The organism is Mesorhizobium sp. M0563 (assembly GCF_040321065.1).
Taxonomy (GTDB): Bacteria; Pseudomonadota; Alphaproteobacteria; order Rhizobiales; family Rhizobiaceae; genus Mesorhizobium.
On record NZ_JAMYQV010000003.1, the window covers coordinates 1 to 55,647 of the forward strand.

A 55,647-nucleotide genomic window follows, 5' to 3' on the forward strand; every position below is an offset into this window, starting at 1 on the left:
ACCGTGATCTCCACGCTCGCTTTCGCGATCCTGATTGCGGCGGCCAATCAGCATTGGCCGATATGGACGCTGTTCGTGTCATCGCTGCTGGCTGCTGTCATGCCCAGCATCCCGGCAATGGTGCGCGCGCGCTGGACTGAGATCTTCCGCAACCGTCCCGAGCTGAACACCGCGTTCGCCTTTGAATCGGCGGCGGACGAACTGGTCTACATCGCCGGGGCATCGCTGTCGGTGGGGCTGAGCGTCGCGCTTTTCCCGGAAGCGGGAGTGCTCGCGAGCACATTGTTCCTCGCCCTCGGTTCGACGGCTTTCATCCTGCAGCGTTCGACCGAACCGCGAGCCAGACCGGTGGAACATGGTTCGGGCGGTTCGGCAATCCGCCTGCGGCCGGTCCAGATCCTCACCTTGGCCCTGATCTTCATTGGCGCGACCTTTGCAACCACGGAGGTGAGCACGGTGGCGATCACCAAGGAGCTTGGCCAGCCGGGCGCCGCCAGCTTCGTTATCGGCGTCTACGCGCTCGGATCGTTCGTCGTCGGCATCATTATCGGCGCCCTGAACCTGAAAGTGCCGCTGCAAATTCAACTTGCCATCGCAATCGCCATCATTGCGCTTACCACGCTGCCGCTGCTCGTCGCCGACACCGTGCCGCTGCTGGCACTGGCCGTCTTCGTCAGCGGCGTGGCGATCTCGCCGACCTTCATCACGGCATTCGGTCTGATCGAGCGGCGCGTGCCCGAGGCGGTGCTGACCGAAGGCGTGACCTGGGTGATGACCGGCATTGGCATCGGCATGGCGCTCGGCTCATTCGCCGCCGGCTGGGTGGTGGACGCTTTCGGCGCGCAGAACGGGTTCTGGGTATCGGTGGCGTCGGGCACAATCGCATTGGTCATCGTGCTTGCCGGCCAGCGCAGCCTTGCCGCGCCGGATTGCGACATTGCAGCCTGCGACGCTGCTGCGGTCGCTGCGGAATAGCTTCCGGTGCGTCCGGCCCGAGGCGGGGGCCGGACGCATACCAGCATCGTGAGAACGGTCTAAAGAATCTCGGTCTTGGCGATGTGGATGCCAAAACCTTCGAGGCCGACATAATGGCGCTCGCGCGAGGCGATCAGATTGATCGAGGAAATGCCGAGATCCTTGAGGATTTGCGCGCCGAGGCCGATCTCGCGCCATTCGTTCTCGCGCCGGCGCGCCTCTTCATGGTCCTCGCGGTCGCCGGCAGCCGGCCGCTTGCGCTCCTGATGGGCGACGCCGACCGACCCTTCGCGCAGATAGACGATGACGCCGCGCTTGCGCTCACCCATCGCCTTCATGATGGCGTCCAGCCTGTGGCTGGTGCCGAAGACGTCACTCACCACGTCCTCGGAATGAAGGCGCACCGGCACCTCGACGCCGTCGCGGATATCGCCGAAGACGACCGCCACGTGATGCATGGAATCCCAGGGCAGCGTATAGGTAAAGACCTGCGCCTTGCCGCCGGGCGTCTCGATGTCGGAACAGGCGACGCGTTCGACCAGCGTTTCCTTGCGTTGCCGGTAGGCGATGAGGTCGGCAACCGAGATCTGCTTCAACCCGTGCTTTTCGGCGAAGGCCTGCACCTGCGGGCCGCGCATCACGGTGCCGTCATCGTTGACCAGCTCGGAAATGACGCCGACCGGCGGCAGGCCGGCGAGCTTGCAAAGGTCGACAGCGGCTTCGGTATGGCCCGAACGCATCAGTACGCCGCCCTCGCGCGCGATCAGCGGAAAGATGTGGCCGGGGCGCACGAAATCGGACGCGCCGACATTGCCATTGGCGAGATTGCGCACCGTCAGCGTGCGGTCGTCCGCCGAAATGCCAGTCGTGGTGCCGTGCTTGAAGTCGACGCTGACGGTAAAGGCAGTGGTGTGGGCTGAATCATTGTCGGCCACCATCGGCGACAGGTTGAGCCGCTTGGCTTCCTCGCGCGGCATCGGCGTGCAGACGATGCCTGACGTGTTGCGGACGATGAACGCCATCTTTTCCGGCGTGCAATGGACGGCGGCGACGATCAGGTCGCCCTCGTTCTCGCGCCCGTCATCGTCCATGACGACGACGATCTCGCCGCGCTCGAAGGCGCGCAGGGCTTCAACGATCTTCTTCTGGTCGTAAGGCATAAGCGCTCGTTTCACTCGCAGGGGAGTAGGGGAATAGGGCAGTACGGCAGTAGGGAAAAGGAAAAAATTGGCTGCTTGGCGTGCACCAACATACTCCCCTACTCCCCTACTCCCCTCCCTGTCTGTCCCCGATGCCGCAGATAATGATCGGCAATGGCGCAGGCAACCATCGCCTCGCCGATCGGCACGGCGCGGATGCCGACGCATGGATCGTGCCGGCCCTTGGTCATGATCTCGACGTCGTTGCCGTCCTTGTCGATCGACTTTCGCGGCGTCAGGATCGACGAGGTCGGCTTGACGGCGAAACGCGCGACGATCGCCTGGCCGGTCGAGATGCCACCGAGGATGCCGCCGGCATTGTTGGACAGGAAGACCGGTTTGCCGTCATTGCCCATGCGCATCTCGTCGGCATTCTCCTCGCCGGTGATGCGGGCGGCCTCGAAACCGTTGCCGATCTCGACGCCCTTGACGGCGTTGATAGACATCAGGCCGGAGGCGATGTCCTGGTCGAGCTTGGCATAGATCGGCGCGCCAAGCCCCGCCGGCACGCCGTCGGCGACGATCTCGATGACCGCACCGACCGAGGAGCCCGCCTTGCGGATACCGTCCAGATATTTGGTGAAGACGGCGACCGACGCCGGATCGGGAGTGAAGAACGGGTTTTCGGCGTCACCGACGAAATTCCAGTTCCAGTTGGCGCGATCGATCGATCTTTCGCCCATCGACACCAGCGCGCCGCGCACCACCATGCCTGGCACGATTTTGCGGGCAAGCGCCCCGGCCGCCACTCGCGCCGCAGTCTCACGCGCCGAGGAGCGACCGCCGCCGCGGTAATCGCGCAGGCCGTATTTGACCTCGTAAGTGTAGTCGGCATGGCCCGGCCGGAACTGGCGGGCGATGTCGCCATAGTCCTTGGAGCGCTGGTCGACATTCTCGATCAGCATCGACACCGGCGTGCCGGTGGTGATCATCGTCTCCCCGTCCTCATCGACAATAAAGCCGGACAGGACCTTGACCTCGTCAGGTTCGCGACGCTGGGTCACAAAACGTGACTGGCCGGGGCGACGCTTGTCGAGTTCGGCCTGGATCTCGTCGCGAGTGAAGCGGATGCCGGGCGGACAGCCATCGACGACACAGCCCAGCGCCGGCCCGTGGCTTTCGCCCCAGGTGGTGACGCGGAAGAGATGGCCGAACGTGTTGTGCGACATGGAACCAGCCCTGCCGGCGTCGGAGCCGGCCTAGCGCATGACCTCGAAAATCGGCGCGATTTTCGGAAAGGATCATGCGCAAAAAAAATCAAAAGTGCTACAGCGTTCGTTGCGCGCCCAGGAGGACGCGGCGCTGCAGGCTGCAGCTTGCCTTCTATTGGCGTTTTCCACAGTGGTCAAACTGTGATCCGGCGGATTTAGTTTTGACACATTCGATTGGTTTCTGCTCAGTTCCGTTCCGTTGGACCGAGCCGCTGTACCGGCAATGATTAAAGAGGACGATGATGCGTATCCTGATTGGCGCTGTTGCCGCCACGCTGTTGATTTCCACCGCCGCCTTCGCCGGCCAGACCGAAGGCCTGATCAAGAAGGTCGACAAGGACGCGCTGACGCTGACGCTGGACGACGGCAAGTCCTACAAGCTGAACGCCGAAACCGATCTCGATGCGCTGAAACCGGGCATGGACATCGTCCTCGCCTATGACGTGACGAATGGCGAGAACGTCGTCACCGACATGGAACTGCCGGACACCGGATCGACCGAGTAGGGCGCGTCGGTGCCGGCCCGACCTGGTCTCAACATACGCTACCTCATCGGTCTCAAAGCCACTCCAGGCGCCGGCCGTCCAGCCTGAGCAGGCGGTCCTGCGGCACTTCCATGCTGACCGCCTCTTGTTCAGACATCCCCAGCACCAGGCGGAACAGCGCGCGCATGACGCCACCATGGGTCACGCAGACCGTCTGGCGATCGAGAGCGTCGAACCACGGCTTCACCCGTTCGAGCAGCATCTGATAGCTTTCGGCGCCTTCGCCGGGCGGCTGGAAATTCCATTTATCGAGGCGGCGGTGCCTGGTCGAACCGGGATCGTTCGCCTCGAGTTCGGCAAAGGTGAAACCCTGCCAGTCGCCAAAGCTCAATTCTACGAGTAGCGGCTCGGTACGATAGGCGTGCGGATCGAGCTTCATCGCCGCGCGCAGGCGCTCCATCGTCTCGCGCGTGCGCCGCATCGGGCTGGCGACAAAGTCGAAATCTTCGGGCCTGTCGATGAGGTCGGCCAGCCTACGCCCGTTGCGGCTAGCCTGCTCGCGGCCAAGCTCGTTGAGGTCGGTATCGGCCTGCCCCTGCAGCCGGGCCTCGGCGTTCCACGCCGTCTGGCCGTGGCGCACGATATAGACGAGCGGGTACATCAGGTCTTCCGGAAGAGGTCAGGCGGTGGCGTCAGTCCTTGACCGTCGAAATATCCGGCGCGTCGACCGCCTTCATGCCGACAACATGATAGCCGGAATCGACATGATGGATCTCGCCGGTGACGCCGCGCGAAAGGTCGGACAGGAAATAGACGCCGGAATCGCCAACCTCCTCCTGCGTGACCGTCTGCTTCAACGGCGAATTGTATTCGTTCCACTTCAGGATGTAGCGGAAGTCGCCGATGCCGGATGCGGCAAGCGTCTTGATCGGGCCGGCGGAGATCGCGTTGACGCGGATCTTCTTGGCGCCGAGGTCGACGGCCAGATAGCGCACGCTGGCCTCGAGTGCCGCCTTGGCGACACCCATGACGTTGTAGTGCGGCATCACCTTTTCCGCGCCGTAATAGGTCAGCGTCAGCAGCGAGCCGCCATCGGTCATCAAAGGCTCGGCACGTTTGGCGATGGTGGTGAAGGAATAGACCGAAATATCCATGGTGCGCAGGAAATTGTCGCGCGTCGTCTCGACATAGCGGCCGGTCAGCTCGTCCTTGTCGGAGAAGGCGATGGCGTGGACGAGGAAATCGAGCTTGCCCCAATGACTGGCGATATCGGCGAACACCGCATCGAGGCTGGCCGGGTCGGTCACGTCGCAATGGCCGGCGACATGCGCGCCCAGTTCCGCCGCAAGCGGCTCGACGCGTTTCTTGAACGCCTCGCCCTGATAGGTCAGCGCGATCTCGGCGCCGTGGTCGACACAGGCCTTGGCTATGCCGTAAGCGATCGAGCGATTGTTGGCGATGCCAAGGATAAGGCCGCGCTTGCCGGCCATAAGGCCCCGTCCACCCGCCATGTCAGCGCTCTCCGCAAGGTTCTCTACTTTGTGGAGTGCCTATCGCACAGCCACAGTGCCCCTTCAAGCGTTCAAAGCGGACAGTTCGGGGACAAAGCCGTTGAGTCCCGCCAACCCACAGCGAGAGGTCCTGAGGTTCCGGCGATCGCCGCTCTGTAATTTGTGCTCTGTCATACTTTTGATAGTATGCCCTGTCAGCGAGGGTGACATGTCGCATAAGAGCCGAGTTGATGTTCCGAAGGCGGGGACTGGCTCGCGCCTTCCGATCGGCAGGGAGTTGATGGACGACGGCATCGAGGCCCGTCACGAGCGGCGCGTACTAACCGCGCTTTGCTACGATCTCGTAGGCTCCACCGAGTTGCTCAGCCTGCTCGGCATCGAAGATTTTGAGGAACTTATCTTGGCGTTTCAAATGGCCGCCAGGAAAGCGATCGTGTCGTGCTCCGGAACCGTGAGGGTCGAGGTCGGCGACGGCGGCGTCGCTGTGTTCCCAGTCGATCTGGGTGCGAAGGATGCGGCGTCGCTGACCATCAGCGCCGGACTTGAGATCGTCAGGGCATGCAAGCTCCTTGCCGCGGAGAAAGGGAGGAGCGACCTACATGTGAGGGTCGGTGTGGCGACCTCGATGACGCTAATCCTGAAGGGGGATACCGCTGCAGCGCAGGACACGGTAACCGGCCCTGCATTTGCGCTGGCAACCAGGCTGCAGGCAATCGCCCGGCCAGATACCGTCGTCGTGTGCAACGAGACGCGCAATCTGACACGGCGCTCACACGTATTTAGCTTCTGCGGTTCTCACGTCATCAAAGGGTTCGCGCAACCCGAGCAGGTCTGGCAGGCGCTGAGCCACAAGCGGGGGGTAGACCGTTTCTTCGCGTTCGGACGCCTCACCAGCCCCTTGATCGACCGTGCGGATGAGGCCGAGCTGATACATGAATGTTGGAATGAAGCCGTTTCGGGACGTGGCCAAGTCATCGTGATCGAGGGCGAAGCCGGCATTGGCAAGTCGCGCATCCTACACGAGGTGCGCCGGCGAACGCGCTTCCAACGCAACAGGTTGCTCCTCTTCCAATGTATGCCAGGCGACTCGCGTTCGACGCTGTATCCACTGCGGCAGGCGATGCTGGGCAATTTCGACGACGGCGAGCGTGCACTCACCCCTGCGCTTGTGGCCGAGGTGTTCGCCGCAAATGACGTTCACGACGCCGAAGTCGTCGACATCTTTTCTTTTCTGCTCGGCGTGGAAGGCGCGAGGTCCGGTTTCCATGAGATGGATCCGGAAGTGGTCCGGGAGAAGGCCGATTGGGCTGCGCGCCATGCGTTACAAGCAACGTGCGCCAGTGGCCCAGTGGTCTTGATCGTTGAAGATATTCACTGGATCGACCTTACGTCGAAGCAACTGCTGGGTGAACTTGCAAAGCTGGTTCCTAGTTTCCCCGTGCTCTTGATCGCAACGGCGAGGCCGGGATGTGGCGACTGGCTGGACGATAAAAGCAAGCATGTCTTGCTCGCTCCCCTTGAGCATGCCGACACCTTGCGGGCAATCGCGACCATGTGGCCTCAAGGCAAGCGAGCGCCTGCGCCTGAGCTGATAGAGTTGGTCGAGCGCGTCACCGGCGGTGTACCCCTGTTCATCGAGGAAGTTTGCCAATGGATGGCGGAGAATGCCGCTAGCGGTACGGAGCAGCTGCCACAGGGCGTTTCGCTCGGCCGCGCGGCAGTGTTGGAAACAGTGTTGGATGCCCGGCTTGAGCCTCTCGGCCGCGCCCGCGAGGTGGCGCGTGCGGCCGCCGTCGCTGGCAACAGATTCAGCCTGGACTTGCTATCGGCGCTCTTGCCGGAATTTGACCCGGGCACAATCTCTGCGGCGCTCGATGCCCTGGCCGAGGCAGGCTTCGTACGCGCCAGGCACGCAGCAGCAACAGTGTACGCGTTTCGGCATGTGCTTATCCAAGAGACGATCTATAATGGAACACTGCGGAAACGGCGGCAGATCCTGCATCAGCGTCTTTACGCGGTGGCTAGTGACAACCGCAGCCTCGTTGGCTGGCTAACAACGGCAGCTCTTGCAGATCATGCTGAGCGAGGCGGCCTGCTTGACGAAGCGATCGGCGAGTTCGTCAATGCCGGCATGGAAAGCTCGTCCCGCTCGGCCATGGCTGAGGCAAGGCAGTTGCTCGAGCATGCCATTGCGCTTTGCGAGCAGGTTTCTGATCATGACAAACGGGATGCGCTGCGGCTCTCGGCGATGGTGGCGCTCGGGCCGATACTGACCGCCGTCGAAGGGCCAAATTCCGAGCACGCCCGCAGGCTCTATGACGACGGCGTAAAGATCGCACGGCGTCGGCCGATAGCGGAGCGCGCCAAGTGGTTCCCGATCTATTGGGGTTGGTGGTTCACGGGTTCGGTCGTTGACGGCGAGCGGGCGCAGGCCGTCGTCAGTGATCTACAGGAGGTTAACGACCCCGAGATTCAGCTTCAGGCTAGGCACTGCTTGTGGGCAGTCGATTTCAATCGCGGAGACCATGGTGGATGCATAACCGCGATTGATGCTGGACTGCCGCTCTATGACGTGGGCCAGGGGCACGCGAATGCCACGCGTTTTGGGGGGCACGACGCGCGCGTGTGCGGCTTGGCGCATCGTGCACTGTCGCTGTGGTTCTCGGGACGTGCAACGAGCGCTCTCCACTCCATGTCGGAGGCCCGCCGCTGGGCACAGCAGACTGGCCATGTCAGCAGCATTGCGCATGCCTGTATCAACGACGCGATGCTGAGTTGCTACCGCCGCGACTTCACTTCGTTACGTGACGTGATTGAGGATCTGCGACAGCTGACCGCGCTTCATCACCTGCCTTCGCTAGTCGTCTCGGCACAAATCTTCGAGGGCTGGTGCGATGGCAACGCTGGCCAACTCGAGCGGGGCAAGGACAAGATGCGTGAGGCCCTCGGCCTGCATGGACAAGTGCAGACACCCGAGGACGAGCCCGTCTATTGCGGCATGCTAGCGGAACTTCTCGCGCGCTCGGGTGAGATCAGTCACGCGCTTGCCCTGCTTCATTCGGCGGTGGCGCAGGCCGAGGCGGGTGGCAGCCGATATTGGCTGGCGGAACTACACCGGCGAATTGCACAACTTCTCGTCCTTGACAGGGCGGCAGCTGGCCGGGTGGCAGCTGCCCTTGAGAAGAGCCTCAATACTGCAGCCGAGCAAAATGCCGTGCCCATCCTCATCGCGGCCTACGAGACGCTCAGTGCGTCAAATCTCTCGCCCGAACTGCTTCGGCGCTACAACGACCGTGTCGAAGCGGCAAGGAAGTCGGTTGAGCCCGGCGAACCGCTGATCGTGAACCCTGAGCCGGAACTGCGGGCCAGCCGATAGTGGAACAATATGAGCGCCTTGGTCCTCCGGCAGACGAAGCGCTGACCTATCTGATGTCGATGCGACAAGCGTTGGGCATCACCCGTATTGCGGACATTACCGGCCTGGACCGTGTCGGCATCCCGGTCGTGCAGGCAACGAGGCCGTTCTCGTTTTCAAACGCGGTCGCGCAGGGAAAGGGCGCCAACCTAGCTCGCGCTGCGATATCGGCCATTTTGGAATCCGCTGAAAGCTTTTTCGCCGAGCGCATCGAACATCTTGATGCAGCTTACGCTTCGGCCAAATTACTACAGATACCCTACGGGCGATTTGAGATGTGGCTGCGAGAGCCCGCACGTGCTGATTGGCGCGGCCGAGAAATCGCTTGGGTAGAGGCGGAAAACCTGCTGGGCGGCGGCCGCGACTTCGTTCCGCTGGAATTGGTGCACACGGCCTATCTCGTACCGCCGAGCCCCTGTGACGGAATTTTCACGCCAACGACAACCGGACTGGCGGCCGCACTTGATGAAACAGACGCCATCACACACGGCATATTGGAATGCGTCGAACGCGATGCGATCGCCCGCGCTCTCAAGACGCATGGCTTTCTGCATCACCAGCGAATCGATCCAGCGACCATCGATGACGCAAGGGTCTTGGCCCTATTGGATGAACTTGCACGAAAGGACATGATCGTCGGCCTTTGGCTTGCGCCGTCGCCTGTTGGCCTGCCTGTGATTTGGTGCCATCTGATGGAGAGCAATCCTCGCGAGACGGCATTGCTCCATCTGCCAGCCGATGGCTCGGCCGCTGCATTCGATCCGGCGGCAGCTGCCGTCCAAGCGATCCACGAGGCGGCGCAGGCGCGGCTTGCGGCGATCTCGGGTGCGCGCGATGACATGACCCGGGCGTCTTATCCGAAATATCCCGACTGGCAGCTTATCGAGGCGCACCGCCAGCTGATCACCGACGGCCGAAAAGACGTGAGTTTCGCCCGCCAGCCTGCCCATCGAGCGGCGTACGGGCAGACCTTGCGTGGCAGCCTTCTCGCGAGACTGGAGGAAAGCGGAATCAGCGCCGTTTATCTGGTCCGCCTCAAAACCAGCCCTTGGAACCGGCTGTCGGCCGTCAGGATAGTTATCCCCCAATTGTACCCTTTGGTGGAGTGAGCGGATGCGACCTCGGCTCGTTTTCACCGGCCCCACGCTATCGCATCCAGAGGCACAGCAGGTGGCCGACGTGATCTGCCTGGCGCCGGCGGTGCAAGGCTCAATCATAGCTGCGGTGCAGCGTTATGACCCCGCTGCAATTGTCATCATAGACGGCGCTTTCCAGGCTGAGCCGGCAGTGAGGCACAAGGAGATACTGTGGGCGATCAGCCAGGCCATTCCGGTGATTGGTGCCGGAAGCATGGGAGCCTTGCGAGCCGCCGAGCTTTACCCATACATGCACGGCGTTGGCCTTATCTATCGATGGTACCGCCGCTTTGCTTTGCTGCCTGACGACGCAGTGGCAGTGCTGTACGGTCCGAAGGCGGTGAATTTTTCGCCACTAACGCACGCTTTGGTTGATTTGCGAATGACCATCCGCGCTGCTTGGAGGCGGAACCTGATCTCCACCGATTTGTCAGGAAAGCTTGAGAATGTGGCCCGGAACCTCAATTTTCGGGAACGTACGCTGTCGCGAATGGTCCGCGAGGCATTGCCGGAAGCCAGTGATCATGATTTCGAAGTCTGCCGGCAAATTCTCGCAGGAGCTTTCGTTCAGCAAAAGAAACGCGACGCACTGTCAGCTCTGCAATTTATGCGCGAAAATGCATTGGTGCCGGCGGAATTGAAGAATTTCAGAATGACGGTCGCGTTTGTCCAGGATTTGGAGGACGCCGGCTTAGCAATCTGACGACAGAGTTGCCGGTGATACTTGGTGCAATTTACGAAGTGCAGGCTTCGTGATAGTGTCGCAGACCATGGGAGGGGCCGCGCAGTGGGAGGGGCCGCGAAGTTGAACGCGCTCGATGTCGCCGGTCGGGCGGGGATGTCGGCTGGAACACGCTTCCTGCTATACCCACAAGCGCCTTACGTTTCTGGGTACGAGAAACCCGAGGTAGTCTGGATTTCAACATCGCCTGGTTTGATCCATCCGGGCCCGGAGGATCGTCGCATATACGTGCGTGATCCCGTGCTGGACAAGCAGCCGTACGAGTATCCCTACCTGCCGCCCTTCGTTGGCGCGTATTTCCCACCAGCCGAACCCGGCTTTGATGGTCATTTCGACCACCTCTCTCTTCAGTCGCGCCAGTTCCTGGCAGCGCATGCGTTCGCGGCTGCGAGCCGGGTGCTGGACATCTGGGAAAGCTATCTGGGCAAGCCGATTGTCTGGTACTTCGCCGAAACATACGAGCGGCTTGAGATCATTCCCTGGGTTGACTGGGAGAATGCGCAATCGGGGTATGGCTATCTGGAGCTTGGCCGCGAGCGTGGAGCCGATGGGCACGGCCATCCATATGCCCTAAACTTCGACGTGATCGCGCATGAAATGGGTCACTCCATACTCTTTTCTCTCTTCGGAGTGCCTAAGGAAGGCCTGCAGGACGGCGACTTCGGGCCGTTCCACGAAGCCAACGCCGATCTTATTTCGCTGCTTTCGTTCCTGCATTTCGACAGCGGGATGGATCGTTTGTTACGGCACAGCCAGGCAAACCTGCTTGTCCTCAACGAGCTCAACCGCATCGCCGAACTGACGGGCGACCGCCAGATCCGCCTTGCCAGTAACTCGCGCAAGATGACGGAAGTGACCGAAGAGATTCATGACAGGTCCCGCCCCTTCACGGGAGCGGTGTTCGATACCTTGGTCGATCTCTACCATGCCGGCCTGGTGCGGCAGGGCCTGGCCGACGAGCGCCTGCTTCGCTTCGACATCAGGCAGGTTGGCGAAGCCGACATGCGGCACATCTCCAACTTCACGGGCGATGCATTCCGGGCCAGTCCATTCCTTTTCAAGACCGAGCTAATCAAGGCGCGCGACGATGTCGCGCTTGCGCTAGCGCGCGCGTGGGCGCGGCTCGATGCCGATCATCTCACATTCGCAGTCGCAGCCTCCGCCATCATCGAAGTGTCCGACCACATCCGCCCGGCGATAGCGGCAAGCTTCGAGGAGAACTTCAGGTGGCGGGAAATTTTATGAACTGGTGATTACAACGGAGGAGAAGCAACATGAGCGACGATTTTCACCGACCGACACTGACTTTTCCCGATGGCGCGTATAACGCCAGCCAAGCAAGGCTCTACGGCATCCCCGGGAGTCGTGGTCTCGTGTTCCCGGGGAGTTCAAAGGCCGTCGGTACAAACAACACAAGCATTTCTTCAAATATATCTATGGACGATCCAAAAGATGATGAGAAAACTAATGCAGAGGTTAAGAAAGCAATAGAGGAATTAAGAGGTACAGGGAAAAATATATTATCTGACGAAGAAGTATTCAAAAAACTTATTACCATACCTGACTTTCCGTGGCCCATAGGACTGTCGTACCAAATTGCACTCGACACGAGAAAGTTTGGTAAAATAGCTTTATCAACATTGATAACAATAAAAGAGGCACTAGCGGAAGGACAATTGCTTTCTTGTGGGATTATTGTTGGTTATTCATATGAAGGACATTGCTATGATCTACCGAAACCGAAAATCATGTTAATCCCAGCCTTTCCTGAAAAAATCCCGCCCGACGATTGCGGCTATGACAAGAAAAATAACCAAAATGGGAGTGTGGAGGATAGATACATGCTTTGGATCGTCGACAAGCTTGATGAGTGCATTGAATTCGAAACGAACCAGGGGTTCGTCGAACAGATCGTTCTCGATGCAAATCTGCCCGGCAAGCGCTCGCCCACGATGTATGCTTCCCGGATGATGATGGGGCACCGCGGGGGAAGACTTGGCGACTGATAGGCGCGAGTGCGCGCATGACCGATCGCGAGTTGTGGTCGGCTAGCCCCAGTTCGGCTTCCGTCAGCCCTTTCGCCTGCCCATCAGCGCCTCGAGCTCGGCGTCGCCGCCTTCCGGCAGCATCAGCCGCACATGCGCATAGAGGTCGGCGTGACCGCCGGCCTTTTCCGGCAGGCCCCTGCCCTTCAGCCGCAGAACCTTGTCCGAGCTTGACCAAGGGGGAACATTGACCGCAATCCTGCCGGTCGGAGTTTCGACCGCCACCTTGGCGCCATGCACCGCATCGGCCAGTTCCACCGGCAGGTCGACATGCAGGTCGCGGCCCTCGACGCGGTAGCGCGGGTGCCGGCGAAAGCGGATCTTGACCAGTGCATCGCCCGGCTGCCCCGGCCCTTGCTCACCCTGGCCTTTCAGGCGGATGGTCTGGCCGTCCTCGACATAGGCCGGCAACTTGACCGCCATCTTGCGGCCGTCGGGGAACATCGCCGTCACCTTCTCCGCGGTGGCGGCTTCCTCGATGGTGACGTCCAGCGTCACGTTGAGATCGGCGGCGGTCGGGGCCTGACGGCGGCCGCCCGTGCCGGCGCCGCGCTGCTGGGTGAAAGCATCGCCGAATATCTGGCTGAAGATGTCGCTGTTGCCGTCGAACGGATCACCGCCGGGACGGCCCGTGCGGAATTCGAAATGCGCGCCGCCCGGCCCTTGCTGCCGGCGGAAACCGGCGAAAGGATCGGCACCGCCGGCCGCGCCTTCGAAACCCTGGAAACGCGGTTTGCCGTCGGCATCGATCTCGCCGCGATCGAAAGCCGCCCGGTTCTTCTCGTCGCCGACAATCTCGTACGCCTGGTTGGCGGCGGCAAAACGATCCTTCGCCTTGGGATCATCCGGATTCTGGTCTGGATGATACTTCTTGGCGAGCTTCCGGTACGCCGATTTTATATCCTTGGCTGATGCGTTCTTGGCAACGCCCAGCACCTCATAGGGGTCGCGCATGCTTACTGCCCTGGAGAAGGAGTGAGTCCACGATTTGCTACCCCTATATGCGCTCGCATAGGAAGAAATTCCAGTGGCTTGCCACCATATGGCTGGCGGAAAATCAGAGCGCCTTGAAGTCCTGCATTCGCCAGGCGCTGCCGCCGGCCAGGCATACTTCGCCCTTGAACAGCACGACGCCGTCGAAGCTTTCGCGTGACGCGGTGAAGCGACGGCATGTCTCGCCGTTAGCCCTGAATTCCGCCAGTTCGGTGATGGAGCCGCGCGAGCCGGTGTCGGCATTCGCCCAGGGAACGGCCTGCCCGACCAGTTGCTCGACGTCGGCGGAGGACACGGCGTTGCGGATCGTGGCCTGATCGGAGGCGCGGTCCTGATCGAGCGGCGTGACTGAGGCCGGCGTGCTCGAGGTCAGCACCGAGCGGTCGACCTCCGCCTGCTCCAGGCTGAAGCCGCCGCCGCCACACGCGGCAAGCGGCAGGACGATTATCACGATCATGGCTTTGGCGCTGGCCGAAGCGATAACGTTCCATTGCCCACTGTCAAAAGCTTGCGCGATACGCGACAATCGGCAATCTCCCCAGCCGGCGACAAATTTGGGAAAACTATGAGCGAAACCGGGTTAACAAGCGGTGACTTTACCGAGGCGGCGGAGCCGTTCCGGCTTTTTGCGGCGTGGCTCGACGATGCGACGAAGAGCGAGATCAACGACCCCAACAGCGTGGCTCTGGCGACGGTCGATGCCGAGGGCATGCCGAATGTGCGCATGGTGCTGCTCAAGGGCTTCGATGAGGGCGGCTTCGTCTTCTACACGAACTTCGAGAGCGCCAAGGGCCGTGAGATCCTGGGCAGCATGAAAGCGGCAATGTGCTTCCACTGGAAATCGCTGCGCCGGCAGGTGCGGGCGCGCGGCCCGGTGGAGATCGTCACCGACGCCGAAGCCGATGCCTATTACGCGACCCGCCCGCGCGGCAGCCGCATCGGCGCCTGGGCCTCCAAACAGTCGCGGCCGCTGGAAAGCCGCTTCGCGCTGGAAAAGGCGGTCGCCGAATATACGGCGCGCCACGCTATCGGCGACATCCCGCGGCCAAAACACTGGTCGGGCTTCCGCATCGTGCCCCAGACCATCGAGTTCTGGCACGACCGTCCGTTCCGGCTGCACGACCGTGTCGTCTTTTCGCGCAACGCCGAGGGCGGCTGGGACAAGGTGAGGCTTTATCCGTAGGGGACGATGCCGCGCTGTTTCAATCGCAGGAGTGACTCCTATGTGGCTGCGCAGGCCATCGAGGATTTTGTAGCCCGTGAGGAATGGCAACTCGCCGAAATAGAGGCAGGATTGGCTGAAGCCTCGCGCGGCGATTTTGCCAGTGCCGGCGAGGTAGAGGCTGTTGTCGGGAAATACGTCAAGTCGACCCGCCAGGCATAAGCCACAGTCAATCCGCTAAACCGAGCGGGCGCTGCGGCGGCTTGATGAAATCGGCGCGCATGGCGAGAAAGACAATCCCGAGGCCGCCGCGAGAGTCATTGCGCGCATCGTAACGGCGGCGGGACATCTCGCCGAACAACCGCGATGGGGCGTGTCGGGCGCATCAAGGGGACACGGGAACTCGTCTTGGTCGAAGCCGTATATCATCCCTCATCGCGTCGACGGCGAGACTGTCGAAATCCTCACCGTCATGCACGCCGCCCAGCGGTGGCTTAGGCCTTGTAAGTCGCTCGGCACCCAGGTCAGGCCATACCGCCTGCGCCGAACCACCCGGAACTCCCGGGCTCCAGAGACCTGGCGCTTCCGATCTCACTTCACGATCTCGTGTGCGTGAAACGTTCCAGCTTGCGGGGACGAACCAGGGAAGGGCTCAACGCGCCGCTGGCGCAAATTCAGGAGGACGCAATGCATTCACTCAGGTTGGTCACGATAGCCGGTCTTGCCGGCCTTTTCGCTTCGCAAGCCTTTGCGGAGGACGCGATGGGGACAATGACGGTGATGAAGGGTGGCGAGGTCATGGCGATCATGCCCGATGGGCATATGGGCACCATGATGCCCGACGCGAAGATGAGCGCCGAAATGATGAAAATGGCGAAACCGATCAAGCATTGCATGATGTTGATGACCGACGCCAAAGGCAAGACATTCATGATCGACACGTCTTCGGCAAAGGCCCAGGCCGAATGTAAAAAAATGGCGATGTGACAAAGAGAGCATGGCGAGAAAACCCGCCGGTTGCTGCCGGCGGGTCCACGATGCGAGACAAGGCCAGAAGGTCTAGGCCTTTTTCCTGGTCAAGAAGGCGGTCAAGGCGGCGCGGGCTTCATCGGATTTGAGCCGCTCGCGGAAATGCTGGCTTTCCTGGCCGATGCGCTCGACAAGGTCTTCGCGCGAGCCGCGCATCAGGTCTCGCGCGATCCTCAGCGCTTGCGGCGGCTTGGCCGCGATCTGGCCCGCCGCCGCCAATACCGATGCTTCGAGTGCGTCTTCCTCGACCACCTCGTAGATCAGCCCGGCGGCCTTCGCCCGCTCGGCCGAAAAGCCCTCGCCAAGGCCAAGCAGCGCGAAAGCGCCCTGCCGGCCGAGGATCTGCGGTGCGAGCAGGCTCGAACCGGCCTCCGGCACAAGGCCGAGATCGACGAAGGGCGTCCGGAATATTGTGCGCGGCGTGGCGAACGTCAGGTCGCAATGCAGGTTGAGCGTGGTGCCGATGCCGACCGCAATCCCGTCGACGCCGGAAACCATGGGCTTTTCCACTTTGGCCAACGCCATCAGGAAATCCCAGACTTCGGTACCGCCTTCGCCGCCCGAGGCGATGACCATGAAATCGGCAAGGTCGTTGCCGGACGAGAAGGCACCGGGCACGCCGAGAAAGACATGGACGCGGATCGCCGGATCGGCGTCGCCGCCGGTAAGAGCCGCCGACATTGTCGCATACATGGCGCGGGTCAGGGCGTTCTTCTTGTCCGGACGGTTGATGCGGATGATCTGGATGGCGCCCTGGCGTTCGACGAGGATGTGGTCTGTCACGGATTGTCCTTTGTGAATTTCGGGCGTTTGCGAACGTCAGGCTGAAATCAGCGACTTGCCGGCAACGCCAAGGCTGTCGGCGCCGCCGATGACGCGCTCCTTCAGCGCGCCCACCTCGCCCAGCAGGTTCTCGGCGAAGAACCGGCAAAGCGCGATGCGGTTTTGGTCGGCAAGCGCACCGCGCGCCAGATAGGCGCTGCCAGCGGCAAGCGAGATCAGCCTGAGATAAGGCGTGGCGCCGGCCAGCGCCTCGTCGGAACGGCCTTCGGCCTGCAGGTCTTGCAGGAAACAGGTCACCTGTGTGAGGTCGTCGAGCGCCTGGTCGAGGCAATCGGCGGTGCTGCCGAAGCCTTCAAGGTTCGACGCTCGCACCGCATCGGCGACGGCCTTGAGCTCGGCGATGTAGCCATGCACATGCCGACCGCCGCCGAGCGGCAGTTTGCGCGTCACCAGATCGATTGCCTGGATGCCATTGGTGCCTTCGTAAATGGGCGCAATGCGTGCGTCGCGATAAAGCGCTGCAGCCCCCGTCTCCTCAATGAACCCCATGCCGCCATGCACCTGAAGCCCAAGCGAGGCGACTTCGACGCCGACATCGGTGGAAAACGCCTTGGCCAGCGGCGTCAAAAGATTGGCGCGTTCCTGCCAGTGCTTTGCATCCTCGCTCGCGGACGCGAGATCGATGGCGTAGGCGCAGGAATAGCAGATGGCGCGGGCAATCTGGGTCAGCGCCTTCATGGTCAAAAGACTGCGCTGGATGTCGGGGTGATGCACGATCGGCGCCATGCCGGTACCGCGATAGCTTGCCGCCTTGCCTTGCCGGCGCTCGTTGGCGTAGGCCAGCGCCTTCTGCGTCGCCGCCTCGGCGACCGCGACGCCCTGCATGCCGACGGCAAGGCGCGCATTGTTCATCATGGTGAACATGCAGGCGAGGCCTTTGTTCTCCTCGCCGACCAGCCAGCCAATCGCGCCGGGCGTGCTGCCCTCGAAGCCATCGCCATAGATCATGGTGCAGGTCGGCGAAGCGTGGATGCCCAATTTGTGCTCCAGCGCGGAGCAGAAGACGTCATTGCGCCCGCCCAGCGCGCCATCGTCGCCAACCAGGAATTTCGGCACCAGGAACAGCGAAAGGCCACGCGTGCCGGCCGGCGCGTCCGGCAGCCGCGCCAGCACCAGATGGATGATGTTGTCGGTGAAATCGTGCTCGCCATAGGTAATGAAGATCTTTTGCCCGAAGATGCGGTAGGTGCCGTCGCCGGCCGGCTCGGCACGGGTTCGCAAGGCATTCAGGTCCGAGCCGGCCTGCGGCTCGGTCAGGTTCATAGTGCCCATCCATTCGCCAGAGACCAGCTTTTCCAGATATTTGGCCTTGAGCGCTTGCGAGCCGTGCTTGTCGAGTGCTTCGACCGCACCCATGCTCAGCGTCGGAGCGATGCCGAACGCCATTGAGGCGGAGTTCCACATTTCGAGCGCGGCGGCGCCGAGCATGGCCGGCAGCGCCTGGCCGCCATACGCTTCCGGCGCGGACAGCGCGTTCCAGCCGCCATCTATCCAGCGGCGATAAAGTTCCTTCCAGCCGGTTGGCGTGGTGACGGCAGCGCCGTTGAGCACCGCGCCTTGCCGGTCGCCGATCTCATAGAGCGGCGCCACCTCCTCACTGGCGAAACGGCCGGCCTCGGCCAGAATGGCGTCGACGAGGTCTTCGCCGAGTTCGCCAAAGGTGCCGGCATCGAGCGCCGCCTTCAAGCCGGCGACATGCTTCAGGGTGAAGGCGATTTCCTCGACCGGTGCCCGATACATGGCGCTCGCTTCTCCTCAGCCTGGCTCTCCTCAGTCCGGCAGGCCAAGTTAAGACCCGTGCCGGCGCAAAATCATCTGCTTTCGGAGTTCCCTGTCCATCTTCTTTTTACGTAAACGTCAAACTTTGTCACGTGGATTTTGCAATTGCCACGACGCAGGCTAAATTCGCCAAGATAGAGCAGAATACCGAAATAGGATTGCCTCGTGCTCGCAGACCTGACGCCCATCGCTGCATCGAATGCGCCTGCTTTGGCGGGCGGCCGGTTTTTGCTATCATGAAGGTAAGGTCGAGAACGGCGCAGCCTATTGGTCGGATCGCGGCACATTGTGCTCACCACCATGCTCGCTGACCCCTCATCGCAAACGCGAGGCCGAGGGAACGCTGTCGCAAGTGCCGGCGCTCAATCCGTTTCATATCCCCTCTCGCCAGTGACAACCATCAAGACCATCGACGGAGAAGCTGTCCGAGCCGTGGCATCCGCGGGCCGCGATCGAAAGCATTTCCTTAACCCTGGCGGTTCAGGATCTGGCTTTGGCCAGCAAGGACCTGCTGTTTGAAAACGCCGGCGCACCCCCTTGTCCGCTCAGCGCTTCTCCTTGTCGCGGCCGCGATAACCCTGGCGCTGACGCCGGCAAGGGCCTCGGATTTCTCCGAACCGTGGAAGGATGCGGACCGGGCGCTGGTCGTCGACGCCTACGAATACAATTCCATTGACTGGACCCGGCTAGCTGCCGACAAGCGTCTTGTCGGCTTCATCAACAAGGCATCCGACGGAATGCCGCCACCCTATTTCTGTTTCGGCGACGAGACCGAGATGCGTCTGTGCAAGACGCTTTGGAAGCGCCATGCGATGGCACAGGAACTGTTCCAGACGCGCAAGGTGGTGGCCAAGGCGCTGGGCTTGAAATGGGGTGCCTATCATCTCGCCCGCCCCGGCAACCCCGTGGGACAGGCCAATAATTTCATCAATTTCGTGAAACCCGGGCCGGATGACCTGCTTGCCCTCGACATCGAGGACGATGATCCCACCCAATGGATGTCGCTCGAGGATGCCGAGGAATTCGTGCGCCATGTGCATCGTCGGGTTGGCCGCTTTCCGGTGCTCTACACCAACGGCACGACCGCCAGGCATATCGCCGACAATAAGTATAAATACCCGCTCCTGTCCCGGTTGCCGCTGTGGTACGCGCGTTATAAGCCAGACATCGATGTGCATTTTCCGATGGGCAACTGGCAGGGCTATGCGCTCTGGCAGTTTTCGGCGCGAGCAAATTGCGGCCGGTTCCGCTGTCCCTACAGGGTTGCGGGCACGCCCAACGATATCGATGTCAGCGTCGCGCCGATGAACGCGACGGAATTGCGCGCACAGTGGCCGTTCGGCGGCCTGATCGACGTGCAGCCGGATTATCTCGCCTCGATACCGGTGCCGCTCTCACGCGAGGCGGGGCTCGCCGGCACTGCCATGACCTATGCCACAGTGGTAGCACCCGCGAGCCTCGAGCAACTGGTCGCGGTATTTAGGACGCGCTTGGCCAGGTTCAGCAGCGGCTTTCAAATGCCTGCGGCGAAGGCGGCGCCGAGCCTTCCGCGCGGGATTGCCGAATATGTTGCCTGGACGCGAAACGAAGAGCGCCTGGCATCGGTGTCTGGAATTGCCCCCACCGCCGATGCGGTCAGCAGCGTCTCGACCGTATTCGGCCGCGGCCTGCGCTGAGGCTGAGGGCCGCCTGAAGCGTCAGTTCGCCTGCTCGCGCGCCACCGCCAGCCAGCCAATGTCGCGGCGGCAAAAGCCTTGCGGCCAGTCGATCCGGTCGAGCGCGGCGTAAGCCTTCTTCTGCGCCTCGCCGACGGTGCGGCCGGTCGCCGTGACGTTGAGCACGCGACCGCCATTGGCGACGAGTGCGCCGCCGTTGATTGCGGTGCCGGCGTGAAAAATCTCGACGCCCTCACCTGCCGCCGCCTCGACGCCGCGAATGACCGAGCCCTTTTCCGGCGTGCCGGGATAACCCCTGGCTGCCATCACCACGGTGAGCGCCGCCTCGTCGCGCCAGCGCACCGAGGTGTGCGCCAGCTGGCCGTCGGCGGCGGCGTTGAGCAGGACCAGGAGATCGTCCTTCAGCCGCATCATCAGCACCTGGCATTCCGGGTCGCCGAAACGGGTGTTGTATTCGATCAGCTTCGGCCCGCTGTCTGATATCATCAGCCCGGCGAACAGCACGCCGGAAAACGGCGCGCCTGTTTCAGCCATGCCGCGCATGGTCGGCTCGACGATCTCGCGCATGGTTCGGTCGATCATCTCCGGCGTCATCACCGGCGCCGGCGAATAGGCGCCCATGCCGCCGGTGTTGGGGCCGGTGTCGCCGTCACTGAGGCGCTTATGATCCTGCGCGCTGCCGAAGGGCAGCGCGGTGATGCCGTCGCAAAGGCAGAAGAAGCTTGCCTCTTCGCCGCTGAGAAACTCCTCGACCACCACTTCGGCGCCGGCCTGGCCGAAGGAGCCGTCGAAACAGGCGTCGAGCGCGGCCAGCGCCTCGTCAAGCGTCATGGCGACGGTGACGCCCTTGCCGGCAGCGAGGCCGTCGGCCTTGATGACGATCGGCGCACCCATTCTCTCGACATAGGCCTTGGCCGAAGCCAGATCGCCGAAGCGGCCATAGGCGGCGGTCGGGATGCCGTATTTGGCGCAGAGGTCCTTGGTGAACCCCTTCGAGCCTTCCAGCCGTGCCGCTGCCTTTGACGGGCCGAAGACGCGGATGCCCTCGGCGCGAAGGTCGTCGGCAATGCCGGCGACCAGCGGCCCTTCCGGGCCGACCACGACGAGGTCTATTTCTTTCTCGCGGCAAAACCGGACCACCGCTGCATGATCCGAAACATCGAGCCTCACCAGCTCGGCTTCGCCGCCGATGCCCGGATTGCCGGGCGCCGCGTAGAGTTTGGTCAGCAGCGGCGACGCCGCCATCTTCCAGGCCAACGCATGTTCTCGTCCGCCGGAGCCGATCAGCAAAACACGCATGCCTGGATCCCTTGCCCGTTCCGATCAGGACTGCGCTATTGCGCCCCGGGCGGCGGGTCAAGACATTTGGCTGTCCGCGGCGGCGATTCCGCGCCGCGAGCGGATCCGGCCTGCTTGACGCTTGACGGCATTCGCCTCTGCTGCCACTCCAGCAAAATGGAAACCGTCCAGTCGAAAGCGGCCCAGGGCCGCGTCGCCGATGCGCCGAGCGGCCACTGGGTCTATCGCGCGCTGCCGCGGGGGTTGTGGCCCTATGCGCAGCTTGCCCGATGGGACCGGCCGATCGGCTGGCAATTGCTGCTGTGGCCATGCTGGTGGTCGGCTGCACTTGCCGCGAGTGCTTATCCGCGTCCGACGGACCCGCTGCTCTCGCTGCTGCCGTCGCCGTGGTATCTGCTGCTGTTTTTTCTTGGCGCGTTCGCCATGCGTGGCGCCGGCTGCACCTACAACGACCTAGTCGACGAGGACATCGACAACCAGGTGGAACGCACACGCTCGCGACCGCTGCCGGCCGGCAAGGTTACGCGCCGGCAGGCCTGGATGTTTGTTGTCTTGCAGGCACTGGTCGGCCTCGCCGTGCTTTTGCAGTTCAACAGCTTGGCCATCTTGCTCGGCATCGGCTCGCTGGTCATCGTCGCCATCTACCCGTTCATGAAGCGGTACACCAATTGGCCGCAACTGGTTCTCGGTCTTGCCTTTTCCTGGGGGGCGCTGATGGGATGGGCGGTCGAGTTCGGCGATCTCGATGGGCCGGCAATCATGCTCTATATCGGCTCGATCCTGTGGGTGATCGGCTATGACACGATCTATGCGCATCAGGACAAGGAGGACGACGCCATCGTCGGCGTGCGCTCGACGGCGCGCCTGTTCGGCGACAACACCAAGGGCTGGCTTGCCGGACTTTATGGCGGAGCGCTGGTCTGCTTCGCCATTGCTTTCGCCTCGGCGCAGGCACCGGTGCCGGCGCTCGCCGGGCTGATTGCCGCCGGCGCCCATCTGGCGCGGCAGATCGGCGTGCTCGACATCGACGATCCGGACCAGTGCCTGAGGCTGTTCAGATCGAACAACCAGGTCGGCTGGCTGATCTTCCTCGGCCTGATCGGCGGCGCGGTTTGGGTGGCGCTGAAGCCGCTGGTTTAGGAGCCTTTTCCCTTCTCCCCCTGTGGGAGAAGGTGGATTGGCGCGTAGCGCCAAGACGGTTGAGGGGTGTTGGAAGAAATGAGGCGTTGGCGGTCCCTGGAACACCCCTCATCCGACCGAGCTCCGCTCGGCCACCTTCTCCCACAGGGGGAGAAGGAAGAGGCGCTCAGGCCTATTCCCGCGAAATAAGCTCCTCGCCGCCGATGACCAGCCTGAGGCCGAGGTCGCCGGCGCGGCGGCGGGCGAGGAAGCGCGGGCGGCGCATGGTCGAGACGCGACCTTTGCGACGGTCCTGCGCCGGGAGCGCCTTGATGGCGGCGCCGAGCGATTCTTCCAGCGTGCGGGCAATGCCGTCGGCCTCGATCAGAAGCATCGGCAGGCGGTAGGCGTCGGCCCAGGCGCGCCAGTCGGCGGCGACGTCGTCGAGATCGTCGGCGACCAGCAGCGGCACCGACAGCATCGGGTCGTTGTGCAGAAGCTCAAGCGTCACTGTGACATTGCCATCCGGATCCTCCATGGCGCGGGCGGCGACGCCGCGAAACGCGTTGGCGGGCAGAGCGATGATCGCCGGCACGCCACTCATCTCCAGCGTGCGGCGGATAACCGCGCCGCGCTGATCGATGGTGAAGGTAACGTCGCCATAGTCGTCGCGCGTGGCGTAGCTCACCACCTGCGGCAGGCGGAATGGGTCGAGGCGCATATTGCGCCCGGCCCAGACTGGCTTCAGTCCAGTGTTCATATCGTGCCTTTCCTGTTTCTCCTGAGAGCCGGTGTTTCCGGATCTCCGGGCCGGTTTTCCCAGCCTCGTTGTGGAGAAACATTAGCGCGAGCTTCTTATCCTCGCGCTTAAGAAAGTCGGTTAAATTTTGCTGATCCGAGGCGGATGGTTATCGGAATACGAACCGGCGCGGGCCGGCGAAAGGATCAGATAACCTTACCGGGATTCATGATGCCGGCGGGATCGAAAGCGGCCTTCACCCTGCGCATCAGCTCGATCGCCATCGGCGGCGCCGTCGCGATCAATTCGTCCCGCTTCAACTGGCCGATGCCGTGCTCGGCCGAGATCGAGCCATGAAACGAGCGCACGACGTCGTGCACGGCCTTGTTCATGACGTGGTAAAGGCCGAGAAACGCCTCGTCGTCACCGTCGACCGGCCGGGAAATGTTGTAGTGCAGATTGCCGTCGCCCATGTGGCCGAAGCAGACGACGCGTGCGCCGGGACTGACCGATTGCACGGCGCCGGCGGCCTTTTCGATGAAGGGCGGGATCGACGCCACCGGCACCGAGATGTCGTGCTTGATCGAGGCACCTTCGGGTCTCTGCGCCTCGGGCAGCACTTCGCGGAAATTCCAGAACGCATCGCCCTGGGCGATGCTTGACGCGATCACCGCATCGCCGACGATCCCTTGCTCGAGGCCTGCCTCCAGCACCTCTTCGATCAGCGCCCGTGCATCCTCGGCCGAGCGGCCCGACGAGATCTGCATCAGCACATACCACGGCCAATCGCCGGCCAGCGGCCGCACTACGCCTTGTGCGTGGGCAAGCGTGAAGTCGTAAGGCCTCTGGCCGATCAGCTCGAAGGCGGTGAGCGCTGCCCCTGCACGGTCCATCGCGAGGCTGAACAGCGACAGTGCCGCCTCCGGCGATGACAGGCCGGCAAACGCCACCTCGCGCCCCTTGGGCTTGGGGAAAAGCTTGAGCACGGCGGCGGTGATGATGCCGAGCGTACCCTCGGCGCCGACGAACAGGTCCTTCAGATCATAACCGGTATTGTCCTTCTTCAGCTTGCGCAGATCGTCGAACACTTCGCCGGTCGGCAGCACCACTTCGACGCCGAGGCAGAGTTCGCGCGCATTGCCGTAGGCAAGCACGCCGGTGCCACCGGCGTTGGAAGAGAGATTGCCGCCGATCTGGCAGGAGCCTTGCGCGGCAAGCGACAGCGGAAACAGCCGGTCGGCGGCATCGGCCGCTTCCTGCAGCGTCTGCAGGATGACGCCGGTTTCGACCGTCACCGTGTTGGACAGGGTATCGATCTCACGGATGCGGTTTAGCCGCGACAGCGACAGCACGATCTCGCGGCCGGACGCGTCCGGCACCTGGGCGCCGACCAGCCCGGTGTTGCCGCTTTGCGGTACAATCGGCATGCCCGTTTCGGTCGCCAGCCGCATGATGCGGCTGATCTCCTCGACGCTGCCCGGCCTCAGCACCAGCGCCGTCCTGCCGTGCCAAAGTCCGCGCCGCTCGGTGAGGTAAGGCGCGATGTCCTGCTGGTCGCGCAGCGCATATTTGTCGCCGACGATTGTCACAAAGCGCGCGATGACGGCAGGATCGAGGTCGGGGGAAATGTCGTTCATGGGTGGAAACTATGGTGCTCAATCCATCTTGTCACGAGGGGCGATCTTGTCACGCGGGGCGGCGGCGCGCGAAAGCCTGTCGTTGATCGCCTCGCCCAGCCCTTCGAACGGGATCGGCTCGACGGCGATGGTTTTGGCGCCGCTGCCATCGAGATCCTGCAGATGAGCGAAGAGATTGCTTGCTGCCTCGCGCAGGTCGCCGGTCTCCGACAAATTGCGCAGTGCGGCTGCATCGCGCCAGCCCTCGGCACGGCGGCGGCCGAAGGCCAGCAAGGCTTCGCCTGTGGCGACCTTGCCGGCATTGAGCCGCACCGCCGCACCCGGAGCGTAATGCGAGGCGAGCATGCCGGGCGCCTCGATGCCCGAAGCGCCGCGCAGCAACTTTGTCCCGGCCACTGCTTCGATCTCTTCGGCGGCAATGCCGCCCGGTCGCAGCAGCCGCAGCTTTCCGGCTTCGACCTTGAGGATGGTCGATTCCAGCCCGACCGGCGTCGCGCCGCCATCGACCACAAGCTTGATCCTGGGACCGAGGTCGGCCGCCACTGCTTCCGCCGTCGTGGCGCTGATCCTGCCCGAGGAATTGGCGCTGGGCGCCGCAAGCGCGCGACCGAACCTGGCAATCAGCTCGCCGCCAAAGCCTTTCGGCATGCGCAGCGCGATGGTGTCCAGACCGGCGGTGACCAGCGGATGAATGCCGTTGCTGGGCCGTTGCGGCAGCACCATCGTCAGCGGCCCCGGCCAGAATACCTGCGCCAATCTTTCCGACAGCGGATCGAACAGCGCGATGCGCTCGGCCATCGCCGGATCGGCTATATGGGCGATCAGCGGGTTGAAGCGAGGTCGGCCCTTGGCTTCGAAGATACGAGCCACGGCAACGCCGTTGGTCGCGTCGCCGGCCAGGCCATAGACGGTCTCGGTCGGTATGGCGACGACGTCGCCGCTTTCGAGCAGCGCCAACGCCCTTTCCATCGCCTCGCCGACGGCACGAATTTCAGCCACTGTCGTCACCTCACGGATGCGGGTGCCTAATACGGCGACGCCGGGCGAGCAAGCCCAGGCATTGGCGAATCGCAAATCGCTAAAATGCTATGTTTCCCCGCAAGCCGGCATCAACTGCCCTCGGCTACGGTGCCGTCTTGTTGGGCAAGGGGAATTATCATGCTTTCGATGCGTATCCTTGGAGCGCTTGGTCTGGCGGTTATGGCCAGCACGGCACAGGCCTCATCGCTGGTTTTTCTCGGGCAAACGACGGCGACGCCTTCGGTTGTAAGTGCCAGCGCGCTCGAACGGGCGAAAACACGGTCGATCGTCGCGCTCGGCGAGAAGTTGCCTGACGTCAATGAAAACGTCACCGATGAAAAGGTCGCGGCAATCCCGAGCCAGCCGAGTCGTGGCTTCGACGGAAGTCCGATGATCATTCGCGGCGGTATCGTCGGCGATGCCTTTGCAACGCCTGCGCCCAAAGCCGCGCCGGCCACCGCTGCCGCGCCCGCCGCGAACAGCAAGGCCGATCCAAAGGTCGCCAGCAAAACCCCTGAGCCGGCAGCGCCGCAGCCGGCGCCGCTAGCAGCTCCCGACCAGCCCAAATAGCGCCACAAGCGATGATTTTTTCCCAGACGTCAGCCGGCTATCTTGGAGAAATCCGCGACCCGGTCGGTCGCCGCGCGGATGCGGGCGAGCAATGCCAGGCGATTGGCGCGCACCGCCTGGTCCTCGTCGTTTACCAGGACTTTCTCAAAGAATGAATCAACCGGCTCGCGCAACACGCTAAGCGCCAGCATGGCGGCGGAAAAGTCTTCGTTTTGAATTCCTTCGCCGGCTTGCCTCTCGGCCTGATTCACCGCCGCGAACAGGGTTTTTTCGGCGCCCTCCCGGAACAGAGCCGGCTCAACGCTGCTTGCGATCGCTGTCGCCTTCTTCTCTTCGGCAGCCACGATGTTGGCCGCGCGCTTGGTGCCGGCAAGCAGGTTCTTGCCGTCCTCGGTGTCGAGGAACGAGCCAAGGGCTTCGACCCGGCGGACGATTTGCAGAAGGTCGTCGTTTTGCGAAGCCCCCTCATCCGGCCGCTTCGCGGCCACCTTCTCCCCGAGGGGAGAAGAGGTCGCCAACGCCGGTGCCAGCCTCTTCTCCCCAGCGGGGAGAAGGTGGCCCGAAGGGCCGGATGAGGGGGCAGCGCCACTCGCCAGCACCGCGTCGATCAGGTCGTGCCGCGCACCCTGATCGCGGAGATAGACTTTGAGGCGATCGTGGAAGAAGGAGAGGAGATTGTTGATCTCTTGCTGCTGCCTTTCTCCGGAACGCTCAAAGGTGTTGTTTGAGATTGCGGAATCGCGTTCGATGACGAGATCGGTAAGCGAATCTCCTCCGAGTTGCTGGTCTAGCTCCGCAGCAATTTCGAACTGTCGGTCGAGTTTGGGATCGCGTATGTGACCTGCAATATCTTCGGACGCGATATTGGCCACAGATTTCAGGGACAACCTAATCCCGTTCTCAATCAGTATCCTCGTTACCCCCAGCGCCGCTCTCCGCAGCGCATAGGGGTCCTTCGATCCGGTCGGTTTTTCGTCGATCGCCCAGAACCCGACCAGCGTATCGAGCTTGTCGGCGAGCGCCACGGCGATCGATACCGGATCAGTCGGCACGCGATCTGACGGCCCCTGCGGCTTGTAGTGCTCCTCGATCGCAGCGGCGACCGACGGATGCTCGCGTTGCAGCAGGGCGTATTTGCGACCCATGGCGCCCTGCAGTTCCGGGAATTCGCCAACCACCTCGGTGGTGAGATCGGCCTTGGCGAGGACGGCAGCGCGACGCGCCAGCGCGGTAATCTCCCCCCTTGAGGGGGAGATGTCGCCGAAGGCGACAGAGGGGATCGGTGCGTCCTGACGCGACTCTCTCTTGTGGACCGAGGATGCCGGCGCTTCACGCGAAGCGACCCCCTCTGGCCTGCCGGCCATCTCCCCCTCAAGGGGGGAGATTGCGCGCACCACGATTGGTGCCAGTTCTTCGGCCAAGCGCGCAATCCGCTCCACCCGCTCGCCCTGCGTGCCGAGCTTGGCATGAAACGTCACATTGAGATGGTCGAGGCGGGCCATGCGCTGGTCGAGCGGCTTGTTGAGGTCAAGCCCGAACTTTTCCGCCGATGCCTGCAACTGGTCGAGATCCGGCAGGTCGCCCTGGTCGGTCTTCCAGAAATAGAGCGCGTCGGACAGGCGGGCGCGCACCACCTTGCCGTTGCCATGGGCGATCTCCTTGCCGCCATCCTTGGCCTCGACATTGGCGGTCAGGATGAAGCGGTTGGAGAGCTCTTCGCCCGCGCCATGCGGCCGCGTCACAAAACACTTCTGGTTGGCGCGGATGGTGAGCCGGATCACCTCGGCCGGAATGGCCAGAAAATCCTGCTCGAATTCGCCCATCAGCACGACGGGCCATTCGACCAGGCCCGACACTTCCTCCAGCAGCCCCTCGTCCTCGACGAGGTCGAGCCCGCTGGCGAAGGCGAGGTTCCTGGCATCGGCAAGAATGATCTCCTTGCGTCGGTCGGCATCGAGCACGACCTTGGCCGCTTCAAGCTTGGCGACGTAATCGTCAAAGCGGCGCACCGTGATGGCGCCCGGCGCATGAAAACGGTGGCCGTAGGTGACGTTGCCTGAGCGGATACCGTCGATCTCGAAATCGACCACCACCGGCTCCTCGGTTTCCGGGCCGAAGGTGCACAGGATCGATTGCAGCGGCCGCACCCAGCGCAGCGACCCGGGCTTGGCCGACGCCGGCCCCCAGCGCATCGATTTCGGCCAGGGGAAGTTGCGGATGATGCCCGGCACCAGCTCGGCGATGATCTGCTCCGCCGACCTGCCCGGCCTGGAAATATGGGCGACATAGAAGTCGCCCTTCTTCGGATCGGAATGGACATGCGCCTCGGCAATCGAGGCAAGGCCGGCCTTGCGCAGAAAACCTTGCACCGCCTGCTCGGGCGCCTTGGTCGAGGGGCCCTTGATCTCCTCGCTGATGTCCTTCGAGCGGGCGGTCAGGCCGCGGATGTCGAGCGCCAACCGACGCGGCGTCCAATGTTCGCGCGCCGCCTCATAGGTCAGCCCGGCTTCGACCAGACCGTCGGTCAAAAGCTTCCTGAGATCGCCGGCCGCCTTGCGCTGCATGCGAGCGGGGATTTCTTCGGAACGAAGTTCTAGAAGCAGGTCAGGCATTGAAAGAGCTCACGCGACAAAAAACAGCCGCCGCTTCGCGGCGTCCTCCCCCATCGAGGCGGAGGTAAGCGGGGCATAGCAACTCGGTCGGCTGCTGTCACCCTTCCCAGCAAGATCGGGCCGGCACGATCAAGGCGTCCAGCGGCGATTTCCGAAAAAATTCAGCCTCCTGTCGGACACGCGCCGGTCCGCCCGTCCTTGGATCAAAGATTTCCATGAACCGAACGCAGCGCTGAAGCGACCAACGCTCAGGCAGAGAGCTATTGGCTGAACGACCATGAAAACGGCATCGACATTCCTGCAGATCCTCGCGCTCAGCGCCTGTTTTACAGCGCAGGTGCACGGTGCCTTCTCGATGCCCGGCGTCCGGCAGGCGCTGCGGACAATAGCCGGTGCAAGCGGCCAAGGCACGTTGCCAATCAGCGCCCCTGTCGAAATCGCCTGGAGCTAAGCCGCCATTCCACCCGCCTGCGTCAGCAGAAACGCCTCGCCGCAGGCTTTGGCCAGATTGCGCACCCGCAAGATGTAGCTCTGGCGCTCGGTGACGGAAATGACGCCGCGTGCGTCGAGCAGGTTGAAGACATGGCTGGCCTTGATGCACTGGTCGTAGGCGGGGAATACCATCCTGTGCATCGCCAGATTGTCGTTCGACGCCGGCGCGCCGGCTTGTAGCAGCGCCTTGCACTCGGCCTCGGCGTCTTCGAAATGCCTGAGCAGCATCACCGTGTTGGCGAATTCGAAATTGTGGCGCGAATATTCCTGCTCGGCCTGCAGGAAGACGTCGCCATAGGTCACCTTGTCGGCGCCTTCGCGGCCGTTGAAGTTGAGGTCGTAGACATTGTCGACGCCCTGCACATACATGGCCAGCCGTTCCAGCCCGTAAGTGAGCTCACCCGCCACCGGCGCGCATTCGATGCCGCAGACCTGCTGGAAATAGGTGAACTGCGACACCTCCATGCCGTCGCACCAGCACTCCCAGCCCAGTCCCCAGGCGCCCAGTGTCGGGCTTTCCCAGTCGTCCTCGACGAAGCGGATGTCGTGCAGCAGCGGATCGATGCCGATCGCGGCCAGCGAGCCGAGGTAAAGCTCCTGCAAATTGGGCGGATTGGGCTTCAGGATCACCTGGTATTGGTAATAATGCTGCAGCCGGTTCGGATTTTCGCCATAGCGGCCGTCCTTGGGGCGGCGCGAGGGCTGGACATAGGCCGCGTTCCAGCGTTTTGGGCCGAGCGCGCGCAATGTCGTTGCCGGATGAAAGGTACCGGCGCCGACTTCCATGTCGTAAGGCTGGAGGACGACGCAGCCATAGTCCGCCCAATAATTATGCAAGGTCAGGATCAGCCCCTGGAACGAGCGGCTGGGATGCGTGTGGGCAGGGATGTCAACGGTCACGGCGGCCTCCGGCGGGATGCGGCACCTCGTAGAGTGCCGCTCCGCGACCGTCAAGGCGATGGGGTCACCCCTTCGGGGCGGGCGCCGGCTCGGGCTTTACGTTCGGGGTTTCCTGCGCCGTGTTGGATTCGATCGGCGGCAGGCCCTTCATCAGCTTTTGCTGCAAGGCGGCAAGCACGTCCGGGTCCGGCTTCAGGTCGCGGGCCTGGTTCCACTGGAAGGTGGCTTCCAGCTTGCGGCCAACGCGCCAGTAGGCGTCGCCGAGGTGATCGTTGAGCACCGGATCCTCCGGCTTCAACGAAACGGCGCGTTCCATTTCGCGCACAGCGTCGTCGAACTGGCCAAGGCGATAATAGGCCCAGCCCAGCGAATCGACGATGTAGCCGTCGCTCGGCCTCAGGTCGACGGCCTTCTGGATCATCGCGAGGCCTTCCTTGAGGTTCATGTCCTTGTCGACCCAGGAATAGCCGAGATAGTTCAAAACCTGCGGCTGGTCGGGGTAGAGCTCCAGCGCCTTGCGGAAATTCGGCTCGGCCTTCGGCCATTCCTTCAGCCGCTCATAGGCGATGCCGCGCTGGTAGAAGATGTTCCAGTTGACGGCGGTCGGCGTCTTCAGCACCTCGACCGCCTTGTCATAAAGATTGGCGGCGGAGCGGAAATCCTCCTTCGAGGAATAGACCCCGCCGAGCGCCAGATAGGCGCGCATGTCGTCGGGATGCGCATCGACGATGGCCTTGAGGTGGGTGATCGCCTCGTCGTTGCGGTCGAGATCGGCAAGGTTGAGGCCGAGCTGCAGGTCCGAAAGCTCCTTCAGCGGCGAACCGGCGGGAATGCGGCGATAGAGCGCGATGGCGCCCTCGCCGTCCTTCAACTGCTCGGCAACGGCGGCAAGCTGAACGAGCGCCGCGTCATTGTCGGGCCGCAGCGCCAGCGCATATTGCAGATAAAGCCGCACGAACGGCTCGCCGCCGCCGCGGTTGAGCGCGGTGGCGAGATCGAGCAGGATTTCCGAGGCGCCGTCCGACGGGCCGGCAGCGAAGGGTTGGATCCTTTCGCCCTTGTTGATCTTGTCGCGAAGGGCTGCAATCTCGACCTTGCCGGGCGCAAATGTCTCGGCCTGGTCGAGCACCGACAGCGCCTTGGCCTTGTCGCCCTTACGGGCGAGGAAAGAGGCGTAGGCCTGCGCGTTGCGCATCCATGTTTCGGGGGCGGCACCGCCGGCGGCCGTGTCCTGCAGGGTGGCGGTGTAGAGCGCATCCGCCCTGTCGGGCAGGCCGGAGGCGTCGGCAATCAAGGCACGGTGGAAGGACTTGAACAGGCCGAACCAGTCGGGGCCCTGCAGCTTGTCGATGGAAGCCATGGCCTCGCCGGCGTCACCCGCACCCTGCTTGGCCCAGCCGGTCATGACGCCGGAAATCAGCCGGTCGAGATCGGATTCGAGCGACAGCTTGAGCCAGTATTCGGCCTTGGAGAAATCCTTCTTGTGGAAGGAATCGATGGCCAGCGCCAGGCGCGAGAAGCGCTCGACATCGGGAACCGCCTTGAGCTTGTCGGCGTAGACCAGGGACTCATCGAAGCGCCCCTGTGCGATCAGCGACAGCATCAGGCTCTGCTGCAGTCCCGTATCGTTCGGATCGAAGGCAAGCGCCTGCTTGTAGTAGGAGACGGCGCTGTCGAGGTCGTTGTCGCCTTCGGCAATCCGGGCAGCGAGATAGGCCCCCGAGAAGGATGTGATCCTGACCGGCTCTGCGGTCTGTTTGGCATGGACCGGCAGAGCCGAGATCGCCATGCCCGTCGCGATTGCCAGCCCCGTCAGCCAGCGCGCATATCCTTGCCGCATCATATCCCTTTCAGCCAAACGCCATCTCCGCGTCAGCGGGATCGCCGTAGACTCGATCTTTACAGGTAAAGCATGGCCTTTTTGGGGTCGTGCTTCAACCCGGCCCGAATTCACAATCGGGTCAAGCAATTAATAAACCATGCCGAAAGGGCCTGAACTGCGACCCTTGACCGCGTGGCGTCCGCTTTGGCGCTGCCTGCGCGTCGCTATTTGCCCGATGCCGTAAGCGATCCATAAGCGCCATCGGTTGAAAGCTTCCGCCATGCAACTTTGCGTGGCAGGATGAGATTTCAATTCTTGCTTCGCCAGCCATGGGGGCGCCGATGCTGGAAGTGCCGCGCGACGAAGAAGCCTTCGCCATCGTCGATCGTATCTACGAAGCAGCGTTCGCCGCCGCCGACGCCGGAGGTCAATCCCAGAAGGGCCGCCGAACAAGCCGGTAAGTGAGGCGTCACGGCCCGGAACTCAGGACGTTTGCGAAAGCCTTGCGTCGAGCGCCTGCATGGCGACGGTGACAAGATCGTGCAGCCGTTTTTTCGGAATGCCGTCGCGTGCCTGCACCGAAAGGCCGTGCATCAGCGTGGCATAATAATCGCCCAACGCCGCGGCGTCGGTGGCCGGCTTCAATTCGCCATCGCGCACGGCCTTTTTCAATCGCTCGACGATCGATGCGGTACGTGCCAGCCGGTGCTCCGCCAGCCATTGCAGCACGGCGTCATTTTCGACGGCGCAATTGGTCGCGGCCGTCACCACCATGCAGCCCTGCGGCCGCCCCGGCCGCGTATAGATTTCGACGGCGTCGCGAAGCATGCGCTCGATGACGCGCCGGACGTTTGGTTCTTCCTGCAGCGCGCGCGTGGCGAAGCCGCCCTCATTGGCTTCGTAAAGCGCCACCGCTTCGCGAAACAGGTCCTCCTTCGAGCCGAAGGCGGCATAGATGCGCGCCGATGCGAGGCCAAGCGCCGATACGAGATCGGCCATCGAGGTGCCCTCGTAGCCGCGTCTCCAAAAGGCGTCGCGGGCTTTCTCAAGCGCCTGGTCGCGGTCGAATTCCCTTGGCCTGCCTGCCATGGCGGTCTCCAATTTTTGTCGATCAACAAATAATCCGCTTGACTTCGGATTGCAAATCTCAATTCTTTGTCGATCATTAAATAATTGTCGACAAGGAGACCGGCATGAGTTCACTCGATCAAGGCGCGCCGCTCGGGGCGATGGCAGCGCAAGGAACAACCAGCGCGAAGCGCGGCGCAACGCTGGCGCTGCTCGCCTTCGCGCAGCTCATCATCGCGCTCGACCTCAACATCGTCTTCGTGGCGTTGCCGGAGATCGGCGCCGGCCTCGGATTTTCAGGCCAGACCCTGCAATGGGTGGTCAGCGCCTATACCGTGTTCACCGGCGGCTTCCTACTGTTCGGCGGCCGGGCCGCCGACCTGATCGGCCAGCGCCGCGTCTTCATCTTCGCGCTCTGGCTCTACGCGCTCTCGTCCCTGGTCGGCGGCCTCGCATGGTCGCCGCAAATCATCATTGCGGCCCGCGCCGTGCAAGGCATCGGCGGCGCCTTCCTGTTTCCGGCGACGCTGTCGCTGATCAACCGTCTGTTCGCCGAAGGACCGGAACGCAACCGGGCGCTCGCCGTCTGGGGTGGCGCAGGCGCCAGCGGCCTGACGCTCGGTTCGCTTGCCGGCGGGTTTCTGACCAGCGCCTTCGGCTGGCCGTCGGTCTTCTACGTCAACGTGCTTTTGGCCGGGATCGCCATCATCGCGGCTTTCGCCATCATTCCGCGCGATCCGAAGCCGCACGAGCACCGCAGCTTCGATCTGCCGGGCGCGCTGACCGTCACCGCCGGCGCGACCTTGCTTGTCGTCACACTGGTTCAGGGGCCCGAATATGGCTGGGGATCGACCGCAATCATCGTCAGTGCAGCACTGGCGGCATTCTTCCTGATCGCTTTCACGATGATCGAGGCGAAGAGCGCCGATCCGCTGATGCCGCTGCGCCTGTTCCACAACCGCAGCCTCGTCGCCGGCATGACGATCACCTTCCTCTACATGGCCACTTTCGGAGCGCTGCCCTACTTCCTCACCGTGCTGTTGCAGAACGTGCACGGCTTCACCGCCTTGCAGACGGGCCTCGCCTTTCTCGTGCCGTCGGTCGCCATCGCCACCGGCACGCAAGCCGGCGAGCGTCTGGCGACGCGCTTTTCGACGCGCAGCACGCTGGTCGGCGGCATGATCGTCGGCGCGGTAGGCACAGCATTGATGGTATCAGGCGCGACCGCGGAGAGCAGCTATCTGTCCCTCGTACCCGGCCTGATCGTCTCCGGCGTCGGACAAGGCATCGTCTGGACAGCAATGTGGATTGCCGCCGCTTCCGGCGTTGCGCATGATCAGCAAGGCGTCGCCTCGGGGATGGCTTCGACGACACTCAATGTCGGCAATGCCGTCGGCATGGCCGTGCTGATTGCGATTGCGAACAGCCAAATCGGCGAATTGTCCGGCAATGCCTTGAAAATTGCCGTCGCCGACGGCATCCAGGTCGCCTTCTGGCTCGCGGCGGCGGGCATCGTCGTCAGCCTGCTCGCAGCAATGGTTCTTCCGGCAAAGGCGCGATGAGAACAGGCGCGGGCGCCGACGCCTGTCAATTCACCCGGCTGATGCAGAAATCGATGACGTCGATCAGCGCCGATTTCTGCGGCGTCGCCTCGAGCGGCGCCAGCGCGTCACGGGCGATCTCGCCGAAGTGGCGGGCGCGTCCGATGGTGTCGGCAATTGCGCCGTGGCGGAGCATCAGGCCGACGGCCTTCTCCAGTCCGGCATCGTCGGCGGCATTGTCCTCGATGGCGCGTTTCCAGAAGCTGCGCTCGGCCTTTGTGCCGCGCCGATAGGCGAGGATCACCGGCAGCGTCACCTTGCCCTCGCGGAAATCGTCGCCGACATTCTTGCCGAGGTCCTTGCTGGTGCCGCCGTAATCCAGCGCATCATCGATCAGTTGGAAGGCAAGGCCGAGATTCATGCCGTAGGAGCGGAGTGCTGCGCGATCATTGCGCGTCGCCTGGGCGATGACCGGGCCGACCTCGGCGGCGGCCGAAAACAGCGCCGCGGTCTTGGCCTTGATCACGGCGAAATGCTCATCCTCGGTGGTCTCGAGGTTTTTGGCGGCGGCGAGCTGCATCACCTCGCCTTCGGCGATGACCGAAGCCGCACTCGACAGGATGTCGAGCGCTTCCAGCGAGCCGACATCGACCATCATGCGAAAGGCCTGGCCGAGCAGGAAATCGCCGACCAAAACACTGGCCTGGTTACCCCAGATCATGCGCGCCGTCTTCTTGCCGCGCCGCATGCCGCTTTCGTCGACAACGTCGTCGTGGAGAAGTGTCGCGGTGTGCATGAATTCGACCGAGGTGGCGAGCTTGACGTGGCCGTCACCGGAATAGCCGAACATCTGGGCGGCGGCGAGCGTCAGCATCGGCCGCAGCCGTTTGCCGCCGGACGAGATCAAGTGGTTGGCAATCTCCGGGATCATCTCGACGTCGGAGCCGGCCTTCGACAGGATCAGTTCATTGACGCGCCCCATGTCGGCGGCGGTCAGGTCGATAAGGTCCTTGATCGAGGCGGCTTCCCGCTTCCCGTTTTCAATGTTGAGAACGACACCCACGGCAAAACTCCCAACCTCGATATGCACGACGGCAACATGGTCCCTGGACAGACTCTAGGGCGGCAGCCACCGGTGCGGCAAGAGGCGAATTGGCGCGGCGGCTCTGGTACATAATCACGTCCACGTTTACATCAACGCCGCAAACTGCGAGTTTCATTCGATGATAGAGCTCATCCGCACCAACGACGCCGTCATCATTTCCTTTGTCGAATCGCTGATGCGCGATGCCGGCATCGGCTTTTTCGTCGCCGACCAGAACATGAGCGTGCTCGACGGCTCGATCGGCATTCTGCCCCGCCGTGTCATGGTGGACGCCGACAAGGCCGATGCGGCGCGGCGCATCCTGACGGATGCCGGCATCGCCAACGAGATCCGCCAAAAATAATGTCCGCGTCGCCCGCTGCCCTTGTCCCGGACATGCCGGCTCATACGGTCGATGCCTTCCATCGCGGTCGCTTCTGGCTGGTGCAGCCGAGAAAGGCAGGCCACCGCGCCGGCATGGATGCGATGATGCTGGCGGCTGCCGTGCCGTCCTCGTTCGCCGGGCGGCTTGCAGACTTTGGCGCGGGTGCCGGTGCCGCCGGCCTGGCGGTACTGTCGCGCTGCCCCGGTGCCGAGGCAGTGCTCGTCGAGCGTTCTCCGGAAATGGCGGCCTTCGCCACAACCACGCTTGCCCATCCCGGCAACGCGCATCTCAGCGACCGCGCCTCGGTGCTCGTCGCCGATGTCGCGCTGTCGGGCCGGGCGCGAATGGCCGCCGGCCTCGAGGATAACAGCTTCGATTTCGTCATCATGAACCCGCCGTTCAATGCCGCCGAGGATCGCGCGACGCCCGATCCGCTGAGAAAGGCCGCGCATGTCGCGGAGGACGGGCTGTTCGACAGCTGGATCCGCAGCGCGGCGGCGGTGGTCAGGCCGGGCGGCGGGCTGGCCGTCATTGCCCGGCCGGAACAGCTCGGCGCCATCCTCGATGCCATTGCCGGCCGCTTCGGCGATGCCGAGATGCTGGCCGTCCATCCTCGCCCCGAAGCGGCAGCGATCCGCATCGTCGTCCGGGCAGCACTCGGCGCACGCGGCAAGCTGTCGATCCGGCCGCCGCTGATGCTGCATGCCTATTCAGGCAATGGCCCCTCGGAACGGGCAGAGCTGATCAATAACGGGTTGGCGTCGCTGTTCGGAGACTGATCCATTTTGATTGCCGGGGTGACGGCATTGCCGTTGGCCGGCGAATTCCTACATGCCTCAAGCAAATCGACCGGAGACAGCCCCCTCGTGAAACGTCTTTTCAATCGCCTGCTGCCGAAATCCTGGCGCTCGAACGTCGTCACCATTCCGGTCATCCGGCTGCACGGCACCATCATGCCCGGCGGCGGCCAGTTCCGGCCGAGCCTGTCGCTGGCGTCGACTGCCGGCCTTCTCGAAAAGCTGTTTTCCTTCGACGCGCCGGCGGTCGCCATCTCGATCAATTCGCCAGGCGGCTCGCCGGTGCAGTCGCGGCTGATTTTCAGGCGCATCCGCGACCTGGCAACGGAGAAAAACAAGAAGGTCCTGGTCTTCGTCGAGGACGTGGCGGCATCGGGCGGCTACATGATCGCGGTCGCCGGCGACGAGATCTTTGCCGACCCGTCCTCCATCGTCGGCTCGATCGGCGTGGTGTCGGCCTCGTTCGGCTTTCCGGAGCTGTTGAAGAAGATCGGCGTCGAGCGCCGCGTCCACACCGCCGGCCAGAACAAGGCGGTGCTCGACCCGTTCAAACCGGAAAAGAAGGAAGACGTCGAGCGCCTGAAGGCGCTGCAGCTCGAGGTCCACGAGACCTTCATCGATCTCGTCAAGGATAGGCGCGGCAGCAAGCTCAAGGACGATCCCGACCTGTTCACCGGCCTGTTCTGGACGGCCAAGAAGGGGCTCGAGCTCGGGCTGGTCGATGCCCTCGGCGACATGCGCAGCGTGCTGAAAAGCCGTTTCGGGCCGAAGACCCAGCTCAAGCTGATCACCGCGCCGCGCGGCCTGTTCGGCCGCTTCGGCCTGTTCGGCTCGAGTTTTTCGGCGCCCGATATTGCCGCCGCCGCGGCAAGCGGCGTCATCGATGCGGCGGAAGAGCGCGCGCTGTGGGCGCGCTTCGGGCTTTGAAAAGCCGGTGAAAGCGTCTAGCATACATCATCAACCGACCCGACCGGCCGTCTTGCCGGCCTTGCGAGGGAGAGTTTGACATGCCGCAGATCATCTTCTTCGCCGTCGTCGGCATTGCCGCCTATTTCGGCTACCGCTCCTTCGTCAGGGAAGCCGAGCGGGTGACCGCCAAGGTGCGGCGTACCGAAAAGCAAGCCGCCAACGGTACGATGGGAACGCTGGTCAAGGATCCGAAGACCGGCGAATACCGTCTGGCCAAGGATTGACCGTCGTCTCCCTCGCGGCCGAGCCAGTGGATTCCGAGACCAGCATCCGGGCATCGCATGCGCACGCCAAGATAAATCTCGCGCTGCACGTCACCGGCCGGCGCGCCGACGGTTATCACACGATCGAAAGCCTGGCTGTGTTCACGCGCTTCGGCGACCGCATCGAGACGGAACTTGCCGACAGCGACGGGTTTTCCGTGTCCGGCAAATACGCCTCCGCGGTACCGGCCGACGACAATAATCTGGTGGCGAAAGCGCGCGACGCGCTGCGTCGCGAGGCCGGTCCCCAGCATGCGCCGGCTGTCGCCATCAGGCTCGAAAAGAACCTGCCGGTCGCGTCCGGCGTCGGCGGCGGGTCGAGCGACGCGGCGGCTGTGCTGCGTGCTCTGGTCCAGGCCTGGAGGCTCGACATCGGCGATGCCGAACTGGCGCGGATCGGCCTGTCGCTTGGCGCCGACGTGCCGATGTGCCTCGCAGCCAAGCCGCTGATAGCCCGCGGCATCGGCGACGAGCTGACGCTCGTGCGGAGTTTCCCGGCCCTGGGTCTGGTGCTCGTCAATCCAGGAACTGCCGTCTCGACGGCCGAAGTGTTCGAGGCGCTTGGCCGCCGCGACAATGCGGGGCTGCCGCCGCTGCCGCACAGCCTCGACTTCCACAGCATCCGCAACTGGCTGGAGATCACCCGCAACGATCTCGAGCCTGCGGCGCGTGCAATCCAGCCCGCCATCGGCAAGGCGCTTTCTGTGCTCAACAAGGCTGGAGCCGGTTTTGCCAGAATGTCTGGTTCCGGCGCCACCTGTTTCGGGCTGTTCGAGACCGGCAATGTGGCCAAGCGCGCGGCCGTCGATATCCGCAGCCGCCATCCCGACTGGTTTGTCGCCGCGACGCGAAGCATGACATCGGAGGCTGATGCGCATGGCCAGGATTGACGAGAGCCGCCCCTTCGTTCCCGTACGCATCGCGGTACTGACCGTTTCAGATACGCGCAGCCTCGCCGACGACAAATCCGGGCAGACCCTGGCCGACCGCATCACCGAGGCCGGCCACATCCTCGCCGCTCGTGACATCGTCACCGACGACCGCGACAAGATCCGCGACAAGGTTTTGGGCTGGTCGAAGGACGATGCGATCGATGTCGTCATCACCACCGGCGGCACCGGCTTCACCGGCCGCGACGTGACGCCGGAGGCGCTGGAGCCGATCTTCGAAAAGCGCATGGACGGCTTTTCCGAAGTGTTCCACTGCATCTCCTACGACAAGATCGGCACTTCGACGATCCAGAGCCGGGCAACCGGCGGCGTCGTCAACGCCACCTTCGTCTTCGTGTTGCCGGGCTCGCCCGGCGCCTGCAAGGACGCCTGGGACGGCATTTTGAAGCCGCAGCTCGACTATCGGCACATGCCCTGCAACTTCGTCGAGATCATGCCGCGCCTGGACGAGCATTTGCGGCGCGGCTGAGACGGAGCGAGGTATCAGCCGGGCGATCCCGCCTCAGCGAATGACCGGCTCGCCGTGAAACCGCCGGCGCGACGGCGGCGAGACGCCGAAGCCGACTTCCATCATCAGTCGTGGCGTGCGCGTCGGCACGGTACCCATATGGAAGCCGAACGGATCCTCGACAAAGCCGAGACCGGCCTGCCCCGTCAGCGTGACCGGGCTCTGCTCGCCATAGACGCCCAGCACCTCTTCCGCCGAATGGCCGACCAGAAGCGTCAGCTGATGCTTCAGGATGCGGCGGTTGTGGGAGCCGCGGACATAGACATGCGGCCCGGTGTCGTTGTCGACCGGCACCAGGTAGAAAAAGAACTTCAGCATGCGCCAGTCGTCGAGGTCGAAATGGTATTTGCCGAGCGAAGCCATGTTCTTGTCGGCGTCCGAGACGCCACCGGTCGGAAAGCTCCACCAGACGCGGGTGGTGATCAGCTTGGCCTGGCTGCCGAGATAGTGCGCTGCGATGTCGAGGAGTAGCGGATCGCGCTGCACGGCGACCGCAGCGTTGCAGTCGAGGACCCGCTCGAAATAGTGGCCGCTGAGCAGCGGGCGGCCGAAATGCTTTTCTGCATCGGCGTGTTTTTCGGGCAGGAATTCCAGCCGGCGGTCGAAATTGCCGAAGCATGGCGTGTGCTCGGCGAAGCGGGCGATCTCCTCATGGATGGCGGCCGGCAGCGTCAGGCCCGAATAGAGCCCCTCCGTCCGCAGCGCGCCGACGACGGCATCGCGATCGACGCCGGCGAACATCGTTTCACTGACATTGCGCGCCGGCCGAACCGGCTTCGCACCGCGCCAGTGCAGCCGCCGCGCCGGCATGGTGCGCGCCAGCATGAACATCGGCAGCCATGCCGGATTCTCGCGAAGGTCGGAAAGATAGGTCGGAATGCGGGCGGCGATGCGGCGCAGCGTACCGCCGTTGCGTGCGATCGCCTCGAGGCTTGCAGCGCCGGACTTGTCAGGGCTTGAAAGGGTCATCGGGGTCCTCAAATGTCGAGGGAACAGCGCCGACGATAGTCGTCGTCGCCGCTCCGGCACACCCCAAACCCATTCGCCCGTATCGCTGGGAATGGTAACCCCCGGCCAGATTTTGTGCAATGCACAATAAACGACAACCCGCCAGAAAATTTGCTTGGGCGGCGTTTCCTAGGCCGGGATGGTAAGCCGTCACTTCCGCGGCGCCACCCAGATCTCGGCGTGGAGCCTTCTTGTCGCCAGGCCGCGGGCGATCGCTTCGGCGCTGCGGGCGCTCTTAGACAGCGCGGCGGCCTGACGCTTGCTGATCACCAAGCCTTCGGCGAGAGCGCGATTTCCGGCAAAGACCCGCGACAGGAACGGCGCGCGGCTGCCGCGTGCCCGTGAAAATCGCGCCGCCATGGTTTGCCTGGCCGTATGGGCGACGACCTCGTCGATCCAGCCCTCCCCCAGCCGCGCTCCCGGTTCCAGCAAAAGCAGCCAGTCGCCCTTGGCCTGCCTGATGCCGGCGGCGATGCCGCCGCTGACATAGTGGCAGCCGGCATGTTCGGCGACGCGGTGCGTCTGATCGGTCGAGCCGGTGTCGCAGACGAGAACGTCGCGCACCACGCCTTCGACCGCGCCGCCGATCAGCGAGGCGAGCGTGCGGGCGAGGCCCTCCTCGTCATTCAGGGTTTCGATCAGGACGCTGAGCATGTTTAGCCGAATAGCGGAAAGCGGTGGGCAGCGCCAGTTTTTGCGGCACGCCGCGAGAAGGTTCTTGCTTTGTTCCACTCGGTGCGATAGGAATACATTCATGAGCAGAGCGATTCGACAGCGGGCGGACAGTCCCTGGGAAAGGGCCAAAATGGAACAGATCGTGCGTGCCGACATTGCCGCCTTCGGCGCTGGCAGGGCCGAGATGGCGAATGCGATGATCGAGCAGAGCGGCATGCGCGTCCGCCCAGACCGCAATCGCGGCAGGTCGGCGGGCATCAATCCGTCCGGCCGTTTCGAGCCGGTCAGCCGGCATGTGTTCGACGACGGCTGGAATTCGCTGGAGGAGCTGCCGCCCTTCAAGACCGAGGTACAGGTCGAGAAGCCGCGCACCATCATCACCCGCAACGAATCGCCCGACATCTCCTTCGACCGCTCGATCAATCCCTATCGCGGCTGCGAACATGGCTGCGTCTATTGCTTCGCCCGGCCGACGCACAGCTTCATGGGCCTGTCGCCGGGGCTGGATTTCGAATCGAAGCTGTTTGCCAAGCCGGATGCGGCGCGGCTGCTCGACAAGGAATTGTCCAGGGATAATTACCAGCCGCGCACCATCGCCATCGGCACCAACACCGATCCCTACCAGCCGATCGAGAAGCAATACCGGATCATGCGCGAGATCCTCGAAGTGCTGGAGGCGCGCGGGCATCCGGTCGGCATCGTCACCAAGTCAGCGCTGGTGACACGCGACATCGACATTCTGTCACGCATGGCCGAACGCGGGCTGGCCAAGGTGGCACTGTCGGTGACGACATTGGACAGGATGCTGGCCAGAACGATGGAGCCGCGCGCGTCGACGCCGACCAAGCGGCTGGAGGCGATCAGGCAGCTTTCGGACGCCGGCATTCCGGCCTCGGTGATGGTCGCGCCGATCATCCCCGGACTGACCGACTCGGAAATGGAGCGCATCCTCGATTCGGCGCAGGCAGCGGGCGCGCGTGAAGCGGGCTATGTGCTGCTGCGCCTGCCGCTGGAGGTCGCGCCGATCTTCAAGGACTGGCTGCTGCGCCACTATCCCGACCGCTATCGCCACGTCATGTCGCTGATCCGTTCGATGCGCGACGGCAAGGACTACGATTCGGAATGGGGCAAGCGCATGAAAGGCTCCGGCCCTTATGCCTGGCAGATCGGCCGCCGTTTCGAGATCGCCGCCAAACGGCTCGGCCTCAATGCCGAGCGGCGCTCGCTGAGGACCGACCGGTTCGTCCCCGCCGCCAAGGCAACCGAGCAGCTGATGCTGCTGTGACAAAGCGTCTCGCGCCAGCCGCTTGAAGCGGCCGCAGCAGGCGAAAAATCCCGTCCGGCCTGTCCTGTTCCCGGGCTTGCAGACGGTAGCCCCTCCTGGTCCGGTGCCCCGCCCGACCCGGAGGGGACTTGCGGAGAATCGGAGCCGATGCGAACCTCGCCGCACCATGGCTCGCCCGCGTTCCGATTCTCCGCTTCTCTTCGAAATCGTCGAGAAACCCGACTTCTCGTTCGAGACGAAGGCGATGGCCGAAGGCCTGTGGCCGGTGGCGGGGATGGACGAGGCCGGCCGCGGCCCGCTCGCCGGGCCGGTGGTGGCTGCAGCGGTGGTGCTCGATCCCGCCAACATCCCCGACGGCCTCGATGATTCCAAGCGGCTGACGCATTTGCAGCGCGAGGCGCTGTTCCTGAAAATCCTCGGCTCCGCACTCGCCGTATCGATGGCCTCGGTCAGCGCCGAAGGCATCGATGCCTCCAACATCCTCAAGGCCAGCCTGGAGGCGATGCGCCGTGCAGTGGCCGGCCTGTCAATCCGGCCGAAGCTGGCGCTGGCCGACGGCCGCGACGTGCCGCCCGGCCTGCCCTGCGAGGGCAAAGCGCTGATCAAGGGCGACCAGCGCTCGCAGTCGATCGCTGCAGCCTCGATCGTCGCCAAGGTGTTGCGCGACCGCATGATGTGCGGCTGCGGCAGCCATCATGCGCGTTACGGCTTCGAGCTGCATATGGGCTACGCCACTGTGCGCCATCGCACGGCGATCGATCTGCACGGGCCAGTGGCACGGCTGCACCGCGCCTCCTTCGCGCCGTTCCGGTTCGGCGGCACCGAGGTGCTGGAGGAAGAGGGCCTTTCGGGCCTGGATTGAGCGAAAGCGGCTAGGCGTAATCTCCCCCTCGAGGGCCCCTCGAGGGGGAGATGGCCAGGCCAGAGGGGGTCGCCTCGCGTGAAGCGCCAACCTTCTCTTTCGTCCCACATGGCGTCGCGCCAGGACGTACTGACCCCTCTGTCGCCTTCGGCGACATCTCCCCCTCGAGGGGGGAGATTTGCGCTCAGCCGCTTTCGCTAACAAAAAAGCCGCCAGGTTTCCCAGGCGGCCTTGGATGAATTTCTCGACGACGTCGCTTAATTCAGCTTCGACTTCAAATCCTGCAGCGAGGCGTTGAAAAGGTCGGCGCCGGCCTTGGCGTCGATCTTGCCGGCCAGCAGCGCGCGCGCGGCTTCGACCGCGATGTCGACGGCGCTGGCGCGCACTTCGCCGATCGCCTCGCGCTCGGCCTGGCCGATCTTCTGCTCTGCCAAGGCGGTACGCCGGGCGACATAATCCTCGGTCTTCTTGTGCGCCTCGGCGGCGAGCATGTCGGCTTCGCGCTTGGCGGCGGCGACGATGGCCGCGGCCTCCTGCTCGGCTTCCTTGCGCTTGCGCTGATATTGGCCGAGCAACTGCTGGGCCTCTTCGCGCAACCGGCGCGCTTCCTCGAGTTCGCTGCTGATCTTGTCGGCACGGGCATCGAGCGCCTTGGCGATCATGCCCGGCACCTTGATGTAGATGGCAATGCCGAGGAAGATTATGAGGGCAACGGTTGCCCAAAGCGTCGCGAGAGATGTGGCGTCCATGATGCGCTCCTCACCCGGCCACGGATTTGACCGCGGCCGCGATCTCGGCCTTGCTGGCCTTGCCGCCGACCAGCGCCTCGACGATGGCCGAAGCGGTGTCCTCGGCGATCGTGCCGACTTCCTTCATGGCATTGGCCTTGATGGAAGATATGCGCGCCTCGGCCTCGCCAAGCTTCTGGTCAAGCGCTGCCTCGATCGTCTTGCGGGCAGCCTCGGCTTCCGCCTTGGCCGCATCGTTGGCCTGCTGGCCGATCGCATTGGCCTTGCCCTTGGCTTCCGCCAATTCCTGCTCATAGGCGGCAACGGCGGCATCGGCCTCGCCTTTCAGCCGGGCAGCATGATCGAGATCCTGCGTGATGCGGTCGTTGCGCACGTCGATGATGCCGCCGACGCGCGGCATCACTACCCGCTTCAAGAAGAGGTAGAACAGCCCGAAAGTGATTGCCAGCCACAGCAGCTGTGACGGGTACGTCGCCGGATTGAATGGCGGGAACGTGCCGTGCGCCTCGGCAGGCACGCCGGTGGCGGCGTGCGTTTCGCCTTCCGTTGCGGCGGGCGCGGACTCTTGCGCAAAGGCAGATGTCACGAACATGGACTATCCCCGAAATTCAGACCCGCCGCAGGATCGCGGCCGGCCTGTTCAATTCTTCCCAATGTTCAGCCGAACAAGTATTCAGCCGAACAGGGCGAGAAGCGCGATGAGAAGCGAGAAAATACCCAGCGCTTCGGTCACGGCGAAGCCGAAAATCAGGCGGCCGAACTGGCCGTCGGCGGCCGACGGGTTGCGCAGCGCGCCCGCCAGATAGCTGCCGAATATGTTGCCGAGGCCAATGCCCGCGCCGCCCATGCCGAGGCATGCGATGCCGGCGCCGATGTACTTTGCTGCTTCTGCGTCCATTTGTTCAACTCCTTTGGATCTAAAATTCCGTTGCAAATTCGATCCGGCGGCAATGCCGGAAACCTTGTTAGTGCCCGGGATGCAGGGCGTCGTTGAGATACATGCAAGTCAGCACGGCAAAGACGTAGGCCTGCAGGAACGCGACCAGCAGCTCCAGCGCCGTCAGCGCCACGGCCATCGCCAGCGGCAGAACCGAGCCCGCCACGCCGACCGCGCCGAGCGCGCTCAGGCTGACGACAAAGCCCGAGAACACTTTCAGCGTGATGTGACCGGCAAGCATGTTGGCGAACAGACGAACCGAAAGGCTGACCGGACGCGAGACGAAGGAAATCACCTCGATCAGCACCACCAGCGGCAGCAGGTAGACCGGCACGCCATGCGGGACGAACAGCTTCAGGAAGCCAAAGCCGTGCTTGGTGAAGCCGTAGACGACGACCGTTCCGATCACCAGCGCAGCGAGGCCGAAGGTGACGATGATGTGGCTGGTGATGGTGAAGAAATATGGGAACAGGCCGAGCAGGTTGGCGACAAGCACGAACATGAACAGCGAGAACACGAAGGGGAAGAACTTCATGCCTTGCGTGCCCGCGGCGTCCCTCAGCATATTGCCGACAAATTCATAGGCCATTTCCGAGACCGACTGAAGGCGGCCGGGAACGAGGCTGCGGCTCGACGTGCTGAGGTAGAGAAACGCCGATGCAACAGCAACCGTCGCAAGCATAAACAGAGCCGAATTGGTGAAAGACAGGTCGTAGCCGCCGATGTGAATCGGAATGATCGGCTGAATCTGGAACTGGTGGATCGGATCGACCTTGTCAGCAGCCACTTTAAATCCCCATCGAAGCCGCAGACGGCTTGAGTATCCTGTTCAATGCGCCGGCATGCGGCGCCTCAATTCATTCTTTCGGATCGCGCGGTTTGTCGCCCGTTCCGAATTCCGACACAAGCCCGGCTGAACGCAGGACATTGAGCACGCCGGCGCCAAAACCCAGCAACAGCCCGACTATCAGACCCCATGGCGATGTCCCCGCCACGCGATCGATAAACCAGCCGAGAGCCGCGCCGACCACTATCCCGGCGATGAACTCGCTGGACAGCTTGAGCGCCTGGCCGTACCCGGCCACACTGCCCGCTTTCGCGTCGTCTTTCCCCTCGAGCCGGTCCGGCCGCCTTGTCGCAAGCGATGCTTCAAGGTCGCGCCGACGGCGCTCAAGATCGTCGTCGCGGATGTCGGCTTCATGCTGCTTGCCGCGGCCGGTTTTTCCGGTTCCGTCTGGCCCATTCTTGTCGGCCACGCAACCCCCCTGCCCGGTCAGACCGTCACCGTCCGTCCGCTTCTTAAAGTCGCCGGCAACATAGTTAGAGGGTCCGCGCCCGTCAAGCCACGAGCGGACGTTCAAGCTCAAGTATTTTTTCGTTATAAATCAGCTACTTGCTTGGGTGCGACATCGTGCCCGACGCGGTCTCTGGCGGGCTGCGGCCGAATCCCCACGACGACGGGTCTTCGATCGGCCGCTCTCCCGCGAAAGATGCAAGGGCTGCCCGAGCACTCAGCTCCAGCCGCCGCCATAGGTGCGGTAGAAGATATGCAGGCCGATCCTGGTCATTTTCTTCATCGTCCTCGCCCAGCCCGGATGGACGTAGTTGGCGTAATAATGGGTCGACGAGCCGACTTCCGGAATGAATATCTTGCCGGCTGTGACGGCCATGGCGACATCCTGGGCGGTCTTGTAGGCGGCGGGATTGTCGATGCGCTTCTTCCTGCCGTCGCAGGCGAAGGAAAACTGGCAGCGGTTGAACCAGTTGTCGTTCTGGTAGACGACGCCGCAGATCGAGTTCGGATAGGCCGGGTTGCGGACGCGGTTGAGGATAACCTGGGCGACGGCGGCCTGGCCGCGCACGGATTCGCCGCGCGCCTCGAAATAGATGCCGTTGGCGAGACAGGCCTGCTCCGGTTTGGAAAAGACGCTCGCCGGCAGCGGCGTCTGCATCCAAGAATGATCGCCCTTGCTCAGCGGTGGAATGAAGCGGCCATCGTTCGGGTCCTCGTCCTGCAGCAAGGCCTCGAAAGGCGATGCCTTGGCATAGTCGGGAGCCGACGAGGCATAGGCGGTTGCCAGCACGTCGGGATGATCGTTGTTGACCAGCGCGGCAAGCATCGCCGGCACGCCGGGATCCGGCTTCTTGTCGACGCGCGTGTGGAAGGCGGCGGCGATCTGGATTTCCTTGCCTTTGATCTCGGGCTTGGCGAAAGCCATCCTCAGGCCGCTGTCCATGCTTGGGCGGAGCAGTGAGGAGGTGCGCTCGAAGATCGAGCCGGCGTTGAAGTTCTTCGGCGGCGAGACGGGCGAGACCTGGATGATGCGGCCCTTCTTGTCGGCACGCGTGATACGGTTCTCGTCCGGCGTCGTGCCGGCGATGCCGCCCTTGCCGCGAAACGAGACGGAGCCGATGCCGGGCAGTTGGACGCCGGAGCCGGAGAGCGAGCCGGTGCTGCTGGAATCGAGGAAGGGCATTTCGGCGGCGTGAACGGAGCCGGCGACGGACTTCTCGACATAGGCGTTCCAGCGGACGCTCGGCGCCTCAAGGCCGGAGACCAGGCTTGTCATGTCCTGATAGGCAGCGACCGTCGGAAAGCCGATCCAGATGCCAAGGCCAATAATAAACGGAGATAGGAAGGAACGTTTTTTGTCACCGGCGGCGGCGACAAGCCGCGTCAAAACACGTCGATGCACGGAACTCTCCAGAAACGCAACGGACCCCACTGGAGAGCTACAATGATGCATTAACCTTGATGGGGCGTTAACAGCTTAGAACGTTGTTTTCCCATCTCATGTCGAAGTCAGGCGCTTTTGCGGCCATCGCTTGACGGAAGAAAGATCGGCCAGGCGATCAGTGCGCAAATAGCCGCACCCAGCCAGACGCCTGCCCACGAGCAGAGCACGAGAAGTCCGGGGATGGCGATCGGCACCAGGAAGAAGGCAATGAAGACCAGGCTGTTGGCGAGGCCGAGCGCCGTTCCGGCCTGGCTCGCGCCGGCCAGCGTCGCAAGCTCGGTGTAGGCGACGCCATGCCAGGAGGAGACGCAAATGCCGGCCACGACCAGCATCGCGACGATCGCCGGCGACAGCATCGGCACTTGGCCTGACAAGAATTGGGCCGCCAACAAGACGAGCGCCGCAAGCACGGTGAAGGCGATCAGGCTCAACAGGCTGCACAGACGCAGGAACGACCGGCGGTTGCCGTGACGGTCGGCGTAGCGGCCGCTCCAGACGCGCATGACCATGGCGCCGACCTGCACGGCGGCGAGGCTGGCGCTGATCACGGCTGTTCCCATGCCGGCGAAATCATGCAGGAAGACGGAAGCAAAGGTGAGCACCGCCACCTGCGGAAAGCACAGCAGGCCGATGGCTGTTGCGATGCGCCAGACGGCCGGGTTGCGCAGCGGCGCCGGGCCGGCCGGCAATGCCGTGCTGCTCGAATTGGTATCGTCATGCACCGGTGGCTGATGCAGCCAGCGCCAGGCGAGAGAGGTCGAGACGGCGGATGCAGCCGCCAGAAGTCCGAAGACCGCCGTGAAGCCATGGGCCGAAGCGAGCGACGGCAGCACGAGCGCGCCAAGCCCGCCGCCAAGCGGCACCGCTGTCTGCCTGATGCTCATGGCAAAGCCGCGCTCGCCTTCGCCGAACCAGGCCATGATGGCACGGCCGCTGGAGCCGTTGACGCTGCCGCCGAGCAATCCGGTGACCAGCAGGGCAGCGGCGAGAAGCGCGATGCCAGGAATGTGGGCCGGTGACGGCACGATCAGCGCGGCCATGACAAGCAGCCAAACCGCGGTTGCGCCGAGCCCGGTCAGCAGCACGCGGCGGTCGCCCCAGCGATCGGTCAGCAGTCCCCACGGCAATTCGCTCAGCGCTACGCCCAGGCCGAGAAGACCAAGCGCCATGCCGAGTTCGCCATTGGAGAGATGATAGCCCGAGCGCAGGAACACCGCCGTCGCCGGAATGCCGGAGAAGGTCGCGGAAAAGCAGGCATTGGCGGCGACGCCGATGCCCAGCACCTTCCAGCGATGATTGGCTCGAAGTGCCGCCGCTTCCGACGGGGCGGCAACGGCGCCTGGGCGAAACGGTTTGCAATCTGGTCCTGTGGCGACAGCAGACATGGTTCAGCTCCTGCATGGGCTGGTTGCGTTCGGTCTTGACGCGCTGTCTCTATCGCCATAGCTTCGTCCTGAATATCAGGAAGTTTTTGACGTAATGTCCCAAATACCAGGATTATTGCCATCCGACGCGTGACATTCGATCTCGACGTCCTGCGCAGCTTCGTCACCGGTATGGAGTTGGGCAGCTTCGCCAAGGCCGCCGACCGGCTCGGCCGCTCGACCTCGGCAATCAGCGCACAATTGAAGAAACTGGAGGAGCAGGCGGCGACGCCGATCTTCCGAAAGTCGGGGCGCAGCCTGGCGCTGACCGAGGCAGGCGAGACCATGCTGGGCTATGCGCGGCGGCTGATCGAGCTCAACGACGAGGCCGCGTCCGCCATCCACGACGTCGAGCTGGAGGGCTGGGTGCGGCTTGGATTGCAGGAGGATTTCGGCGAGGCGGTCCTGCCGGAGGTGCTCGGGCGCTTCGCCCGCGCCCATCCCAAGGTCAAGATCGAAGCCAGGATCGCACGCAGCCACGAGCTTGCCGAACGGATCATTTCGGGCAGCCTGGATATCGCGCTTGCCTGGCACAATGGCGCGACGCTGCCTTACAGCCGGCATGTCGCCGACGTCCAGATGCGCTGGATCGGCCCGACAAAACCGATCGAGATCAGCCTGCGCGATAGCGAGCCATTGCCGCTGGTGGCGCTTGAGGCGCCGTGCCTGCTGCGCAGCGTGGCGACCGAAACGCTCGACCGCGCCGGCCTGTCATGGCGGATGGCGTTCTCCAGCCCGAGCCTTGGCGGCATCTGGGCGGCCGTTGCCGCCGGGCTCGGACTGACGATCCGCACCGATATCGGCCTGCCGGCCACCGTCAGGGCGATGACGCCGGAGATCGCCGGACTGCCCGCCTTGCCCAAGATGGCGCTGTTCCTGCACCGCAAGGAGGCCGAGCCCGACCCGGTGGCGGCGCGGCTTGGCGACATCCTGCTGCAGGCGGCGCTGGAAGCGTTGCCGCAGACGCAAACAGCGCCTGTCCTGCGCAACGTGGCGTAGAGGAGAAGTGGCGCTCAGTGGCGCTTCTTTGCCTTGCTGGCGAACGGGTTGTCCGAGGTGCGCAAGGCGATGCGGATCGGCACGCCGGGCATGTCGAAAGCCTCGCGCAGGCTGTTCGAGAGATAGCGGACGTAGGATTGCGGCATCGCATCCGGCCGTGAGCAGGAGACGACGAAGCCCGGCGGCCGCGTCTTGGCCTGCGTGACATATTTGATCTTCAGCCGACGCCCGGCGACGGCGGGCGGCGGATGATGCGCCAGGATGCCTTCCAGCCAGCGGTTGAGCTTGCCGGTCGACACACGGCTGTTCCAAACTCGATGCGTCCTGATGACGGCATCCATCAGCTTGTCGAGGCCACGCCCGGTCTCGGCCGACACCGGCACCGCCTGCATGCCGCGCGCCTGCGGCAGCAGCCGCTCGGTTTTTTCGCGCAGCTCGGCCAGCAACTCCTGGGGATGGTCGATAAGGTCCCATTTGTTGAAGGCGATCACCGGGGCACGGCCCTCGCGGATGATCAGGTCGGCGATCTGCAGATCCTGCTTCTCGAAGGGAATAGTCGCGTCGAGCACGATGATGACGATCTCGGCAAAGCGGATGGCGCGCAAGCCGTCCTGCACCGACATCACTTCGAGCTTTTCGTGGATCCTGGCCTTGCGGCGCATGCCGGCGGTGTCGAACAGTTTTAAGCGGCGGCCATGCCAGTCCCAGTCGACCGAGATGGAATCGCGGGTGATGCCGGCCTCGGGGCCGGTCAACAGCCGTTCCTCGCCGATCAGCGCGTTGATCAGCGTCGACTTGCCGGCGTTGGGACGGCCGACGACGGCGATGCGCATCGGCTTGGTGTCGTCATAGCTCGGCTCTGCGTCCGGGTCGGTGATGTCTTCGCCGATCAGCACCTCGCTGGCGGCGACCTCCTCCTCACCGGCCTCTTCGTCCTCACCGAAGGCGCGCGCCTCGCCCAGTGCCGCGATCACCGCATCGCGCAGATCGGGCAGGCCCTGGCCGTGTTCGGCCGAGACCGGGATCGGCTCGCCAAGGCCGAGCTCCCAGGCCTCCAGCATGCCGCCCTGGGCGCCGCGCGCCTCGGCCTTGTTGGCGACGACGACAACCGGCTTGCCGGATTTGCGCACGATCTCGGCGAAGGTCTTGTCGTCGGGCATCAGCCCGGACTTGGCATCGATCGTGAAAAAGATCAGGTCGGCCTCGCGGATGGCGATCTCGGTCTGCGCGCGCATGCGGCCGGGCAGCGTCGAGGCGGCCGCATCCTCGAAGCCGGCGGTATCGATGACGTCGAAATGCAGGTCGTAGAGCTTTGCGGCATGGACGCGGCGATCGCGTGTGACGCCGGGCGTATCGTCGACAAGCGCCAGCTTCCTTCCCACCAGCCGATTGAAAAGGGTCGATTTGCCGACGTTAGGCCGGCCGATGATGGCGACTTTGAAGGTCATGGACTATCACGACACGCCGCCCGAGCCGCGGATCAGCTCGGACATCAATGTCGCCCGCTCGCGCGTGTTGCGCGGGGCGCCGTCATCCGCGGCGATCTGGTCGAACAGCTTCAATGCATCCGCCGCCTTGCCTTCCTTCCAGGCGGCAAGGCCAAGCGCCTCGCGCGCCGTATGGCGCAGCGTGTTGGTGTCGGCGGTGAGCGCCTCGACGCGGCTGGAGACATCGGCGAAAGAGCCGTGGTCGACCAGAAGCAGCGCTGCCCTGAGACGAGCCATGTCGCGAATGCCGGAGGGGATCTTGGTGTCGGCGGCGACCTCGTCGAAATCCTTGACGGCGGCGTCGACGTCGCCCTTGTCCGCCTTGACGGTTGCCGCGCGCATGCGGGCGAGCAGCGGATAGGCGCCGTAGCCGTCCTTCTCCAACGCCTCCAGAGCGGCAAGCGCCTCGTCGTTCTTGCCGTCATTGGCAAGCTTGAGCGCCTGCGAAAAAGCATCGCCCGAGCGGTTGGCGCGGGTCTCGTCCCAATAGCGGTAGCCGACGACAGCAGCAGTGCCGAGCACCACCAGCACGGCCAGCACGAGCAAGGCGGGACCGAAACGGTCCCACAGCGCATGCGCCTGGTCGCGACGAATCTCTTCGTTGACTTCGCGGATAAAACTGTCGTCCGACATGATCAAAACCATTCATGCCCCGGGCGGGGCGGTTGATGAGCCCGCGTTTTAGCGAAATTTTGCCGGCATGGAAGGGGTTCGGCAGGAAAATCGCCTATTCACGAGGCAGTCGCCGCCAACGGCGGCCGACAGGTCGATCGTACCCGTGCCATATTTCACCGGTAGGCGTCGCTTCTACATTCCTTGACCCGGTCAGATGCCTTTGCCCCGTTTGTCCCGCGTTGTTGCGTTTTCCATTGCCGTGTTTGCTGCCGGCGCGGCTTGCGCCGACCCGCCGGCGCCGCCGGCAAAACCGAAGCAGATCGTCATCATCTCATTCGACAGCGCCCGCGACATTTCGCAGTGGCAGCGCAGCCGGGCGCTGGCCGCACGCACGGGTGCGCATTTCACCTATTTCGTCTCCTGCGTATTCCTGCTGTCGCCCGAGACGCGCAAGGAATACACCGCGCCCGGCAAGACAGAAGGCAAATCGAATATCGGCTTTGCCGCCTCCAAACAGGAAGTTGCCGAGCGGCTCGAGCAGATCAACCTTGCGGCCTCGGAAGGCCACGACATCGGCAGCCATGGCTGCGGCCATTTCGACGGCAAGGACTGGAGCAAGGCCGACTGGCTGAGCGAATTTGGCGCCTTCAGGCATGTTCTCGAAAACGCCTATTCGATCAACGGCATTGCTGCTGAACCGAAGGGCTGGCGCGATTTCGCCCGCAAATCGGTGGTCGGGTTTCGCGCGCCTTATCTGTCGGCAAACAAGGCGCTTTACGAGGCGCTGCCCGCGGCCGGTTTCCTGCTCGACGCAAGCGGCGTTTCGCGCGGGCCGGTCGAGCCGCCGACCGTCAACGGCATCACGCGCTTTTCGCTGCCGCAGATCCCGGAAGGGCCGAGCTCAAGGCGGGTGATCGCCATGGACTACAATCTCTATGTCAGACATTCCGGCGGCTTCGAGCGGCCGAGCATGGCAGAAGAGTTCGCTGACCGGACCTATCACGCGTTCCGCGCCGCCTTCGATGCGCAATACCGGGGCAAGCGCATTCCGCTGGAGCTCGGCTTCCACTTCACGCTGATGAACGACGGCGCCTACTGGAACGCGCTGGAACGCTTTGCCGACGAGGTCTGCATCAAAGCGGACGTCGAGTGCATCAGTTTTCACGATTATGTTTCGCGGCGAGGCGAAAGGCAGGCGGCGGTGGGCGGCTGAGCCCAAGTGATCGCCGCCCGCCATCATCAGCTTACCGGTTGATCCTCAGGGCGCAAGCCGGCTTGCTCACGTTCCAGATAGCGCTGGTCGATTTCAGGCAGCGGTTCCCCTTCCAGCGTCGCCTCGAAGGCGCGTAGGCGTTTGTGCACCGACTGCAATTCAACGATGGTCGACCAGGATGTGAGCAGGAACTGGAGCGATCCTGTTACTCGGCCGAACGCATTGGAAATCTGCTGGAAGGGTCCGAAAGTTATCCTGTGAGCCACGAAGGATGGCCCAAGGATCAGCATGGCGAAGATATTGTCGGCCTGCAGGTAGGTGTAACGCACCACATTGAAATAAATATAATGAAAGTACAGCCGGAAATAGTTGTGACGGACCTTGGAAAACAGCTCGGCAGTGGTTGCAGGCTGAGCCCTGTCCGCATGATCCTCGCCGTAGACGAGTTCCTTGCGATAAGCAGCCTCGACACGTTGGTTGCGAAATTGCAGCCCAGGCAGCTTCAAACCCGCAACCATAACCGAAATCGTTCCGAACAGGCACCAGGCAAGCGCGGCAACGACCAGTGGCTGCGGAATCGCACCGACGATTGGCAGTTCGCTGATATGGCTCTGCAACTGGATCATCACCGGCAGGAATGCGATCAAGGTCATGATCGACTGGACAAAGCTGGAACCCAGATCTTCCATGATCTGCGAGAACCGCATCGTATCCTCCTGAATGCGTTGTGAGGCGCCCTCGATGTGGCGGAGCCTGCTCCAGTTCTCTACAAAGTAATTGTTCATCGCGGTGCGCCAGCGGAATATCCAGTGACTTACGATGAAGGCATTGACGACCTGCACATTCATTCCTATCAGCGCGAGCCATGAAAAGCTGGCCAATCCGGCATAAAACTCTGCGTCGGTGGATTTAATTGTCCCCGACATCAATCCCTGGATATAGTCGAAGAAAGGCCCATACCAGGCGTTGACCGCGACACTGACCTGCACATTGAAGTAGATGAGGAACAGGATGACCGCGCTGATCAATATCGACCAGTTTTGCCACGGATGCGGTGCATACCAGCTCCAGAATGCATAGAAGACGGCGACGCAAAAAGCGAAATAGAGATAGAACCACAGAAACGGCTTCGACCAGAGTACGGCGATACCGATAATGGGCGGTGCATCAGCCGCAGCTGGCGGCAAGCCGAACACAGCGCCCAGCTGTCCGCCACCGAAAAACCAGAACAGGATAGCGGCAAGGCTCCAGACGGCCAGCGAACTGAAGAACAGCTTCGGCTGCGGGAAGAAGGATACAAACACTGTTGGGAATCCTCGGTCGATGCGCAAATCAGCGGGGTTCAGCGGGCATAAAGTCACACATTAGTGGGAAAGAAAATGCCCGTGCCCGATGCCCGGCGCCGAGCAAGACCATAATCATGGCGATTTTGGCGCAGCCGACCAGGCGATCGCACCGGAAGCGAGCAGGACGGCGGCAGCCACGATCGAGGCAAGGAAAAAGTTGCCCGAGGCCTGCGCAAGCAGACCGGCGACGATCGGGCCGATGATCTGGCCGAGGCCGAAGGCGGCCGTCATCACCGCCAGCATCCGGCGTGGTGCTTGCGGAGCAAGCTGCCTGCCGGCCTGCAGGCCAAGCGCGGTGATGGCGATGAAGGTGCCGCCGACAAGAAGGCCGCC

General features: G+C 63.3%; 56 protein-coding genes and 1 pseudogene (1 of these 57 only partly in view). 27 read left to right on the top strand and 30 right to left on the bottom strand.

Features of this window, described 5'->3' with window-relative positions:
* Positions 1-975, top strand: a 975-nt coding sequence (locus NKI50_RS05310; RefSeq protein WP_352715660.1) for an MFS transporter, incomplete at its 5' end; no start/stop codon positions are given.
* 59 nt (positions 976-1,034) lie between these two features.
* Here the strand turns inward: NKI50_RS05310 and ribB are convergent.
* Both ribB and aroC read right to left on the bottom strand, forming a co-directional pair.
* The gene (ribB, locus tag NKI50_RS05315; RefSeq protein ID WP_023716904.1) at positions 1,035-2,135 is read right to left on the bottom strand and encodes a 3,4-dihydroxy-2-butanone-4-phosphate synthase; all 1,101 of its coding nucleotides are present in this window, start codon (positions 2,133-2,135) and stop codon (positions 1,035-1,037) included.
* A gap of 98 nt (positions 2,136-2,233) precedes the next feature.
* The gene (gene aroC / locus NKI50_RS05320; RefSeq protein WP_352483721.1) at positions 2,234-3,343 is read right to left on the bottom strand and encodes a chorismate synthase; all 1,110 of its coding nucleotides are present in this window, start codon (positions 3,341-3,343) and stop codon (positions 2,234-2,236) included.
* 37 nt (positions 3,344-3,380) lie between these two features.
* Here aroC and NKI50_RS05325 point away from each other — a divergent pair, with 37 nt between their 5' ends.
* Both NKI50_RS05325 and NKI50_RS05330 read left to right on the top strand, forming a co-directional pair.
* On the top strand, positions 3,381-3,530 hold the full coding sequence (locus tag NKI50_RS05325) for a hypothetical protein (protein ID WP_352715663.1): 150 nt from the start codon (positions 3,381-3,383) through the stop codon (positions 3,528-3,530).
* Positions 3,531-3,627: 97 nt separating this feature from the next.
* Positions 3,628-3,891 carry a DUF1344 domain-containing protein gene (locus NKI50_RS05330; RefSeq protein WP_023716902.1) on the top strand — a complete coding sequence of 88 codons (264 nt, stop codon included), beginning with the start codon at positions 3,628-3,630 and terminating at the stop codon, positions 3,889-3,891.
* Between the two features lie 52 nt (positions 3,892-3,943).
* Here the strand turns inward: NKI50_RS05330 and NKI50_RS05335 are convergent, their stop codons facing one another.
* Positions 3,944-4,531, bottom strand: a complete 588-nt coding sequence (locus tag NKI50_RS05335) for a histidine phosphatase family protein (protein ID WP_352715666.1) — start codon at positions 4,529-4,531, stop codon at positions 3,944-3,946.
* A 31-nt stretch (positions 4,532-4,562) separates the two neighbouring features.
* On the bottom strand, positions 4,563-5,381 hold the full coding sequence (fabI, locus tag NKI50_RS05340; protein ID WP_352589000.1) for an enoyl-ACP reductase FabI: 819 nt from the start codon (positions 5,379-5,381) through the stop codon (positions 4,563-4,565).
* Positions 5,382-5,661: 280 nt separating this feature from the next.
* Between fabI and NKI50_RS05345 the strand changes: the two genes are divergently transcribed.
* From NKI50_RS05345 to NKI50_RS05365, 5 genes are all read left to right on the top strand, one after another.
* On the top strand, positions 5,662-8,757 hold the full coding sequence (locus tag NKI50_RS05345; RefSeq protein ID WP_352715670.1) for an ATP-binding protein: 3,096 nt from the start codon (positions 5,662-5,664) through the stop codon (positions 8,755-8,757).
* Positions 8,757-9,905, top strand: coding sequence for a YcaO-like family protein (locus NKI50_RS05350; protein WP_352715673.1), 1,149 nt, complete (start codon positions 8,757-8,759; stop codon positions 9,903-9,905). Before NKI50_RS05345 ends, NKI50_RS05350 begins: the two co-directional genes overlap by 1 nt.
* A gap of 61 nt (positions 9,906-9,966) precedes the next feature.
* Positions 9,967-10,635 (top strand): TfuA-like protein, encoded by a 669-nt coding sequence (locus NKI50_RS05355; protein WP_352715676.1) that lies wholly within the window; start codon positions 9,967-9,969, stop codon positions 10,633-10,635.
* Positions 10,636-10,770: 135 nt separating this feature from the next.
* Positions 10,771-11,919, top strand: a complete 1,149-nt coding sequence (locus NKI50_RS05360) for a gluzincin family metallopeptidase (RefSeq protein WP_502895965.1) — start codon at positions 10,771-10,773, stop codon at positions 11,917-11,919.
* Between the two features lie 29 nt (positions 11,920-11,948).
* Complete coding sequence (locus NKI50_RS05365; RefSeq protein WP_352715682.1) at positions 11,949-12,680, top strand: hypothetical protein; 732 nt, start codon at positions 11,949-11,951, stop codon at positions 12,678-12,680.
* 63 nt (positions 12,681-12,743) lie between these two features.
* Here the strand turns inward: NKI50_RS05365 and NKI50_RS05370 are convergent, their stop codons facing one another.
* Together NKI50_RS05370 and NKI50_RS05375 are read right to left on the bottom strand one after the other, a co-directional pair.
* Positions 12,744-13,673, bottom strand: a complete 930-nt coding sequence (locus NKI50_RS05370) for a DnaJ C-terminal domain-containing protein (protein ID WP_352715685.1) — start codon at positions 13,671-13,673, stop codon at positions 12,744-12,746.
* Between the two features lie 103 nt (positions 13,674-13,776).
* On the bottom strand, positions 13,777-14,238 hold the full coding sequence (locus NKI50_RS05375) for an RT0821/Lpp0805 family surface protein (RefSeq protein ID WP_352715688.1): 462 nt from the start codon (positions 14,236-14,238) through the stop codon (positions 13,777-13,779).
* Between the two features lie 39 nt (positions 14,239-14,277).
* Here NKI50_RS05375 and pdxH point away from each other — a divergent pair, with 39 nt between their 5' ends.
* The 4 genes and pseudogenes from pdxH to NKI50_RS05395 all read left to right on the top strand — a co-directional run bounded on the left by pdxH (position 14,278) and on the right by NKI50_RS05395 (position 15,861).
* Positions 14,278-14,895 (top strand): pyridoxamine 5'-phosphate oxidase, encoded by a 618-nt coding sequence (gene pdxH / locus NKI50_RS05380; RefSeq protein ID WP_292663882.1) that lies wholly within the window; start codon positions 14,278-14,280, stop codon positions 14,893-14,895.
* Positions 14,896-14,922: 27 nt separating this feature from the next.
* Positions 14,923-15,096: pseudogene (locus NKI50_RS05385) on the top strand (CopG family ribbon-helix-helix protein); the annotation flags it as partial.
* Positions 15,097-15,145: 49 nt separating this feature from the next.
* The gene (locus tag NKI50_RS05390; RefSeq protein WP_352483738.1) at positions 15,146-15,490 is read left to right on the top strand and encodes a type II toxin-antitoxin system RelE/ParE family toxin; all 345 of its coding nucleotides are present in this window, start codon (positions 15,146-15,148) and stop codon (positions 15,488-15,490) included.
* A 71-nt stretch (positions 15,491-15,561) separates the two neighbouring features.
* Positions 15,562-15,861, top strand: a complete 300-nt coding sequence (locus NKI50_RS05395) for a hypothetical protein (RefSeq protein ID WP_023716881.1) — start codon at positions 15,562-15,564, stop codon at positions 15,859-15,861.
* A 72-nt stretch (positions 15,862-15,933) separates the two neighbouring features.
* Here the strand turns inward: NKI50_RS05395 and NKI50_RS05400 are convergent, their stop codons facing one another.
* Both NKI50_RS05400 and NKI50_RS05405 read right to left on the bottom strand, forming a co-directional pair.
* Positions 15,934-16,686: a crotonase/enoyl-CoA hydratase family protein gene (locus NKI50_RS05400; protein ID WP_352483724.1), complete on the bottom strand. Its 753-nt coding sequence runs from the start codon at positions 16,684-16,686 to the stop codon at positions 15,934-15,936.
* A 36-nt stretch (positions 16,687-16,722) separates the two neighbouring features.
* Positions 16,723-18,486 carry an acyl-CoA dehydrogenase family protein gene (locus NKI50_RS05405; protein WP_352715692.1) on the bottom strand — a complete coding sequence of 588 codons (1,764 nt, stop codon included), beginning with the start codon at positions 18,484-18,486 and terminating at the stop codon, positions 16,723-16,725.
* A gap of 554 nt (positions 18,487-19,040) precedes the next feature.
* Here NKI50_RS05405 and NKI50_RS05415 point away from each other — a divergent pair.
* Positions 19,041-20,201: a glycoside hydrolase family 25 protein gene (locus NKI50_RS05415; protein ID WP_502895964.1), complete on the top strand. Its 1,161-nt coding sequence runs from the start codon at positions 19,041-19,043 to the stop codon at positions 20,199-20,201.
* 21 nt (positions 20,202-20,222) lie between these two features.
* On the opposite strand, the gene purD is transcribed toward NKI50_RS05415, so the two are convergent.
* Complete coding sequence (gene purD, locus NKI50_RS05420; protein ID WP_352715695.1) at positions 20,223-21,500, bottom strand: phosphoribosylamine--glycine ligase; 1,278 nt, start codon at positions 21,498-21,500, stop codon at positions 20,223-20,225.
* A 156-nt stretch (positions 21,501-21,656) separates the two neighbouring features.
* Here purD and ubiA point away from each other — a divergent pair, with 156 nt between their 5' ends.
* A complete protein-coding gene (ubiA, locus tag NKI50_RS05425; RefSeq protein ID WP_023716876.1) occupies positions 21,657-22,640 on the top strand; it encodes a 4-hydroxybenzoate octaprenyltransferase in 984 nt (327 codons plus the stop codon).
* 172 nt (positions 22,641-22,812) lie between these two features.
* Here ubiA and NKI50_RS05430 read toward each other — a convergent pair whose 3' ends face one another.
* From NKI50_RS05430 to NKI50_RS05440, 3 genes are all read right to left on the bottom strand, one after another.
* Positions 22,813-23,379, bottom strand: coding sequence for a DUF6101 family protein (locus NKI50_RS05430; RefSeq protein WP_023674094.1), 567 nt, complete (start codon positions 23,377-23,379; stop codon positions 22,813-22,815).
* A gap of 185 nt (positions 23,380-23,564) precedes the next feature.
* Positions 23,565-24,995: an FAD-binding oxidoreductase gene (locus tag NKI50_RS05435; RefSeq protein WP_023716875.1), complete on the bottom strand. Its 1,431-nt coding sequence runs from the start codon at positions 24,993-24,995 to the stop codon at positions 23,565-23,567.
* An 18-nt stretch (positions 24,996-25,013) separates the two neighbouring features.
* A complete protein-coding gene (locus NKI50_RS05440; RefSeq protein WP_023716874.1) occupies positions 25,014-25,994 on the bottom strand; it encodes an L-threonylcarbamoyladenylate synthase in 981 nt (326 codons plus the stop codon).
* A gap of 159 nt (positions 25,995-26,153) precedes the next feature.
* On the opposite strand from NKI50_RS05440, the gene NKI50_RS05445 reads away from it, so the two are divergent.
* Complete coding sequence (locus NKI50_RS05445) at positions 26,154-26,585, top strand: hypothetical protein (RefSeq protein ID WP_023716873.1); 432 nt, start codon at positions 26,154-26,156, stop codon at positions 26,583-26,585.
* Positions 26,586-26,614: 29 nt separating this feature from the next.
* On the opposite strand, the gene glyS is transcribed toward NKI50_RS05445, so the two are convergent.
* Positions 26,615-29,197 (bottom strand): glycine--tRNA ligase subunit beta, encoded by a 2,583-nt coding sequence (glyS, locus tag NKI50_RS05450; RefSeq protein WP_023716872.1) that lies wholly within the window; start codon positions 29,195-29,197, stop codon positions 26,615-26,617.
* A 277-nt stretch (positions 29,198-29,474) separates the two neighbouring features.
* Between glyS and NKI50_RS05455 the strand changes: the two genes are divergently transcribed.
* Entirely contained in the window at positions 29,475-29,648 is a 174-nt protein-coding gene (locus tag NKI50_RS05455; RefSeq protein WP_023716871.1) for a hypothetical protein, read from the top strand.
* Here the strand turns inward: NKI50_RS05455 and NKI50_RS05460 are convergent.
* The 3 genes from NKI50_RS05460 to NKI50_RS05470 all read right to left on the bottom strand — a co-directional run bounded on the left by NKI50_RS05460 (position 29,645) and on the right by NKI50_RS05470 (position 33,500).
* Positions 29,645-30,589, bottom strand: coding sequence for a glycine--tRNA ligase subunit alpha (locus NKI50_RS05460; RefSeq protein ID WP_023716870.1), 945 nt, complete (start codon positions 30,587-30,589; stop codon positions 29,645-29,647). The genes NKI50_RS05455 and NKI50_RS05460 overlap by 4 nt on opposite strands.
* A gap of 64 nt (positions 30,590-30,653) precedes the next feature.
* The gene (locus NKI50_RS05465; protein ID WP_023716869.1) at positions 30,654-32,429 is read right to left on the bottom strand and encodes a tetratricopeptide repeat protein; all 1,776 of its coding nucleotides are present in this window, start codon (positions 32,427-32,429) and stop codon (positions 30,654-30,656) included.
* A 465-nt stretch (positions 32,430-32,894) separates the two neighbouring features.
* On the bottom strand, positions 32,895-33,500 hold the full coding sequence (locus NKI50_RS05470; RefSeq protein WP_023716867.1) for a TetR/AcrR family transcriptional regulator: 606 nt from the start codon (positions 33,498-33,500) through the stop codon (positions 32,895-32,897).
* Between the two features lie 104 nt (positions 33,501-33,604).
* Here NKI50_RS05470 and NKI50_RS05475 point away from each other — a divergent pair, with 104 nt between their 5' ends.
* On the top strand, positions 33,605-35,041 hold the full coding sequence (locus NKI50_RS05475) for an MFS transporter (RefSeq protein ID WP_352715698.1): 1,437 nt from the start codon (positions 33,605-33,607) through the stop codon (positions 35,039-35,041).
* A gap of 25 nt (positions 35,042-35,066) precedes the next feature.
* On the opposite strand, the gene NKI50_RS05480 is transcribed toward NKI50_RS05475, so the two are convergent.
* Positions 35,067-36,083: a polyprenyl synthetase family protein gene (locus NKI50_RS05480; protein WP_023716865.1), complete on the bottom strand. Its 1,017-nt coding sequence runs from the start codon at positions 36,081-36,083 to the stop codon at positions 35,067-35,069.
* A 160-nt stretch (positions 36,084-36,243) separates the two neighbouring features.
* On the opposite strand from NKI50_RS05480, the gene NKI50_RS05485 reads away from it, so the two are divergent.
* The 6 genes from NKI50_RS05485 (at position 36,244) to moaB (ending at position 39,937) form a co-directional block, all read left to right on the top strand.
* Positions 36,244-36,468: a putative signal transducing protein gene (locus NKI50_RS05485; protein WP_023716864.1), complete on the top strand. Its 225-nt coding sequence runs from the start codon at positions 36,244-36,246 to the stop codon at positions 36,466-36,468.
* On the top strand, positions 36,468-37,268 hold the full coding sequence (locus tag NKI50_RS05490) for a tRNA1(Val) (adenine(37)-N6)-methyltransferase (protein ID WP_352483733.1): 801 nt from the start codon (positions 36,468-36,470) through the stop codon (positions 37,266-37,268). Before NKI50_RS05485 ends, NKI50_RS05490 begins: the two co-directional genes overlap by 1 nt.
* A gap of 87 nt (positions 37,269-37,355) precedes the next feature.
* Positions 37,356-38,213 carry a S49 family peptidase gene (locus tag NKI50_RS05495; RefSeq protein WP_023716862.1) on the top strand — a complete coding sequence of 286 codons (858 nt, stop codon included), beginning with the start codon at positions 37,356-37,358 and terminating at the stop codon, positions 38,211-38,213.
* A gap of 80 nt (positions 38,214-38,293) precedes the next feature.
* Positions 38,294-38,479, top strand: a complete 186-nt coding sequence (locus NKI50_RS05500; protein WP_023674078.1) for a membrane protein — start codon at positions 38,294-38,296, stop codon at positions 38,477-38,479.
* Positions 38,480-38,505: 26 nt separating this feature from the next.
* Entirely contained in the window at positions 38,506-39,408 is a 903-nt protein-coding gene (locus tag NKI50_RS05505; protein WP_352716018.1) for a 4-(cytidine 5'-diphospho)-2-C-methyl-D-erythritol kinase, read from the top strand.
* A complete protein-coding gene (gene moaB, locus NKI50_RS05510; protein WP_352715701.1) occupies positions 39,395-39,937 on the top strand; it encodes a molybdenum cofactor biosynthesis protein B in 543 nt (180 codons plus the stop codon). The genes NKI50_RS05505 and moaB overlap by 14 nt, the downstream gene beginning before the upstream one ends.
* 33 nt (positions 39,938-39,970) lie before the next feature.
* Here the strand turns inward: moaB and NKI50_RS05515 are convergent, their stop codons facing one another.
* Both NKI50_RS05515 and NKI50_RS05520 read right to left on the bottom strand, forming a co-directional pair.
* On the bottom strand, positions 39,971-40,945 hold the full coding sequence (locus tag NKI50_RS05515) for a phytanoyl-CoA dioxygenase family protein (protein ID WP_023716859.1): 975 nt from the start codon (positions 40,943-40,945) through the stop codon (positions 39,971-39,973).
* Between the two features lie 189 nt (positions 40,946-41,134).
* A complete protein-coding gene (locus NKI50_RS05520; protein ID WP_023716858.1) occupies positions 41,135-41,638 on the bottom strand; it encodes a glycosyltransferase in 504 nt (167 codons plus the stop codon).
* Positions 41,639-41,789: 151 nt separating this feature from the next.
* On the opposite strand from NKI50_RS05520, the gene NKI50_RS05525 reads away from it, so the two are divergent.
* Together NKI50_RS05525 and rnhB are read left to right on the top strand one after the other, a co-directional pair.
* Positions 41,790-42,944 (top strand): PA0069 family radical SAM protein, encoded by a 1,155-nt coding sequence (locus tag NKI50_RS05525; RefSeq protein ID WP_352483734.1) that lies wholly within the window; start codon positions 41,790-41,792, stop codon positions 42,942-42,944.
* A 166-nt stretch (positions 42,945-43,110) separates the two neighbouring features.
* Positions 43,111-43,806, top strand: coding sequence for a ribonuclease HII (gene rnhB, locus NKI50_RS05530; RefSeq protein WP_352483735.1), 696 nt, complete (start codon positions 43,111-43,113; stop codon positions 43,804-43,806).
* Positions 43,807-44,063: 257 nt separating this feature from the next.
* Here the strand turns inward: rnhB and NKI50_RS05535 are convergent, their stop codons facing one another.
* The 7 genes from NKI50_RS05535 to NKI50_RS05565 all read right to left on the bottom strand — a co-directional run bounded on the left by NKI50_RS05535 (position 44,064) and on the right by NKI50_RS05565 (position 49,615).
* Positions 44,064-44,555, bottom strand: a complete 492-nt coding sequence (locus NKI50_RS05535; RefSeq protein WP_023716855.1) for a F0F1 ATP synthase subunit B — start codon at positions 44,553-44,555, stop codon at positions 44,064-44,066.
* A 10-nt stretch (positions 44,556-44,565) separates the two neighbouring features.
* Positions 44,566-45,147 carry a F0F1 ATP synthase subunit B gene (locus NKI50_RS05540; RefSeq protein ID WP_023716854.1) on the bottom strand — a complete coding sequence of 194 codons (582 nt, stop codon included), beginning with the start codon at positions 45,145-45,147 and terminating at the stop codon, positions 44,566-44,568.
* A gap of 81 nt (positions 45,148-45,228) precedes the next feature.
* Positions 45,229-45,453 (bottom strand): F0F1 ATP synthase subunit C, encoded by a 225-nt coding sequence (locus tag NKI50_RS05545; RefSeq protein WP_006206606.1) that lies wholly within the window; start codon positions 45,451-45,453, stop codon positions 45,229-45,231.
* A gap of 67 nt (positions 45,454-45,520) precedes the next feature.
* Positions 45,521-46,279, bottom strand: coding sequence for a F0F1 ATP synthase subunit A (locus NKI50_RS05550; RefSeq protein ID WP_023716853.1), 759 nt, complete (start codon positions 46,277-46,279; stop codon positions 45,521-45,523).
* Between the two features lie 70 nt (positions 46,280-46,349).
* Positions 46,350-46,748 carry an AtpZ/AtpI family protein gene (locus NKI50_RS05555; RefSeq protein WP_023716852.1) on the bottom strand — a complete coding sequence of 133 codons (399 nt, stop codon included), beginning with the start codon at positions 46,746-46,748 and terminating at the stop codon, positions 46,350-46,352.
* Between the two features lie 255 nt (positions 46,749-47,003).
* Positions 47,004-48,188, bottom strand: a complete 1,185-nt coding sequence (locus NKI50_RS05560) for a cell wall hydrolase (RefSeq protein ID WP_023716851.1) — start codon at positions 48,186-48,188, stop codon at positions 47,004-47,006.
* 107 nt (positions 48,189-48,295) lie between these two features.
* A complete protein-coding gene (locus NKI50_RS05565; RefSeq protein ID WP_352715704.1) occupies positions 48,296-49,615 on the bottom strand; it encodes an MFS transporter in 1,320 nt (439 codons plus the stop codon).
* Positions 49,616-49,735: 120 nt separating this feature from the next.
* On the opposite strand from NKI50_RS05565, the gene NKI50_RS05570 reads away from it, so the two are divergent.
* Positions 49,736-50,653, top strand: a complete 918-nt coding sequence (locus NKI50_RS05570) for a LysR substrate-binding domain-containing protein (protein WP_352484126.1) — start codon at positions 49,736-49,738, stop codon at positions 50,651-50,653.
* A 14-nt stretch (positions 50,654-50,667) separates the two neighbouring features.
* On the opposite strand, the gene der is transcribed toward NKI50_RS05570, so the two are convergent.
* On the bottom strand, positions 50,668-52,101 hold the full coding sequence (der, locus tag NKI50_RS05575) for a ribosome biogenesis GTPase Der (RefSeq protein WP_352484069.1): 1,434 nt from the start codon (positions 52,099-52,101) through the stop codon (positions 50,668-50,670).
* A 6-nt stretch (positions 52,102-52,107) separates the two neighbouring features.
* The gene (locus tag NKI50_RS05580) at positions 52,108-52,773 is read right to left on the bottom strand and encodes a tetratricopeptide repeat protein (RefSeq protein ID WP_023674063.1); all 666 of its coding nucleotides are present in this window, start codon (positions 52,771-52,773) and stop codon (positions 52,108-52,110) included.
* Between the two features lie 202 nt (positions 52,774-52,975).
* On the opposite strand from NKI50_RS05580, the gene NKI50_RS05585 reads away from it, so the two are divergent.
* A complete protein-coding gene (locus tag NKI50_RS05585) occupies positions 52,976-53,968 on the top strand; it encodes a polysaccharide deacetylase family protein (RefSeq protein WP_352716020.1) in 993 nt (330 codons plus the stop codon).
* Between the two features lie 26 nt (positions 53,969-53,994).
* Here NKI50_RS05585 and sbmA read toward each other — a convergent pair whose 3' ends face one another.
* Positions 53,995-55,272 (bottom strand): peptide antibiotic transporter SbmA, encoded by a 1,278-nt coding sequence (gene sbmA, locus NKI50_RS05590; protein ID WP_352588966.1) that lies wholly within the window; start codon positions 55,270-55,272, stop codon positions 53,995-53,997.
* A gap of 114 nt (positions 55,273-55,386) precedes the next feature.
* Positions 55,387-55,647 carry the final stretch of a YbfB/YjiJ family MFS transporter gene (locus NKI50_RS05595; RefSeq protein ID WP_352715708.1) on the bottom strand. 894 nt of this gene lie beyond the right edge of the window, so 261 of the gene's 1,155 nt are visible here — the last part of the coding sequence; its start codon lies off the right edge, out of view; it ends in the stop codon at positions 55,387-55,389.

What these genes read in the sequence shown, in the direction of transcription:
- ribB (WP_023716904.1), bottom strand. Translation starts at nt 2,135, where the DNA reads ATGCCTTACGACCAGAAGAAGATCGTTGAAGCCCTGCGCGCCTTCGAG.
- aroC (WP_352483721.1), bottom strand. Translation starts at nt 3,343, where the DNA reads ATGTCGCACAACACGTTCGGCCATCTCTTCCGCGTCACCACCTGGGGC.
- NKI50_RS05325 (WP_352715663.1), top strand. Translation starts at nt 3,381, where the DNA reads ATGACCTCGAAAATCGGCGCGATTTTCGGAAAGGATCATGCGCAAAAA.
- NKI50_RS05330 (WP_023716902.1), top strand. Translation starts at nt 3,628, where the DNA reads ATGCGTATCCTGATTGGCGCTGTTGCCGCCACGCTGTTGATTTCCACC.
- NKI50_RS05335 (WP_352715666.1), bottom strand. Translation starts at nt 4,531, where the DNA reads ATGTACCCGCTCGTCTATATCGTGCGCCACGGCCAGACGGCGTGGAAC.
- fabI (WP_352589000.1), bottom strand. Translation starts at nt 5,381, where the DNA reads ATGGCGGGTGGACGGGGCCTTATGGCCGGCAAGCGCGGCCTTATCCTT.
- NKI50_RS05345 (WP_352715670.1), top strand. Translation starts at nt 5,662, where the DNA reads ATGGACGACGGCATCGAGGCCCGTCACGAGCGGCGCGTACTAACCGCG.
- NKI50_RS05360 (WP_502895965.1), top strand. Translation starts at nt 10,771, where the DNA reads ATGTCGGCTGGAACACGCTTCCTGCTATACCCACAAGCGCCTTACGTT.
- NKI50_RS05365 (WP_352715682.1), top strand. Translation starts at nt 11,949, where the DNA reads ATGAGCGACGATTTTCACCGACCGACACTGACTTTTCCCGATGGCGCG.
- NKI50_RS05370 (WP_352715685.1), bottom strand. Translation starts at nt 13,673, where the DNA reads ATGCGCGACCCCTATGAGGTGCTGGGCGTTGCCAAGAACGCATCAGCC.
- pdxH (WP_292663882.1), top strand. Translation starts at nt 14,278, where the DNA reads ATGAGCGAAACCGGGTTAACAAGCGGTGACTTTACCGAGGCGGCGGAG.
- NKI50_RS05395 (WP_023716881.1), top strand. Translation starts at nt 15,562, where the DNA reads ATGCATTCACTCAGGTTGGTCACGATAGCCGGTCTTGCCGGCCTTTTC.
- NKI50_RS05405 (WP_352715692.1), bottom strand. Translation starts at nt 18,486, where the DNA reads ATGTATCGGGCACCGGTCGAGGAAATCGCCTTCACCCTGAAGCATGTC.
- purD (WP_352715695.1), bottom strand. Translation starts at nt 21,500, where the DNA reads ATGCGTGTTTTGCTGATCGGCTCCGGCGGACGAGAACATGCGTTGGCC.
- ubiA (WP_023716876.1), top strand. Translation starts at nt 21,657, where the DNA reads ATGGAAACCGTCCAGTCGAAAGCGGCCCAGGGCCGCGTCGCCGATGCG.
- NKI50_RS05430 (WP_023674094.1), bottom strand. Translation starts at nt 23,379, where the DNA reads ATGAACACTGGACTGAAGCCAGTCTGGGCCGGGCGCAATATGCGCCTC.
- NKI50_RS05435 (WP_023716875.1), bottom strand. Translation starts at nt 24,995, where the DNA reads ATGAACGACATTTCCCCCGACCTCGATCCTGCCGTCATCGCGCGCTTT.
- NKI50_RS05445 (WP_023716873.1), top strand. Translation starts at nt 26,154, where the DNA reads ATGCTTTCGATGCGTATCCTTGGAGCGCTTGGTCTGGCGGTTATGGCC.
- glyS (WP_023716872.1), bottom strand. Translation starts at nt 29,197, where the DNA reads ATGCCTGACCTGCTTCTAGAACTTCGTTCCGAAGAAATCCCCGCTCGC.
- NKI50_RS05455 (WP_023716871.1), top strand. Translation starts at nt 29,475, where the DNA reads ATGAAAACGGCATCGACATTCCTGCAGATCCTCGCGCTCAGCGCCTGT.
- NKI50_RS05465 (WP_023716869.1), bottom strand. Translation starts at nt 32,429, where the DNA reads ATGCGGCAAGGATATGCGCGCTGGCTGACGGGGCTGGCAATCGCGACG.
- NKI50_RS05470 (WP_023716867.1), bottom strand. Translation starts at nt 33,500, where the DNA reads ATGGCAGGCAGGCCAAGGGAATTCGACCGCGACCAGGCGCTTGAGAAA.
- NKI50_RS05475 (WP_352715698.1), top strand. Translation starts at nt 33,605, where the DNA reads ATGAGTTCACTCGATCAAGGCGCGCCGCTCGGGGCGATGGCAGCGCAA.
- NKI50_RS05485 (WP_023716864.1), top strand. Translation starts at nt 36,244, where the DNA reads ATGATAGAGCTCATCCGCACCAACGACGCCGTCATCATTTCCTTTGTC.
- NKI50_RS05490 (WP_352483733.1), top strand. Translation starts at nt 36,468, where the DNA reads ATGTCCGCGTCGCCCGCTGCCCTTGTCCCGGACATGCCGGCTCATACG.
- NKI50_RS05500 (WP_023674078.1), top strand. Translation starts at nt 38,294, where the DNA reads ATGCCGCAGATCATCTTCTTCGCCGTCGTCGGCATTGCCGCCTATTTC.
- moaB (WP_352715701.1), top strand. Translation starts at nt 39,395, where the DNA reads ATGGCCAGGATTGACGAGAGCCGCCCCTTCGTTCCCGTACGCATCGCG.
- NKI50_RS05515 (WP_023716859.1), bottom strand. Translation starts at nt 40,945, where the DNA reads ATGACCCTTTCAAGCCCTGACAAGTCCGGCGCTGCAAGCCTCGAGGCG.
- NKI50_RS05520 (WP_023716858.1), bottom strand. Translation starts at nt 41,638, where the DNA reads ATGCTCAGCGTCCTGATCGAAACCCTGAATGACGAGGAGGGCCTCGCC.
- NKI50_RS05525 (WP_352483734.1), top strand. Translation starts at nt 41,790, where the DNA reads ATGGAACAGATCGTGCGTGCCGACATTGCCGCCTTCGGCGCTGGCAGG.
- rnhB (WP_352483735.1), top strand. Translation starts at nt 43,111, where the DNA reads ATGGCTCGCCCGCGTTCCGATTCTCCGCTTCTCTTCGAAATCGTCGAG.
- NKI50_RS05535 (WP_023716855.1), bottom strand. Translation starts at nt 44,555, where the DNA reads ATGGACGCCACATCTCTCGCGACGCTTTGGGCAACCGTTGCCCTCATA.
- NKI50_RS05540 (WP_023716854.1), bottom strand. Translation starts at nt 45,147, where the DNA reads ATGTTCGTGACATCTGCCTTTGCGCAAGAGTCCGCGCCCGCCGCAACG.
- NKI50_RS05545 (WP_006206606.1), bottom strand. Translation starts at nt 45,453, where the DNA reads ATGGACGCAGAAGCAGCAAAGTACATCGGCGCCGGCATCGCATGCCTC.
- NKI50_RS05565 (WP_352715704.1), bottom strand. Translation starts at nt 49,615, where the DNA reads ATGTCTGCTGTCGCCACAGGACCAGATTGCAAACCGTTTCGCCCAGGC.
- der (WP_352484069.1), bottom strand. Translation starts at nt 52,101, where the DNA reads ATGACCTTCAAAGTCGCCATCATCGGCCGGCCTAACGTCGGCAAATCG.
- NKI50_RS05580 (WP_023674063.1), bottom strand. Translation starts at nt 52,773, where the DNA reads ATGTCGGACGACAGTTTTATCCGCGAAGTCAACGAAGAGATTCGTCGC.